Genomic DNA, 53,627 nt, shown 5'->3' on the forward strand with positions numbered 1-53,627 from the left:
ATTGAACATTTTCAAAATATAAGAAAAGCGGCTACAAATATCGCAGAAAAGAACTTCTATGAACACCTTATAAAATTAAATCTAGCATATTTAAATCAAATGTATAATCTAAAATTAGGAACTATAAAAAATGAATCAAAATAAACCAACTCAGATGGAGAAAGTTTTTCAAGCAATTAATTCTGTTAATCATAATACTTATATAGAAGATATTATGATTACTGATGAGATACATTTCTCATCTAATAGGTGGGATTTTCGAAATTATAATCTTGATGGGAATATAATTACTGATAAACCTTATCAAAGACTTTATAACTTTTCTGATCTACAGTCTAAACAATTCAAATATCTATTAAAAATAATAATACTTAAGGATAAGTTTGTTAAAAATAATACTTTCTCCACTACCTGGTCACATTATTATTTAATTAAAAAGTTCCTATTATACCTTGAAGATAAACAAACTATATATAATTTAGAGTTTATCTCTAGTAAAGTATTAAATAATTACCTTGAATTATATAAAGATAAAAGTATTGATTATAAAATGAGAACGGCACATTTTTTAAACTTTGGGAACTATATACCAGTTTACACCAAACACAAGATATGGTATCTATGAGAAAAAAGGCGACTTCCAAATGGAAATCGTCTTTTCATTATTTAAGTAATTCGTATTCAAACAACTTTTTCTCTAACTCTTCTGAATAATAGTTAGCTAGTCTAGTTTTTAACTCCTTTAACTTTGTATTTACTTTTTCGTTATTGAATATTTTTTTGCCATTGGTATCTTTATAAGAGGTGTTTATACACAATTCTATTTGGTAAGTGCCGTAGTTATACTTTAAATTATATTCTTGAGTATTTTTAGCTAATTCAAGTAATTCATCAAATACGCCAAGTAACATTAAATCCGCCCTGTCAAACTTACCGTATTTTTCTTGTTCTACCAATTCTTTCCTTACTAATGATTTCTCATCAAGGCACATCTCGTTATTGTAAAATCGTCCATCTGTGCCTTCAAAACTTAGGCAGTGGTTTTTATGTGAAATACAAGTCCAGAGGGTAGATTTCCTTAGAAAATCAGTATCTCGCTTATACAAATCCCCTTTATCAGACGTTGTGTAATAAATATCTCTTTCATAGCAGTTTCTTTGTGGATACTGCTTGGCAACAAATAAAGCTGTCTGCTCTGCGTAATTAGTTGTTCTAACTTGACTACCTCGTCCATGATATATTGCGATTCTAGTCATCCGTATGTCCTGCGGAGTAATACCAAAACCACTGGCTTCTATAACTGCCAAAATATTGTCATTATAAACAGGTTTTCCATAGCTTTTCAATGGAACTTCCTTGCCATCGTAGCCAGTAGCAATTTTAGATAATACATCTGATTTAGTCTTTTTAGAATAGTATTCTCCTAGCGTTTTGTATACTTTTCTTATAGTGACATGCTCCACATCTTTAAGAATAGCATCCTCTGGTACATCAATGACCGCAACGCCTTTTCCAGTTCCCCACTTCTTTTTATTTTTCCAAATTTCTTTGGCTGGGACAGTTAAACTTTCTGTTTTTGTATCAGCTTCATTTTTCCATTGTGCTACCAAAACGGAACTTTCTTGTGCTTTAAAATTCCCTCTATTGGCTAAAAAACCATTAACAAAAGTTTTTTGCATCAATCCTACCGACTTCCAATATTTTACTGGTGCAAATAAGATGTAATAATCATGTTCATTTCTCATAAAATATTTCTCAAACGACCAAACAAATTGATTGAGTAAATCTTTTGCATGACTACTATCTCCAGTAAATTCAGCAGACATTAGTTTACGAATATGGCTAAACTTGTCTTTGGATTTAACATTTCCTTCTTGAGCACGAGCTAACTCATTGGAATATGGCGGATTTTCAAATCCAATTATTGCTATATCTTTGTCGTCAATAATTTCTTGTAATGTTTCATGTTTTCCAACCGTCTCCATAGGGACGGACAAAAACTCTTCTGCAAGGGCATCACCACCATTTACTAAATTACCTTTATTGGATTGTACGACTGTCAAAGGTGGAATGATAGCTCTGACTTTCCCGATATATTTGTTATACAGAACGAGCCATTCTTTGATTTCGTAAGTATTCAAGATGACATGACTTAATTCCTCGTCAGTTAGATAATACTCCAAAGCACCTGTACCTGCACATCTATCCAAAATGACGTAATCCATATCTTTAGGAAGATTATTGATAGCTTGACGGACAAGTTTTGTAGCCTCTTTTACATAAGGCAATGGTGTGTAAAATGCCCCTAAGTCTTTTCTGTTTGCAGGGTCATTTAAGGCATCCATCACGGTATCGAAATCAGATTCGTTCCCATCCCAAGGTAAAATGTAGTCTCCAATTATAGAATTACTAGGATTCCTAAGCATTTCAAACATTTGAGATTTTGTTGTCGTCTTATCGTAATGATAAATATAATTTGCCCAACCTAAAATATTTGGAAAGTTGATGTCAAATTTTTGATACTCATCAATTTGAAACATTTTACGTAATTCACTATTTTTGGGGCTACTAGGCTGAAAGACAACAAAGTCAAATTCTTTTTCAGGTTTAGTGGCGTTTTTCAAAGTCAACTGCTTGACGTTTTTAGAAGCACTATTTGTATAATTTTTTAGAATTTCTGAACGATACTGTGTTGCATCATAAACATAAGCGTGGTCTTTGCTAATATCAACCAAGACAATTTTGCTTGGTATAGGAATGCCACCCTTGTTTCTTAATTTAGAAAGATAATGAATAGCTTGCACAAGTACAATGTTAAGGTCAGCAATGTTGTTCTTAAACTCGAATAATGCTCCATTGACGATACCATCTGTATTCTCAATTAAAACCTCCTTTTCATCAAAGCCGAAAGTTCTCCAAAAAAACAAATTATCAGCTCTTTCATTACCAGATTGCCAACTTCTATCAATAGCAAGAGGTGTCATTTTCCACCTCCAACTATTGCTATCCACTTTTCAAAAACGTGAAAAAGCCTGTTTTAGTGCTTGACAAAAAACACGTCCGATTACATAATCAGCGTGAGCTGTGATTGCGCTCATACCAATCATTTCCTTTACTTCTTGACACTCCTATTATACCAAAATTTTTAGATTTTGAATAGTAGTAAATTACACTTTTTTTGACTTTGTTTCATTGTTGTGCTATAATTGAATTATCAACGGAGGAGTTTAGTCTATGAAATTTGAGTTTAAGTCATTATTTGATTTACAATCAGCTTTTCCTACAGAGCAAGCATGTATAGAGCATCTAGAGGAATTACGTTGGGGCGATGTTGTTGTCAGCCCTTTTGATGCTACATCAAAAGTTTATAAATGTAAAGGCAATAAATATCGTTGTGTGAACACGAAAAAATACTTCAATGTCAAAACGGATACGCTTTTTGAAAATACTAAAACTCCTTTACGAAAATGGTTTATGGCAATTTGGATGGTCACTTCCCACAAAAAGGGTATCTCATCTGTCCAACTGGCAAAAGACATTGATGTGACCCAGAAAACAGCTTGGTTTATGTTGGAACGTATTCGCAAGTGTTTTGGTTCTGAAAACAATAATGACCTAGATGATGTTGTTGAAGTGGACGAGACTTATATTGGTGGTAAAAATAAGAATCGTCATCATTCTAAAAAGGTCAAGAATGCTCAAGGTCGTTCGTTGAAAGATAAATCTGCGGTCGTAGGAATGCTACAACGTCAAGGTAAAGTAAATGCCCATCATGTCTCAGATAACAAAACGCAAACCTTGACAGATGAGATTATCAAATACGTCAAACGTACAGCTCAACTTTACACTGATGAATGGTTGGGCTATAATAAAGTTGCGGATATGTACGCACATGCCTATGTGAATCATGGAGCAAGGGAGTATGTTAATGGAGATGCTTATACAAATACTATCGAAGGCTTTTGGGCTGGATTGAAGCGTGGTGTTCTCGGTATCTATCACTCATGGTCTAAAAAACACCTTCAAGATTATGTTGATGAATTTGTTTTTCGTTACAATACTCGTGATTACTCTGACAGCCAACGATTTAATTTGTTATTGTTAAACGCTGGTGTACGCACAACTTACAAGGAGTTAACCAATGGTTACTGATACAAAAGAACTACACTTTGAACTAGAGCGGTCTATTGCTCGGCGAGTAGATAGCAAACTCATCCCTTTCCAAGTTAGTATTTCAGATGGTTTTTATAGTAAATACACCAAATTATGGAAAGCTATTTTCTCTACAGATTTTGTAACAGAACATCGTTCTTTTTATGCCTATGTAACAAAAGATTGCGTGTACGATAATTTAGAACAAATTGACCGTAAAAGTATTGCCAAGCGAATAGCTGAATTAGAGGCATTAGCAGATGTATCGGAAACAAAAGAAGACTTTTGTCAATTCTTTGAGAAAAAGTACAATCGGAAGCTACCAGACTATAGCATCTATATCTACAAAGAACAAAAAGAATTATCTGATTTTGATAACAAATTGTTAGTTGCTTTGAAATTTAATGATAAGAGAGCGTAAATCATGGGCAATACGATTGAATTTGAAACAGTCTTAGATGGTACTCCTATCTATGTTCGGTCTGTTAACGATGATGTGATAGAGCAAAGATACAATCAAGAAACAGCTAAAAGCATTCAGCATACGGATAGAATGCTTACAGAAGGAACACTTTATCCTATATCAGAAGACATCAATAGTTATTGGGAGAAGTTGATGGAGGAAATTCGCAATGACAACTTGGTATGATTATATGGTTCGTGCCAGCGAACATGCTAAAAAAGATGGCGATTTATGGTTTCGCTATCTCTACAAGGTTATTCAAGATGGCGAAACCAAACTAACAGCTGATGATGTTGAGCAATTACTAAAGAATCCAAATGTAACGCTATTCCAAAAAATAACTTTGCAAGATGCTTTAACCGAAGGCACACATACACGAGAGCATGTCTTACAAGCTAATCGTAAGACACAGCCTAAAGATATTTTAAAGCTATTTAGAGAAGGGAATTATGGATAAGAAAGTCTTGTTTGAAGCTCTCAATACTGAACTAGCCAAAGAAAATATTACACTTGAGATTATCTGTGTAGGTGGATTTGTTCTTGAGTATTATGATTTACGAGGAACACAAGATATAGATGCCTTTTATCAAGAAGATGCTAAAATCAGAAGTATTATCAAAAAAGTTGGCGATGATTTTGGAGTAAATGAACCTGACGAACTGTGGCTAAATAATAACGTTGCAAATCTGAATAAAATACCGCCACGTTCTATCTGTACAAAAGCATTTAGTTACTCAAATTTGACTGTTCTTGTACCGCCCTTATCCTATATTCTTGGGATGAAATTAGATAGTGGGCGAGATAGGGATAGACAAGATGCAGGCGATATTATTAAGTTGGCTAAAATTCGCTCTATAAAAGAGGTTATCAATAAACTCAAAGAATATGGTTTTCAGCCTGACCTTTCTCTGATTTTAGAAGTCTTTGAGATAGCTTATGGTGTGGAATGGTTGGCAGAGTATATGTTTGAACATCCTGATGAATTGAGATAAAACAAAAGACGATTTCCATTCGGAAGTCGCCTTTTTTATTTTTTCTAACAGATACTACATCTTGTGGTTCGTGTAAACTGATATATAGTTCCCAAATTTTTTATTATATGTGGAGTCAAGAGATGAAGGATTTTATTACATTAAATACAATTACAAGGTTAGTAGTCTCTCAAAATTTGAGAGTTTCAATTTAGATTTTATTATTTATAAAAGTAATAAGATATTTTAAGACTATTGGAATTATACTATATTAATTTTCTTTATCCAGATAATTATGATATATTTATATAATAATATTGAAAGCTTTACTAGTGAACTAGATAATATCTTGAAGACTAATGGAGTGTAGAAATTTTATATAAATTTTTGTACAAAATAACTTTGCAACTGAAAGAGACCTAAACTCACATATATTAACGAATTACAGGTTTGTACAATATTGCAATTTTTCATAATACTCCAACTGGTCCTGAAAATAAATATAACCCTCTACTTTTAATCGCTGTTAACAGTCGATTTCTATTATCAAACCAATAATATAAATCTTTATCTTTTTATGTAGTAATCGGATAACAAGACTTTCTCTATTTTGATAATCGCCAACACTAGAAAGTCTTAGTGAAACCTTTTCTTCTCCATAAAAATAGTCACATGAACCAATTTGGATACGTCGTTTTTCTCCAATATTCATTCCTGAGACAAATTTAAAGTGACTAATAATACTAGCCATGCTATCACACTGATGAACACTAACAAGTCTCCTCTCATCATTAATTCGCATTAGTAAATTATAGTTATTATCTTTAGGAATCATATAAATATCTTGTGCATCTAATCTTATTGCTTCAAATATGATTTCCTTTGCTAAATTTTGAACCACCTAAATCCTCCTCATAATACTATTCGAAAACAAAATAAAAAAACCATAGTAAATATGGTTTTTTTATTTTATAGCACAGCTTGATGGAGAAGTTGCTTTATTGTTAAATTGTTTATACTTCACTTGATATAACTCTTTGTCGATAATGTTATTATCTTTTAATAATAAAATTGAATGATATTGTTGTAAATATTCATCACATTCTTCACACCAGCGTTGTTCTTTTTGATTCCAAAAAGTGGCTAGCAAATCCTCACGACTATAAAAATTTAAATACTTTTGTTTTAGGCTTTCCCACTCATTTTCAAAAGAATCAAAAGCGAGTTCGAAAGAATCAAATTCGAGTTTTTCAATAATATCATCTTCCCAGCCTTCTATGAACCACCATGGCTCCCAGTCTCCATATAATTTTATTACTTGATACATATTTTCTACCAGTTCCTTAACTGGTTCTATTATATATAAATTTCTCTATTTTTGACATCAATCTGCTCACAGAAAAAGACTATCTGATTTACAGATAGTCTTTTTTTATTAGTTATTTTCGGTTGAAACTGTTTCTTTAACAGTTTCATATTCAATAATTTCAACATCATTAATGGCTTGTGGTTCAATATTACGGTATCTAGCCATGCCAGTACCAGCTGGAATAATTTTACCAATGATAACATTTTCTTTAAGACCAAGCAAGTGATCTTTCTTACCACGAATAGCTGCATCTGTAAGAACACGAGTTGTTTCTTGGAATGATGCTGCTGATAAGAATGAATTTGTTTCAAGGGAAGCTTTTGTAATACCCATAAGGACTGGACGACTTGTTGCAGGAATACCACCTGAAATCAAGATCTCTTTATTTGCATCTGTAAAGTCAGCAATATCCATTAAAGTTCCTGGAAGAAGATCTGTATCACCTGGATCCATGACACGTACTTTACGTAACATTTGACGTACCATAACTTCAACGTGTTTGTCACCAATTTCTACCCCTTGGCTACGGTATACTTTTTGAACTTCAGCAAGTAGATAAGTTTCAACTGATAAAGTATCACGAACTTCAAGTAAACGTTTAGGTTGGATTGAACCTTCAGTAAGTGCTGCACCACGGTTTACTTCATCTCCGACTTCAACCTTCATACGTGATGTAAATGGAACAACGTATTCACCATTTCCAGTTTTACCTTCAACAAAGACTTTCTTAGTACGAGTCGAAGCATCTTCTTCAATATCAACAACAGTACCTTTGACTTCTGTGATAACTGCTTCCCCTTTAGGGTTACGTGCTTCAAAGATTTCTTGGATACGTGGAAGACCTTGAGTGATATCGGTATTAGAAGCAACACCACCCGTATGGAATGTACGCATTGTAAGCTGTGTACCTGGTTCACCAATTGATTGTGCTGCGATAGTACCCACTGCTTCACCAACTTCAACTGCATCACCAGTTGCTAAGTTAATACCATAGCAATGACGACATACACCATGACGAGTTGCACATGTAAATACTGAACGGATGGTGACTTCTTCAATACCAGCTTCTACAATTTTACATGCAGTATCTTCTGTAATCAATTGATCAGCTGCAATGATGAGTTCACCAGTTTCAGGATGCTTAACAGATTTACGTGTATAACGTCCTTGTAGGCGTTCTTCAAGTGTTTCTGTTACTTCTTTACCATCAGTGATAGCACGAATAACTAAACCACGATCTGTTCCACAGTCATCTTCACGGATAATAACATCTTGCGCAACATCAACCAAACGACGTGTAAGGTAACCAGAGTCAGCGGTTTTAAGAGCGGTATCGGTCATACCTTTACGTGCACCGTGAGTAGAGAAGAACATTTCCAAGACACTAAGACCTTCACGGAAGTTTGACAAGATTGGCAATTCCATGATACGGCCATTAGGTGCTGCCATCAAACCACGCATACCGGCAAGTTGTGAGAAGTTTGAGATATTACCACGGGCACCTGAGTCCATCATCATAACGATAGGATTCTTAGGATCTTGTGTTTCAATCAGACGTTTTTCGAGAGCTTCTTTAGCTTCACGCCAAGTTGTTGTAACAGCAATATAGCGATCTTCTTCTGTGACCAAACCACGACGGAAGGCTTTGTTGATTTCTTCAACTTTGTGGTGAGCTGCTTCAATAATCTCTGCTTTATTATCAATTACTGGAATATCTGCAATACCCACTGTTAATCCAGCAAGTGTTGAATGATAGTAACCTAAATCTTTCAAGCGGTCAAGGAAAGCAGATGTTTCTGTAGTACGGAAACGTTTAAAGGTTTCTGCAATAATATTTCCAAGATTTTTCTTTTTAAATGGAATATTAATTGTCAAACCATCGATAACTGTTTGAATATCTTGACCAGGCTCTAAGAAGTATTTGTCTGGTGTTTTCTCAGTTAAATTAGCATTATTTGGTTCTTGTAAGTATGGTAGATCATCTGGCATGATGTCATTAAAGAGAATCTTACCAACTGTTGTTACCATAATCTTATGTTTTTGTTGGTCTGTCCAAGGTTTATTCGGCATAGAATCAACCGCAATACCAACACGACTATGCAAGTGAGCAAAACCATTGCGATAAGCCATAACCGCTTCGTCACGATCTTTAAAGATCATACCTTCGCCTTCACGACCAGCGTCTTCCATTGTTATATAATAGTTACCAAGCACCATATCTTGAGATGGTGTAACAACAGGTTTACCGTCTTTAGGGTTAAGGATATGTTCTGCGGCAAGCATCAATAAACGTGCTTCTGCTTGTGCTTCTTCAGATAACGGAACGTGGATGGCCATTTGGTCCCCATCGAAATCGGCATTATAAGCTTCACAAACAAGCGGGTGAAGACGAAGTGCTTTACCATCAATAAGAACAGGTTCAAATGCTTGAATACCTAATCTGTGAAGAGTAGGTGCGCGGTTAAGAAGAACTGGATGTTCTTTAATCACTTCTTCAAGAATATCCCAAATACGTTCATCTCCACGTTCAACCATACGTTTAGCAGCTTTAACGTTACCTGCATATTCACGCGCTACAATTTCACGCATTACAAATGGTTTGAACAGTTCGATAGCCATTTCACGGGGCACACCACATTGATACATTTTAAGTGTTGGCCCAACGGCGATAACTGAACGTCCTGAGAAGTCAACACGTTTACCAAGCAAGTTTTGACGGAAACGACCTTGTTTACCTTTAAGCATGTGGCTCAAAGATTTAAGCGGACGACTACCTGGTCCAGTAATTGGACGACCACGACGGCCATTATCAATAAGCGCATCAACTGCTTCTTGCAACATACGTTTTTCATTTTGCACAATAATGCCAGGAGCGTTTAGCTCTAAAAGACGAGCAAGACGGTTATTACGGTTAATCACACGACGGTAAAGGTCATTCAAGTCAGAAGCAGCAAAACGGCCACCGTCCAATTGAACCATTGGACGAAGATCCGGTGGAATAACTGGTAAGATGTTAAGAACCATCCATTCAGGTTTGTTTCCAGATTTGCTAAAAGCATCTAATACATCTAAACGACGGACAGCTTTTACGCGTTTTTGTCCAGTTGCTGATTTTAATTCTTCTTTTAATTCAGCAATTTCTTTTTCAAGATCTACACGTTTTAAAAGATCTTGAATAGCTTCTGCACCCATTTTAGCAACAAATGAACCATGTCCATACTCTTGTAATTTTTCACGGTATTCACGTTCTGTTAGAAGTGATTTTGGTTCAAGGGGTGTATCCATAGGATCAATCACCACATAGGCTGCAAAATAGATTACTTCTTCTAGTGCACGTGGACTCATATCCAAAGTAAGTCCCATACGAGATGGAATTCCTTTAAAGTACCAGATATGTGATACAGGGGCTTTTAATTCAATATGTCCCATACGTTCACGACGTACTTTTGCGCGTGTAACTTCAACACCACAACGGTCACAGACGATACCTTTATAACGGATACGTTTGTATTTACCACAAGCACATTCCCAGTCTTTTGTTGGGCCAAAGATGACTTCATCAAATAGTCCCTCACGTTCTGGTTTGAGCGTACGGTAGTTGATAGTTTCAGGTTTTTTAACTTCACCATAAGACCAAGAGCGGACTTTATTTGGTGATGCTAATGTGATTTGCATACTTTTAAAACGATTTACGTCAACCACTAGTATTACCTTTCTTCGTTTTATCATAACAAGTCAACTAGAGTCTATGACTCTAGCTCTTGTTTTTACTTATCATCAGTTACAATCAGATTAATTTTCTTCACTTGTTTCGACGACTTCTGTTGGTTCTTTTGTTTCACGTGCTTTTTCAAGATCATCAACGTGCATCACATCGTCATCTTCACCTTCGTCAAGATCACGAAGTTCAACCTCGTTATCATCTTCATCAAGGACACGCATATCAAGACCAAGTGATTGCAATTCTTTTACAAGAACACGGAATGATTCTGGAACACCTGGTTTTGGAATTGGTTTACCTTTTGTAATAGCTTCATAAGCTTTTAGACGGCCAGTAACGTCGTCAGATTTGTAAGTCAAGATTTCTTGAAGAACATTTGATGCACCATAAGCTTCAAGTGCCCAAACCTCCATCTCACCAAAACGTTGTCCACCAAACTGTGCTTTACCACCTAAAGGTTGTTGTGTAACAAGTGAGTATGGTCCAACTGAACGCGCATGAAGTTTATCATCGACCATGTGATGAAGTTTAATCATGTACATGACACCAACTGAAACACGGTTGTCAAATGGCTCACCAGTACGGCCATCATAAAGGACAGTCTTAGCATCGCTATCCATACCAGCTTCTTGAACTGTTTCCCATAAATCTTCAGATGTTGCACCATCAAAGACAGGTGTTGCAATGTGGATACCTAAATTACGGGCAGCCATACCTAAGTGAAGCTCCATAACTTGTCCGATATTCATACGTGAAGGCACACCAAGTGGATTTAACATGATATCAACTGGTGTTCCATCTGGTAAATATGGCATATCTTCAACTGGAACAATACGAGAAACAACCCCTTTGTTTCCGTGACGACCGGCCATCTTATCACCGACTTTGATTTTACGTTTTTGTGCAATGTAAACACGAACAAGCATATTTACGCCTGATTGCAATTCATCACCATTGGCACGAGTAAAGATTTTAACATCTCGCACAATACCATCACCACCGTGTGGTACACGCAGTGAAGTATCACGAACTTCACGGGATTTATCACCAAAGATAGCATGTAACAAGCGTTCTTCTGCAGATAAATCTTTTTCACCTTTAGGTGTTACTTTACCAACTAAAATATCTCCCTCGCTGACTTCAGCACCGATACGGATAATACCCATTTCGTCTAAGTCTTTAAGAGCTTCTTCACCAACATTTGGAATTTCGCGTGTGATTTCTTCAGGCCCAAGCTTTGTATCACGTGTTTCTGATTCAAATTCTTCTAAGTGAACTGAAGTATAAACATCTTCTTTAACAAGACGTTCACTCATAATGACCGCATCCTCGAAGTTATAGCCTTCCCAAGTCATATAGGCAACAACTGGGTTTTGTCCAAGGGCCATTTCACCACTTTCCATAGATGGTCCATCAGCAATAAAATCACCTTCTTCAACAATATCTCCAACTTTTACAAGTGTACGTTGGTTATAGGCAGTACCTGAGTTTGAACGACGGAATTTAGTAACATGGTAAACATCTAAAGAACCATCTTCGCGACGTACTTCAACTTTTTCAGCATCTGAGAAGATAACTTTACCAGCATGTTGAGCAATTACTGCTGCTCCTGAATCATGAGCAGCTTGATATTCCATACCAGTACCAACAAATGGTGCTTTTGGATCAATTAACGGAACAGCCTGACGTTGCATGTTGGCACCCATGAGGGCACGATTTGAGTCATCGTTTTCCAAGAAAGGAATACATGCTGTAGCGACAGCAACTACTTGCTTAGGAGAAACATCCATGAAATCTGCTGCATGTGCAGAATATTCTTGGTTGACCCCTTGATGACGACCCATCACAATTTCATCAGCAAATTTACCATCTTCTGTTAGTGGAGAATTTGCTTGTGCTACTGTGTACTCATCTTCTTCATCTGCAGTTAACCATTGGATTTCATTTGTGACAACACCTGTTTCACGGTTCACTTTACGGTATGGTGTTTGAATAAAACCATATTTATTTAAATGTCCATAAGATGATAAGTTGTTAATCAAACCAATGTTTGGTCCTTCAGGAGTTTCAATTGGACACATACGACCATAATGAGTGTAATGCACGTCACGAACTTCATAACCAGCACGGTCACGTGTCAAACCTCCAGGTCCTAAGGCTGAAAGACGACGTTTATGAGATAACTCAGAAAGCGGATTATGTTGGTCCATGAACTGTGATAATTGAGAAGAACCAAAGAATTCTTTAACAGCTGCAGTTACCGGACGGATATTAATAATTTGTTGAGGTGTTAGAACATCATTATCTTGAACTGACATACGTTCACGAACATTTCTTTCCATACGTGCAAGACCAATACGAAACTGGTTAGCAAGTAATTCACCAACAGCACGAATACGACGATTACCTAAATGGTCAATATCGTCCACTTTTCCAAGCCCTTCAGCAAGGTTTAGGAAATATGACATTTCAGCTAAAATATCAGCTGGTGTTAATGCACGAACTTTGTCATCTGGATTAGCATTCCCAACAATTGTAACAACACGATCTGGATCAGTTGGAGCGACAACTTTGAATTTTTGAAGAACAACTGGTTCAGTCACAACAGCATAATCATTTGGTGTATAGACGAAACTATTTAAACCATTATCAAGTTGTTCTGAAATAGAATCAATCACATCGTGAGTCATTTCAGTACCAGCTTCAACAAGGATTTCTCCAGTTTCACCGTCAACAAGATTTTCAGCAATAACTTGATTTAATAAACGTGTTTTAATATTTAATTTTTTGTTGATTTTATAACGTCCAACAGCCGCCAAGTCATAGCGACGTGCATCAAAGAACCGTGCAATCAGTAAACTACGTGAACTGTCAGCTGTTTTTGGTTCACCTGGGCGAAGACGTTCATAAATTTCTTTCAAAGCTTCATCAGTACGTGAATCTGATGGATTTTTATGAATATCTTTTTCAATAGTATTGCGAACAAGCTCACTATCCCCAAAGATATCAACAATTTCATCATCACCTGAGAAACCTAAGGCACGAACTAAAGTTGTAAAAGGAATTTTACGCGTCCGGTCAATACGTGTATAAGCGATATCCTTAGCATCTGTTTCAAGTTCTAGCCATGCACCACGGTTAGGAATTACTGTTGAGCCATATCCAACTTTGCCATTTTTATCAACTTTGTCATTAAAATAAACGCCAGGAGAGCGAACAAGTTGAGAAACAATAATACGTTCACCACCATTGATAATAAACGTTCCCATTTCCGTCATAATTGGGAAATCACCAAAGAAAACTTCTTGTGTTTTAATTTCACCAGTTTCTTTGTTTACTAAACGGAAAGTGACAAAAATAGGTGCTGAGTAGCTAGCATCGTGAATACGAGCTTCTTCAAGGGTGTATTTTGGTTCTTTGAATTCATAGCCAACAAACTCAAGTTCCATAGTATCAGTGAAGTTTGAAATTGGTAAAACATCTTCAAAAACTTCTTTCAATCCTGATTCAAGGAAATCTTGGAATGAGTCAGTTTGAATTTCAATTAAATTTGGTAAATCAAGAACCTCTTTGATTCTTGAAAAGCTTCGACGTGTACGGTGTTTTCCGTACTGAACTTCATGTCCTGCCAAGTTTTTAGCTCCTTCTCTATTTAACTGTTTGCATCAGCAAACGACAACTAATTTTCATTTGCCCTAAATGTGAATTTTTAGAATCTTTAAATATTCATGACAAAGCAAAATATTTTGAAAAATAGGCACAAAAAGAGCAGCTAAATCTGACTGTATTAGTTTGATTTAACTGCTGTTCTTCCTAGTTGGACAATATTTCAACTAGATTGGACGACAAATAGTTATTAATATTCTACACTATTTATTTTTCATTGTCAATTCTTTTTTATTTGCCAACTAAACTTGCCCAGGCTTTTTGATAGTCACTATCTGTTCCACCAATTCCGAATTTATAGGTCATTTTACCTGCACCATTTTTAGCCCAATAACTAGTCGTTTTCTCACCGCTTACGTTATAAGTTTTACCATTATAGTTAACTGTTCCTTCTTGAAGACCAGTTGACTTCAAGACATTTGATTTGATAACACTTGAATCTAGGCTAAATTTCTCACCACCAAAAGTTGAGCTATCTGCATTATTAATTGCATTAACCAAATGAGCCATATAATTAGCATTGTTTTTATAACCAGCCATTTTAGAAAGTGATGTATTATTATCATGACCAATCCAACCACCTAATGTTACGCGAGGTGTTGAGAGCATCAACCAAGCATCCGTATAATCATCAGTAGTACCAGTCTTACCAATCCAATCGGCTCCAGCTAAACCAGCGTTTAATGATTTTAAATCATCTCTAAACTGAGTTGTCGCACCAGAAGTAATCGGTCCTTTTAACAATTCTTGTAAAATAGTTGCCGCTGCTGGAGAGAATACTCTAACAGGATTATCCTTATGTTGATAAATGACCGTTCCATCTTCTGCTGTAATCTTATCAACCATGTATTGTTTTTTATAAACGCCATTATTAGCAATCATTTGGTAGGCATTGGTTTGTTGTGCTACTGAAACATCAACACCACCACCAAGTGGAAGACTTTCAATAGAATAATCACTGATACTACTATCGTAATTAATCTTAGTCATATAATCTTCAACATTGACACCTTTTTCTCTTAATAATTTGTAAGTCCAAAAGGCTGGAATGTTCCAAGACGTATTCAAAGCTTCTTGAAGTGTAATCATAGTTGTACCTTCATCACCAACGTGCATGATTTTTTGTCCACTTGAGAAAGTTGTTGGATAATTTGAAACAATACTTGCACTTCCCATTAAACCTTGGTCAATAGCTGGTCCATATGCAATGATTGGTTTTATACTTGAACCAGGTGATCTTTTAGTATCGAAAGCATGATTGTTTTGGTTAGTACTAAAATTACGTCCTCCAATTAAGCCTAAGATAGCACCTGATTTATTATCTGTTAAGACATTACCAACTTCGACAGAACCACTGCCATCATCTAATAAACCTCCATCTTTAGCTACTGCATTTTGCATAGCATTATAGATGGATTTGTTGATAGTAGTCGAAACAGTATAACCACCTTGTTGCAATGTTTGAATAGCTCTATCTTCATAAGATGCTTTTGTTTCATCATTTTTTAGGTCTTGAGCTGACACCTTATCTTTTTTCACCAGATAATTATACATAATATCTTTAGCCTCACTCATGACCTTGTAATAAAGATAATCATGATTGTTGACAGAAGCTGTTTCAGATGCTTTAAAGTCCTTTTTGATATCATAAGCTTTATAGCTATCATATTGGTCTTTAGTTAATACACCTGCACGATACATATTATACAAAACATTTTTTTGACGAGTAAGACCGTAACTCAAATCTTTATCCGATTTTAACTGACCACTTGCCAAGTAAGGTGAATATACAATTGGACTTTGTGGTAGTCCTGCTAAAAAAGCAGCTTGAGGAACCGTTAAATCTTTTGCAGAAACACCAAAGATACCTTGTGCAGCCTCTTCAACACCTGCAATATTTTGACCTTTATTGTTACGTCCAAAAGGAGAAACATTTAAATAGGTTGTTAAGATGTCATCTTTAGACATATAACGTTCTAAAGCTAAGGCATAGATAATTTCTTTTGATTTGCGTTTAAATGTTGGATCATCGCCTAGCACTTGCTGTTTTAATAATTGTTGCGTTAGGGTTGAACCACCACTTGACTCTCCAAGACCTAAAACAGAAGCTAATGTAGCTCTAACAACTGCTTTTGGAACGACGCCTTTATGCTTTTTAAAATTTTCATCCTCTGTGGAAATGATAGCATTTTTCATATTATCTGAAATGGCATCATTTTTGACAGGGGTTCTTAATAAATCGGTGTCAATCTCTGAAATTAAACTTTTATCTGAATAAGTCATTTTTGAAATCATGGATAAAGAACTAACTTCTTTTACCAATGTCTCTTTAGTTGGTACTTTTACAGAATCTACTTGACTAGCCAAGTATCCAAAAGCCATTCCGGCACCTAACATGGTAAATAATAAGATGATGACAAAAAAGAAATTAGTCATTAATTTTAATATTCTTAGGCCAATAGTTCCCAAATCAAAATGACTTAATTGGTCATTGTCCTTTTGATGCTGTGTCTCATGTTTTTGTTTCACTCTAAAATACCTCATTATCCATTATACCAAACTTTAGTAAAGCTTGCATTAGATGTGGCATTTTTGATATAATGTCATGTACTATTATAAAAGAATTGGAGAAAGCCGATGAATATATTTGAAGAACTCAAAGCTCGTGGCTTGGTCTTTCAAACGACCGATGAAGAAGCCCTTGTCAAAGCATTAACAGAAGGGCAAGTATCCTATTATACCGGCTATGACCCAACTGCAGATAGTCTTCATCTTGGTCACCTAGTTGCTATTTTAGCGTCACGCAGACTTCAACTTGCAGGGCATAAACCTTATGCATTAGTTGGAGGAGCAACTGGATTAATTGGCGATCCATCCTTCAAAGATGCAGAAAGAAGCTTACAAACAAAAGAGACGGTTCTTGACTGGTCACAAAAAATCAAAGATCAATTATCTCGTTTTTTAGATTTTGAAAACGGCGACAATAAGGCTGAATTGGTTAATAACTACGATTGGTTTTCAGATATCAGCTTTATCGACTTCCTTCGTGACGTGGGAAAATACTTTACTGTTAACTACATGATGAGTAAAGACTCTGTCAAAAAACGAATTGAAACAGGCATTTCCTATACAGAATTTGCTTACCAAATTATGCAAGGTTATGATTTTTATGAATTAAATGAAAAACATGATGTTAGTCTTCAAATTGGTGGTTCTGACCAATGGGGTAATATGACTGCTGGGACAGAGTTAATCAGACGTAAAGCAGAACGCACTGCACATGTTATGACAGTCCCCCTCATTACTGATGCCAGTGGTAAAAAATTCGGAAAATCAGAAGGAAATGCTGTATGGCTTGATGCTGACAAAACTTCACCTTACGAATTGTACCAATTTTGGTTAAATGTCATGGATGATGATGCTGTACGTTTCTTGAAAATCTTTACCTTCCTATCATTAGAAGAAATTGCAGAGATTGAAAAAGAATTCAATGCTGCAAGACACGAACGTCTAGCTCAAAAAATATTAGCTAAAGAAGTTGTAACTCTTGTTCATGGCGAAGATGCCTACAAACAAGCTTTGAATATTACTGAACAACTTTTCGCTGGAAATATAAGGAATCTCTCAGCAAGTGAGCTAAAACAAGGCTTAAGCAATGTTCCAAATTACACTGTCAAAAAAGAGGATAGTCTTAATATCGTTGATGTATTAGTTAGTGCAGCTATTTCTTCATCAAAACGTCAAGCACGTGAAGATGTGCAAAACGGAGCTATTTACATCAATGGTGCTCGCGTACAAGACTTAGAGTACTCTTTAGGCGATACTGACAAGATTGATGATCAATTAACGGTTATCCGTCGTGGTAAGAAAAAATATTTTGTACTGGACTTTAGCTAATCATATACTAGCATAGAACCCTTGGAACGTTGATATTGCAGGATTTCTGGAAAAACCTATCTCCTTACATTTTTACTTATTTTTATCAAAAGTCCACAAAAAGGGGAGTAAATTTTACGAGTTCAGCAGGCAAGAAACTAGCACCCAAAAGGTGCTTTTTTTGGTTTGGTATAATATAAACATACTTACTACATTGCACTAATCTTACTTTAGTTTGAAAGCTATCCCACTTTTGGGGTGACTTTTCTTTTGCTCCCAGACACGTTCTACAGGCGCTAAATCAAACTTAAAATACTGGTCTAGTATAATTACCCTCGGAAAGTCTTTGCGGTTGCTGTAGGCTATTAAGAACGTTGTTTATGAGGCTTAAAATTGATTGTGGCGCGTGAGTTGCTCTAAAGCCTTGTTATGATGTCTGAGTAGTGTTTGTCTTGGATAAAATAGCTTATCTGCTATATCAGCCCATTTGAGATTATTTATATAGCGTTCAGTCAGTATGTTACGCTGTAGTTTATCATCTAGGCTATTGATTAAATCTATGTCATCTTGTAAGTCTGCTTCTGCTTGCTCAATCTGTTTCAAGTCCTCTGTCTCAATACGTGCTAAATGCTCAGGCGATAACTTAACCAACTCCCTATCATGTTCCAAGGTTGCTTTCAAGTTCTCAATATACAAACGCTTATAATACATGTTTTTTAGTCTTTCTTTGATTTCCATTTTCTGTCTCCTGTGTTATAATATATGCATTGGCACAAAGCCAAAATAAATATAGAAAATGTTATGATATCAGTAGCGTTTCATATTTGAGGTTTGTGTGAGTAGGGCTTTTTTTGGGTCTATAGGTTCGTCCTATAGGCTTTTTTTATGCAATCTAAAAGCGGAACAAATAGAAAGTTAACTGATAAACAAAACACAATCAAAATAAGACTTTTCAAGGTTATATGACACCCCTTAAAAATCTGAAAAAATGGCGCGTGATACAAGCTAACACCTTGTCGTGGCTCTCCTATGGCTCATACACGGGGGCGGGGGTTAATTTAAACACTCGGATAATATAATTATACCCAAATCACTTAAAACGTCATACAGGGCATTTTAGGGGCTAATAATGACGTGCTAGAAAAATCAAAAACGGTTTTTTTTGCACAGAAGAGGGCAGCGTCCTTTAATCACGAACAAACATAGCCCCGTTAAAAAGTGTGTGGGGTACTTTCCGAATAATAAACAAGGGAAGCGCGTGTTTCTCTCGCTTCGCTCTTGGTTCGTTTCTCTATCCAAGCAAAAAGCCTACTGATAATCAGTAAGCTTCTTATCTTGCCTTTGCTGTCTCGTCTGTTGATACTATGATAACATACTTTGCTTTAATCTTCTTTGTTTAGATTTGTATTGTAATACTCTAAACCTTGATATTCATTGTCAATGTCTACAGACTTGAATAAGTCAATCGCTTCATCATCTAGCATATCAAGCGTTCTGATTGCTGTTTCACTATCTGCGTTCAATGGTTCATCACTTAACAAACGTTCTGCATAATCTAACAACTCACTCTCATATAATGCAACCTTGTTAATCAATTCCTCAAACGTTGCTTGTTCCTTTAGCTGTTCTGTTCGTTTGTCAATGTACTCATGAATAGTATCATCATACTCATAGCAGACAATCTCACGCGCTTCCTTGTCGTTGTCCTCTACTTCTTTAGCTAACTCTTGATATTGTGCCATCTCGTTTGATTGGTTATCCAAGTCACTTTCTTCCTCGATTGGCTTTGGTTGATAATGTAATTCATTATCTTCTAACATCATCAAGAAGCTTTCCAAACAATTGAAAACACTAAAAGCGATTGTTTCGAATTCTTCTTGTTTCTCTTCGGGAAGATAGCTCTTATAGTCTTTGGTCTGTAATAGCTCGGATAGTTCGCAAGTTTCTTCTACCCATGCTTTGAGTTCTGTTAGGGGCATTGGTGCTGTTGATTTGTTTGTGTTAGTCATATTAGTTACCTCTTTCATATTTTGATTGTTTGCTATTTGATAAGCTAGCTTGTAAATCTCTAGTGCTGTTGTTTTGTCACAATTAAAGTCGTTCATGATATGCTTAACTGCGTTAACCATACTGCTTATAAATGTCATAGGATTGTTATAAGTCATTTTCACATCTTGTTTATCCATTTTCTTAATTTACCTTTCTGATTTTTGGAACGTTTGGAAACTTCGTGGAACGTTTCTTTGTTCCTGATATCCCTTGTGTCCCAAGGCTTTGGCGCGTTTGTCACTTTTTTAACGTATAAATTATTTTTTCTTTTTTATACACTCTTTTTTTATTTATATGTATTTTATTATTAATGTACTAAATGTAAAAAATGTTCCAAAACCTTGGGGCTGTAAGATTAGCTCGTGGAACGTTAACAAATACGAATGTTCCAAGTGTTCCAAAAAAATTATTTATGTTTTGCGTTGTTATTCCAATATCCCCTATCTTTTTTGGATTTCTTGCGTTTCTCCGGTGTCTCTCTGCCGTTTGAATAGGTCGCAAGACTAGCATAGTCTGGTATATCCTCTTTAGGGTAAAAGCCTAAATGTAGTTGCCTACCTGCTGGAATAGTTCTTACACCAACTCTAATGTAAGGTGGTAAAATCTGCTTAATATCTCTGTGTAATCCTCTTTCAGTTTTAAAAAGCGATTGATTAAAATAATCTTGATACTGTTTCCAGCAATACCAAATAAAATCATTGGGAATAAATTCACTCGCCAAATCTTCTTTAAATGTCTTTTCAACAAAATCTAAAACAGGATTAATGTCCTTTTGGTGTTCGCCTAATAAAGTTTGAGACTGTTTGGGATTAATGTCTTCTAGCGGTGTTTCAATCGCTAACTTAACCAAATACTCTAGGACTTCTTTGCGATTGATATAATCTTTTTTGATAGCTGGGTTTGGTTTAACTTTAAATTTGCTTGAAAATGTCAAAATTCTAAACCGTCTGTCAATTGCTGATACATCACCATTCATACGTGGGAGACCGTTGGAAGATTGTACAACGGTCATATTTAACCTCAACGAATAAGGCTTTTTCCCTTTGTCCTCAATTGTCATAATATCACCAGTCGCAAGACTAAACATATCAGAGGTATCTTTGATAATAGCGTCTTTTTGGACATCATCACCAATAACTAACGATTTTCCAAGCAAAATAGAAGTGGTAAAACGGCTTTTATTTAAGTCTGTAATTTTAAGACTTGCAACGTTTTCCAAACCAACCAAATTTATTAGCAACTGTTGAAAAGTTCCTTTACCTGTTCCGCCCTCGCCGTACAACCAAAAAATTTTTTCTAGTGATTGACCTGTAACGCTCGCTTTAATAATTTGGATAGCAAGCTGGTACAATTCCTTATCACCGTCAAACAATTCTTTAAGCCAATCTGTCACTTTCCAACCGTTTATAGTTGGCTCTTTGGCATAAGGATTGTAGGCGGTTTTGATTTTTCTAGTGACAATGATTTGAGGATTGAAAGGCTCAAATTTGCCTGTTGCGTTGTTATAAAGTTGTCTGCCAATAGCTGTATACTCACCTTGTATTTTCTTGATTGGGCTTTTGTGTGCGATTTTGTAAAGCGTATCAAATGCTTGTTTTTCAGTAGCGTTTGGAAAAATAAGCATAATCAAATCTTGTAAGAATTCGTTATCCTCGGTGTAGATACCTTTGTCAGGGTGATAAAAGTACAAAGGCGCTTTCTGATTTTGTCCCTCTGGCTTAATACGTGTAAAGTGAATATATTTTTTTAAGATAATTGCAACGGCAAGAGGTGCGCTTGGAGTCGCTTTTTTACGCGCTTTCTCAGCGTATGCTCTTGTTGTCTTATCCTCTGCATTCTCATGCTCTAACATGTATTCTTGATAAGCACGGTTATAGGCATCACGTTTGATTTTTTCAACCTCATCAAATAACACGCTTTTTATATTTTTAAACGTTGTTAAATAATTGTCTTCCTGCTCCTCTGTGATTGGTGCCGACAACGGGATAGACGTTGAAACGTCTGGCACTTTTTCATCAAGCTGTTTCATAAATTCGCTCATTCAGTTCCTCCTTGAAAATCGTATTAATGGTGTTTAGAAAGCAGATATTAAGGTTATTGCTTTTGGTTAAGCTAGCATACAACTGTGTGATTTGCTCGTATGAATAGCCGTTTAGGTAGAATAACTTAACAAAGGCTATGATTTCTTCTTTGCTAAATAGTCCGTAAGCTATCCAATCAAACACAAGTCCCATAATAGGCAATGGACTTCCTGCTCTCTGTCTGTTCAGGTATTCATGTTCTAACTCGTCTAACACGTCCGCTAGCTTGTCTTGCACGCTTGCTATCTGATAATCTCTAGCAACCTGCCAACCGTCCTCTAAATAGCTTTCTAGGTCGTCTGTGGCGGTTACAGTTACCGTGATACCTTTATAGCTAAATGGCACTAGATAAAAGTCTGGTGGTTGGTAGTAGGTCATCATGACATGATTGTCTTTGGCTATGGTTCGTGTGGGATTGTCCTTTAGAAAGCCAAACAAAGGTAAAACTTGCTTATTGATTTGTAAGTTAATCAACTGGTACATACTAATACCCTCTTCTCCGTTTTTTCTTCAACTTTTTAAGTCTTTTTTGTTCTTCTTGCTGTTCCAATGTAGGGCGACGGTCTTTATAATGCTTCTCATTGTGATAATGTCCGCCACCTTGTGCAGGGTGTATATTATATCTTCCCATTATCCAACTCCTCTAAAATTTCAATAAGCTGTGGTATTTTTTGTTCAACTAATCGTAAAACTGCTTGACTAGTGTTCAAATTATCATCAACCAAAGCCACAGTTGCTAACGTCTGTAGGTCATTTAACTCTGGTATAATATCATCAATCATTTTTCTACTCCTAAAAATATTAAAATGTCATCAATTTTGTAAAATACAGTGCGCGTGCCTTCGATTGGTGGCATGTATCGTTTTAAACCTGCCTGCTCCCACCGTTGCAACGTGTTAAAGCTAACAGATAAGTCTGTTAGTAGTTCATCTTGTGTGATTAGTCCTAATGTTTTGGACTTTGGCTTGGTATAGGACTTTAGAAAACCAGATACCAGCTTCAGCACTTCCATTTTTAGGCTTTCTTCACTCTCTCTACTCAAACTAAACATACTTACACTCCCTCTAACAGTTTCTTGACAAGTTGCTTATATTCTTCTGGTTCAGCATTCATTAGCACATTTAAGCGTTTTTGTTCGTCTTGTAATTGATCGTAGAAAGATTTAGCGCCGTCTAGTAATTCAGCTTTATCTTCTGGGATAAAATAGCCACGATTAAAACCATGTCTAACACCAACAATAGGAATACCATACCTTGTGATTAGTTGGCTGATAATCTTCTGTACCGTTCTTTCCTCTAGTTTTAAGGTTAGGGCTATTTCTGCCCCTGTAGTTGGGTTCTCTGCCCCCACTTTGATTTGTCTTAACACGCGCTTATAATTTACTGGTAAAGTTGGAAGCTTCATTCAATCGTCTCTCTTTCTTTGCTGACTAGAATAATCTGACCTTTATCCCACATATCGAAGCAATCAGTCAAGATTTCCAATACTCGCTCTAATTGATTTTGTTCCTCGATACTGTAACAATCAAATTTATTTTCTAGCGAAAAATCAATCATAATATCCAAGGCTTCCGATAGGTTTTCTCCGAACTTTTCAGCCCTTACTTTAGCAAGATTGGCGCTTGTTTTATCTGTCATAACAATATTTCTCCTTTATCTAGCTTAGCAATCTGATTTTTAACCCATGCTCCCCTATCTTCTCGCTGTTCCAAGTGCTTGAATTCTTCCAATTCGGCAAACGTTACACGCTCATTGATAAGGTCAGCTATTTTATTTAATTCTTTATCTGTCATGGTCTGTCTCCTTAATTATAATAACGTCCCTGTGATTGAATATAAGCCCCATACCGTTCTTGAATATGGTTGTCAGGTATTTCTTCCTTAACTTCTTTTGGAGCTTCTACAGGCTTGATTTTGGCTATTTCAATGCCAATTAGAATAAGAATAGCTATAAGCACCAACTGCGCCCAAATTGGTAAATTAATTTCTTGGTATATCATGATTTAAGCCCCTCTAATTCTTTCTCGTTATCGCATTCTAACAATGCAAAGGAAACGTCATTTAATAGCTTATTGATTTGTCGGTTTTGCTCATAAGTAGTTGATAAAAACTTTCTGGCTAGCCAATCAAATTTTATTTCATCGCTGTTTTGAATAACTTCTAAAACCTCAATGTTGTTGTTAGTCATTTCTAGTCTATTCATGATATCCGATAAGCTATCACCAAAGTTTTTCAATTGCTCTGCTGTTAAATAGATTTTTATTTCTTGTTTCATAATTATTTTTCCTTGTCGCCTTTTAATGTTTTTTCTTGTATATACTTCCTTGTTGTTAGTTTTAAGAGTTTCCGCTCTCTGTCTGGACACAATAGTCTAACTTTGATAAAATTAAACTATATAAACTTTGCTAAAACCCTTTTAATAATGGCTTGCCTGCTTTTTATTAATCGTGTTTTATTTCCAACTTAAAGGCTTGTTAGAGTGGTGTCTGCTAAGCCTTTTTTTCTTTGCTTTCACGCGCCTTGTGAGAGCTTTTCTTTTTGTCTAAAGACCATTGTTTTTATCTCTTGATAGCTAAAATTCAGATTGATTAGAGCTATTGCCATGTCCTCTAATGCTTGATACTGCGCTAACTCAATACTATTCAAGCAATCGATACCAGTTTCACCGCCTCGCTTAGTGGTTAATTGTGTTTTGTTATAGCCCGTAACACCTTTTAGCAAAAGGTTGTAAACAGTAGAATAAGCCATTTTAGGGGCGTTCTCCCAACGGTTAATAACTTCGTTAAGCGCTAAACGTTTAGGTCTTTCTAACGCTCGTTGTAAACGGAAGTTAGCATTTTCTTTTTCTAATCCCTCTATATAGTCATATATCCAAGCCCTGAATACTTTTCCTTTTTCTGTTCGGGATAACATACCAATTTCAAATATGCCCCGTTTGTTAAATAAACGTGTTTCTTGGGTACCCCCCAAGCTGTGGGGTACCTTTGCAATAACTGAATATTCGTCACTTCTTAAATAGGAGTTACGTTCTAACATTCTTTCAATGCCCTTACGGTTCTTGTATCCAAACCCTTGGGCTAGCTGTTCGATAGTAACCAAGATTTCTCTATCTTTATTCAAATAAAAATCAATCTTGATTTTCCCAAATTCGCCTTTTTCCTTTTTAATAATTTGCATTTCTGACCTGCCTTTCTAGTCTTCTGCGTTCATCATATTCCACCTTCTCTAGTCTTCTGCATTCAATAGTTCGTCAATAGTAACACCTAAATAGTCAGCAACTTTTTGCAATGTTTTAATATCTGGGTGTTTTGTACGCTCATAATACAAAGCTGTTAAGGTACTTTTAGATATGCCCGTTGCTTTGTGGATGTCTGAAACCTTTTTACGTTGCTTTGCTAAAAGAATACGAAAATTATTTTTCATAGTCCAACAACTCCTTTTTTGTTTTTTTGTGTAAAAAAATAGCGTTAAGGCTAAATTTATACTCTTGATTATACACTACATTTTTATCATGTCAAGTAAAAAAATAAAAAAACTTGAAAAATATTAGCGTATAAGCTAAAATATTCTCCAAGGAGGGGTTTCTATGATTCGTAATAATTTAGCTAAATTGATGATTGATAGAGGAATTTCGGCTACCCAACTGTTTAATGATACTGGGATAGCACGCTCTACCATCTCAAAAATCTCAAATAACAATACAGATAAGATAAGTCTGCAAACTATTGACAAAATTTGTAACTACTTAGAAGTGAATCCTAGTGAGTTCTTTGACTTTTGGGCTTATGATGTAAGGATAAAGTGCGGTTTTAATAATTTTGAAAACCTATCAGAAGTAAAAGAATATTGGAAAACTTTCATAGAGTACTCTGAGCCGTGTTTTTTGCTAATAGAGTTTAGTAGAGGGAAAAATATAAAAAAACTTTTAGAGTATAAATTTAATTATAAGTATGAGTATGAGTATATACAGGGCATGCCTGACCCTGACGATACTGGTTACTTAGATAACGTTGAATTAGATACTAGTGTTTCTGAAACCTCTATATTTGACACTATGCCTATCCAATTTCAGAATGAACTAGTTGAACAAGTAAAAGAATTACTCTGCAAAACTTTTGATGTTTGGGAATTTTCACCAACTATTAAACATTTAGATGTTTTTATTTTAAATAATACCGACTAACCCACGCGCCAACATTTGCCAACATTTTGGCTTACAGTAGTGCTCAATTTTGGGCTTAACTATACAGGTATCCTTATCAGTCATACCCAAAATACGCTATGATTTTCTATGATTTCACCGTATATTTACAACCGTACCTGAAACTACACTTGTTACTGAATAAGTAGCGTTTATTTCAATATTTCGCTATTTCTATATTAAGGATTTGTAGTTAATTGCTCACATTTGCAACTATTCCCAAAAATGACAACGTTGAAACATTTGATTTACTACCATGCTATTTTGTCCGACATTTTCCAAGCAAATAACTGGTTAAGGACTTGACAAAACCTGACATATTTCCAGTACTGCTTTTTACTACATTCTTAAACTTATACACTCACATTTTCTTCCATTTCTTCTGTCCCTAAAAAGCATGAATGGTTTTATAGTCATACGCTCACAAATGCAACTAAAACAATGGTTACCGCTGTTTTAGGGACTTGCAAAAATTCATGTTTTTTCATATTGGCTACCTCAAAAAACCTCAAATATTTCCATTATGGAAACTACTAAAAATTACTAAATTCGATTGTATATAGCTTTTATTCCAACATTTTCTGATATGGAGTGCCGTTTTGTTACGTCATATACTAGGATTTTCTCGTATTTTCTAGTATTTTACGGATTTTAAATCCGAAAAACTCTAACTTGCTATCACAATTTAGGACTACGGCTATACACTCTCATTTTCCAACAATTCATATAAACCTAGAACCTTTTTAATAATGGCTTGCCTGCTGTAGAAAGGTTTATCATGAATATCAAAGAAGTTATTAAAAAAAACGGTACAAAAGTGTACCGCTCAAATGTTTATTTGGGAGTAGATAGCATTACAGGAAAGAAAGTTAAAACGACTGTAACAGGGCGAACGAAAAAAGAGGTTAAAACAAAAGCCCAGCAAGCCCAAAGCAATTTCAACGCTAACGGGTCAACTGTGTTCAAAAGAGTAGAAGTTACCACATACAAGGAACTTACTGATTTATGGTTAGAAAATTATCAAATGACGGTTAAACCTCAAACACTCGTAAACACGCACCAATTTTTGAGGAACCATATTTTACCTGTATTTGGTGATATGCAACTAGATAAGATACATATAGCACACATACAAAGTTGGGTAAACAAGCTAGCTTTCAAGATTGTTAATTATGGGGTGGCTGCCTCAATCAACAAACGTATCTTACAATATGGGGTTAGTATGCAATTGATACCGTTCAACCCTGCGCGTGAGGTTATTCTACCCAGACCACAAAAGGCAGGCGCTAACCGTATCAAATTTATCGATAAGGAAGATTTGAAAACATTCCTAGACTACATGGAACGACTAGCACCCACCGCCTACAACTATTACTATGATAGTGTACTGTATAAACTGTTACTTGCTACTGGTTGCCGATATGGAGAGGTGGTAGCTCTTGAATGGTCTGATATTGATTTTGACAATGCAACTATCAACATTACCAAGACTTACAACCGAATTGTAAAACAGGTTGGCACACCTAAAAGCAAAGCAGGTATCAGAACTATCAGCATAGATAATAAAACTATTCTCATGCTCAAACAGTACAGGAACAGACAACGCCAAGCATTTATGGAGATTGGTGCGCCTGCTCCTGCCTTGGTATTCTCTACAACGATATCAAAATACCCAAACAGTGACGCCAGAACCAAGTCACTTAGACACCGTTGTAAAGAAGCAGGTATACCACAATTTACGTTTCACGCTTTCAGACACACACACGCTAGTTTATTGCTCAATGCTGGAATTGGCTATAAAGAATTACAACACCGCCTAGGACATGCAACGTTAGCCATGACTATGGATACTTATAGCCATTTATCAAAAGAGAAAGAAAAAGAGGCGGTACTATATTATGAAAAAGCTCTCCAAAATTTGTAAAAGTCCACAAAAAGGGGAGTAAATTCAAAACAATAGACCTAAAAACACCCTTCAAACGTTGATATTATAGGCTTTTAGATAGCAAATAAGAAAAAATATTTTGTATTAACATTTGAATAAATGTTAATCAAGCTAAATCAGATAAACAAAAAAGACCAAGTCAATTGGTCTTTTTATTTTTTAATAAGTTTATTGAAAATGGCTACTAATATAAATATACTAATGAAAATCATTGTAATCGTCGCACTTGCGGGCGTTTCCCAATAATAAGACATAAAAATCCCGGTAACCATACCCACAAAACCAATTAGGATACCTAAGAAAATAACAGATTTAAAGTTTTTTCCAATCCGCATGGCAATACTTGCTGGTAAAACCATAATGGTAGATACCAACAATGCCCCCGCTGCAGGAATGGTAAGTGCAATAGCAACACCTGTCACAATGTTAAAGAGAACAGACATCATTCTGACTGGTAAACCATCTACAAATGCCGTATCTTCATCAAAGGTTAATATATACATTGGTCGGATAAAAAGTAAAGTTAACACCAGAACAATAATCGCAATCACAAATAATGCAATGACTTGTTCCATACTAATAGTAATGATGGAACCAAAAAGATATTGCTCTAAGCTCATACTGCTATTACTTTTTGATTTACTCATAATGATAAGTGATAGCGCGAGCCCAAGTGACATCAAAATAGCAGTCGAAATTTCCATGTAGTGCTTATAAACCACACGCAAATATTCAAGTAAAACAGCAGCTAACACCACAACAATAATGGTTGTCCAAGTCGGTGATACCCCGAATAAAATTCCTAAAGCAACACCAGCAAGAGAAACGTGACTCAATGTATCACTCATTAGGCTTTGTCTTCTCAAAATGAGAAAAATACCTAAAATAGGCGCGAACACACTAATAGCAATGACTGATAGTACCGCTCTTTGCATAAAATCATAAAAAAGGATGTCAAGAAACATGGTTCTCTCCTTCCTTATCATTTTCATGAATATTGAAACAACGCCAAGGAAGTGTTTGATTTCGAACTAGGTGAATATTACGGTCGGCATAGTCTTTGACTTCCTCTGGATCGTGAGTGATCATCAATACTGACTTTCCATGTTTGTGAGCATTATGATGCATTAATTCATAAAACTTTTCTGTAGTTCCAGCATCCATACCTGTAGTTGGTTCATCTAAAACAAAAATATCAGGATCTGAAGCAAACATGCGTGCAATTACGGCGCGCTGTTTTTGCCCACCTGATAGACTTCCAATACGTTTATGACGATTGTCCCACATTCCTACTGATTCTATACTAGCTTTGATATGTTCTTCATCATGTTTTGTTAGACGTCTAAACCAACCATTTCTTGGATAACGGCCCGACTTCACAAATTCATAAACTGTTGAAGGAAAACCGGCATTAAAACTAGCTATTTGTTGTGGGAGATAAGCTATTCTAAGTTTTTTCCCTTTACTATTTACCTTTGAAATTGTTACTTTTCCAATTTTAGGCGTTAATATTCCTAAAGTCGCTTTGATTAATGTTGATTTAGCAGCACCATTTTCACCAGTCATGGTAACAAATTCACCGCTATTAATATGATAAGTAATATTTTCGAGAACTGGCTCTGTGTCATATTGAAAAGCCAATCCTTCGACTGAAATATATCTCATTATTTACCTTTCTAACTCGTTTGCAAAAACAGTTAAAAAGCGTTCTATTGTTGCCTGTTCTTCTTTAGAAAAACCATCTAAAATCTGATGATAGACTTTTAAGGTCGCATCATGATGGTGAGTATGTTCCTCAGCAATTGGCTGTGCCAAATCAGTTAATTCAAAGTAAGTTACACGCGCATCTTCTGTATCTTTTTGTGATGCCAACATACCTTGTTTAATTAAACTTTTGATAGCTTTTGTCACAGCAGCTTGACTAACGTTTAAACGTTTTGCCAAATCGGAATTAGTCAACTGCTCTTTTGATAACAACATTAATATATGTTCTTGAGTATTTGTCAATTTGACATCACTCTGACATGAACCAAATAATAGTTCCGTTTTATTCTCAGCTTTTAATAAAATCTGATTCACTAAATGATCTAATTGCTTTTCTAAATGACTCATAAAACGCCTCTTTCATTAACCAGTTAATTATACCATTTACCCTATAAAGAATCAATGATAACTAGTTCTATAAACTTCTCACTTTATACACTTCTTTACAAAAACCTCTCATGCTATTGACAACACGATCTGCTTTTTTTTCAGTCTGACAAATACCAAAAACAGTTGGACCACTCCCTGACATTAAAGCAATATCTGCTCCTGATTTTGTCATTCTATCTTTTAATTTTTGAATAAATGGTTTCCTATTTATTGAAATATCTTCCAACGAATTTCCCATATAAGACAACATCTCTTGGTATTGATTTGACTCAATAGCATTTATAAGAGAGATAATATCAACATGACTAATTGACTCACAATCTATCTCTGGAAAAATGGTACGAGTTGAAATCCCAAAATTAGGTTTCACCAAAACAACCCAAAATGACGGACTCTTTTTCAGATGAGAGACAACATCTCCCATACCTGATACATGGGCCATTCCACCAAATAAACAATAAGGAACATCACTGCCAATTTGTTTAGCTATCGCTACCATTTCATCATCAGTCATTTTGAGATTCCAAAGTTGGTCAAAAGCACGAATAGCAGCTGCAGCATCCGTTGACCCACCACCTAATCCTGCACAAACTGGAATCTTCTTTTCAAGATAAATAGACGCACCACCTTTTATACCATACTTATCTTGAATTAATTTTGCTGCTTTTAAAACATCATTATTTTCATTTGTGGGGATGCGATGATCATTTGATTCAAAAATAAATTGGTCATCTTCTCTTGTTTCTATTGTGACATAATCATTTAAATCAATACTTGTCATCACCATAGATAAATCATGATAACCATCGGGTCTTTTGCATATGACATCTAGACCAAGATTTATCTTTGCAGGTGCTTTCTCAATCACTTTCATACCGACTAAAGATCCTTTACATTTTTTTATTATTATAACAAAAAAGAAAGGGAATTGTCTAAAAATAATAAAATTCAATAAACCTTATGATTTAAAGCTTATTTACAACTTTAATAGACTTTTGTTTTTGTGTTTCTAATAAAATGAGAAATACAAAAAGCTAGAGTTTTAGTGATGTCAAAAAAGAAACTTTCACTTGGAAATATGATCTTTTTTTCAATATCTAATGACTATTTCTAGCAATCAAACTGATAATACGGTAAAATAATAGTTAAAAGTAACTAGGGAGAATGATTGATGTCATCATACTGGAGCAAATATCCTGAAATTGAACATAATATAATAGAAGTTGAAACTCTTATCAAAAATAGGGTACATGTCAGAAATCCAGAAATTGAAGAAGCAATCATCTCATTAAATCGTTCTGGTGGGAAAAAGCTACGACCTGCTTTTTTCTTTTTCTTCTCAAAATTTGGGGACAATAATAAAGATCAAGATCACAGCAAATTAGTGAAGATAGCAGCATCGTTAGAAATCCTTCATATGGCTACACTCATCCATGATGATGTCATTGATGATTCTCCACTGAGAAGAGGTCAAAAGACAGTTCAGACACAATTTGGAAAAGATATTGCTGTTTATACTGGTGATCTTCTATTTACTATCTTTTTTGAACTGATTTTAGAAGCTACTAATGATTTTGAATACATGGCTATTAACTCAAAAGCCATGAAAAAAATTCTTCTTGGTGAATTAGATCAAATGCACCTTTACCATAATCAAAACCAGACTATCAGAGATTATCTTCGAGCCATTTCTGGAAAGACTGCAGAATTATTTAAACTTTCTGCCAGAGAAGGAGCTCATTTTGGTGGTGCAAATCAAGAAATCGTCAGACTTTCTGGTAAAATTGGTTACTACATTGGTATGGCTTTCCAAATTCTAGATGATATTTTAGACTATACTGCTGATGAAAAAGAACTAAATAAACCTGTTTTAGAAGATCTAGATAAAGGGGTTTACAGCCTACCATTACTTTTAGCCATGAAAAAAGAACCAGAACTTTTTAAAGCTATTTTAAATAAAAAAGAAAAAATTACTAAAGAAGATAAACAAAAAGTCGCTCAAATGGTTATCAGTCAGGATGGCGTTGAAATAGCGCGTGACATTGCCAAACGTTACACTCAAAAAGCCATCTCAGCCATTCAAGAATTGCCAAAGTCAAAAAATCAAAAACAATTGTTACAATTAACCAAGCAATTACTAAAAAGAACAATCTAAAAAAGCCTGATATTCAGGCTTTTTTTAGATTTCTCCGTCATCAACTGCTTTTAAATGTCTATATCGTGGGTTAGTCTCACTCAGTTCAACTGGTGAACCTGACATCTCAAGTTGACCATTTTCAATAAAAATAACTCTATCTGCGTACTCAACGCCTTTAAGATGATGGGTTATCCATATTAAGGTTTTATCTTTTAATACTTCCATAAATGTCTTTAATAATTCAACTTCTGTAACAGGGTCAAGACCAACTGTAGGTTCATCCAGTAAGATAATCGGACTATCTTTTAACAAGATGCGAGCTAAAGCTAAGCGATGTCTTTCACCACCGGAAAAACGCATACCTGCTTCATCAACCATAGTATTGAGACCATGAGGTAATTGTTGAACCATTTTTTTTAGGCCTACACGTTCTAATACTTCCCAAACTTCTTCGACAGAAGCATCTGAGCGTCCAATCCTAATATTATTTAACAAACTTGAGTTAAAGAGATAAGGTGCTTGTTGAATCACTCCAATATAATCTGAAATAGTATCAGATAAGTCTTTTGTTTCAATACCACCAAGCTTTATTTGCCCTTTAGTGGGAAGCAAATCCCCTCTAATCAAAGTTGCTAATGTGCTCTTACCAGATCCACTTCTACCTAATATAGCAAGTTTTTCACCTTGTTGGATGTCAAGGTTTATACCTTTTAAGATTTCTTTTCCATCCTTTTCAAATTGAAAATACAGATTACTAATTTGAAGTTTTAGAGAAGCATCGGGGATTAAAGCAGTCATTTCTTGATTCTTAAAATCTGGCAACTCATTAAGTCTTTCCAGCGAGTCTGCATAAGTATTTGTCTCTTGACTTGCTGCAGAAAGGCCTGAAAATGCATCAGCTAAAGGAAATATTGCTAAAACAAAAGCTGCAATCCAATTGGCATCACCACCATGATGTCCAACAAAACGAAAACTTGCCCAGATGATTGTTAGTACAGCTAACGAACCAAAACAGAATTCTACAAGAAAAGCGCGTTTATTATTGAAATTTCTGAGTTTAGACTGAACCTTTAACAACTCTTCTTCTGCTGTTTCATGTAAAGCCACATAGTCTTGACCTCTTTGGCTAAAAATCCAATCCGAAATTCCTAGCACATTGTCTGTTAAATCTGTATATAGTTCATTTTTTATCATTTTTTCTCTCTTTTGGCGGGCACCATTTACCAATACCGACCATAATGGAAAGGCTAATAAAAATAACAAAAAATAACAGAACGTAAGCAGTGCATAAGGTAGCGAAACAAAGCCAACACTGATTACAATAAAGATATAAAGTAACCAAGCGATAAAGGTAGGAAAAATAGTCCGAAGGTATAGATTTTGGATATGATTAATATCTTCAGATAAAAGTCCCATAATATCGCCTAAACGATAATCACGTTTTATGAAAATAGCATCTTTTTCTAACGTTTCATATAATTTCAAACGTAGTTTAGAAGTCATTTTTAAAACCCAATTGTGACTGGTTAATCGCTCTAAATAATGAAAAACAGGACGTCCGATACCAAATGCTCGTGTCAGTACAATGGGCACATAGACCAGCAAGATATTACTTGGTAGAGCAGCTGATTTACTGATCAGAAAGCCAGAATTAAACATGAGTGCACCTGCACAAAAGAAAGTTAGAAAACCTAATAATAAAGCTAATATAAGTGTCGCTTTATATTGTTTTAGAAATGGTTTCACCCATTGATCATGTTTCAATTGTTTGAATAATGGAATTTTACTCATGTTCGCCTCCCATTGCATGTTTCAATTGATACAATTTTCCTCTTTTGGCTAGTAATTCTTGATAAGTCCCCATTTCCACCAACTCTCCTTGATCTAAAACCAAAATCATGTCCATTTGGTTTAACCAATGAAGACGGTGCGTTGCAAAAAAGACTAATCGATTTTCCATTAATGGAATCATTTTTTCTTTTAATTCCAATTCTGTTTCGATATCTAGATGTGCTGTAGGTTCATCAAGAAGCATAATCTTACGATTCTGATCTAAGAAAGCACGCGCTAATGCTATCCGCTGAGCTTGCCCACCACTTAGAGGTCTTGCACCATTCCCGATAATAGTATCTACCCCTTGCGGAAGCTCTTCAACTAAATCTTCTAGGCCAACCACTTTAATAGCTTTTAAGATGGCGTCATCACTCGCTTCTGGCGTGTAAAAAGCAATGTTATCTTTCAAACTCATCTCAAAAACATAAAGAGATTGGGGTATATAAAGAAATTGTTTTCGCCAGTCTTCTTGATTCAATGTCTTAAAACTTTGACCATCAATTTTAACAGTACCTTGGCTCAAGGGTGTAAATCCACTAATCATATTAATTAAACTTGACTTCCCTGAACCACTCATACCAATAATTCCAACTTTTTTAAAACCTTTAACAGAAAAATGAGTATGTTCTAACAAGGTTTTATCTTTGTAAGCCATCGCAACATCATCAAAAACAATTTGACTCTCCTTAGACCAAGTGGCAATTGTTTTTTTATCTTCGCTTATCACCGTTCTGGTTAATATCTTCTGAATTGCTTGCAAAGCATTCTTACCATCAAGTGTAGCATGATAATCACTTGAAAATTCTCTTACAGGTAAAAAATATTCTGGAGATAAAATTAAAACAGTCAATGCTGGAAATAACAGAATATGCTCATTAATCAAACGCAATCCAAGAAATACAGCTACTATTGCAATTGATAATGTTGTGAAAAAATCAAGTGCAAATGTGGAAAGTATCCCAATTTTTAAGGTACTCATTGTTGATTTACGAAATGACTCACTTGTATTATAAATACTTTTGGCATACCTTTTGCTAATACCAAAAAAAGAAAGGGTGTCAATTCCTCTTAGAGAATCCAAAAAGTGATTTGATAAGATTTGAAAGGATTCATACTGTTTATCAGCTTTTGATTGTGCTGCCAATCCCAAAACAATCATAAAAATAATAATCAATGGAAAAACCAACAATAAAATCAAACCAGATTCCCAATCTAGAAGAAATATAGCTGCCAAAATAATCCATGGCGTAATACTCATATTGATCATTTTTATCAAGATAAGATGAATGTAATTTTCAACAAGTGAGACACCATCTAAAGCCATTGTGATGACGTTCCCAGTCCCTTCCTCTTGAACAATTTGTGGACCTAAGTCAAATAATTTTTTCAGCAAGTTTTGCCTTAAGGTTTTTGACTGACTTGCAGCATAATCATCTAAGCGACTATTTTTGAGATAATTAATACCATGCCTAGCAGTATAACAAACAAGAAAACTAAGAATAGCAAGAAGTTGTGAAGAAAGTGATTTTCCTTCCCACAACCCAGTAATGGCACCACTCAGTGCCATAGCTTGTCCAATAACAAAGATTGCTTGAAGGAAATCCAATCCAACAAGCAATCCTAATACTTTATGAATACCAGACAAGCGTAAAATAGATTTATCTAGCATTATTTGTCCCCCGTAACAATAACAGATAATTTGATACGTTTTCTAAAGATATAATAAGCCCAAGCAGTATACGCTAAGACAAATGGTACTAAAGTAAGCGCAACAATTGACATCACTTTTAAAGTATAAGGTGTTGATGATGCATTTTTGATTAAAATATCAAATTTATCACTAACAGAACTAATCATAACACGAGGAAATAGGCCTTGGAATAATAGCACAACGACTGCAACTAAACTTAAACCACTAGACAAGAAAGCCGTCATCTCAGCACGTTTAAAGACTGAGATTTGAGCTAGCAATGTCAGACCAACAATAACCAATACTAAAAGACTAGTTAGTAAGAAATGATTTTGGAAGAAATCTGTCTTAAAGATCAACAATAATGCAAAGACAACTAAACCTAAGTAAAGCACCCAGTATAATAGTTGAGCATAATTACGAGCTCTGTCTCTAACAGGACCTTCTGTCTTCAAGGTAATGTAATTTAGGCCATGGAGATAAGCTAACAGTAGCATGGCTACGCCACCTACAATTGAAAATAAGTTAAAGTAGTCTCCAAAGTGAGCTGACATATTCCCTTGAGCATCAATTGGCATACCTTGTACCAAACTGATAAACATAACACCAAAGAAGAAAGGAACAATTGCTGAACCAATTGATAATGTCCAGTTCCAAATGTGTTTTTGGCGAGAAGGCACTTTATGTCTAAATTCAAATGAGACCCCACGAATAATCAAACCAAATAAAATCGTTAATAAGATGAGATAGTAACCACTAAAGAGTGATGCATACCAATATGGGAATGAAGCAAACATAGCACCACCTGCTGTTAATAGCCATACTTCATTACCATCCCAAACAGGTCCAATTGTTTCAACAATTTGATCTTTTTCGTGTTCACTATGAGCCAGTGTTTGCACCGCCATACCAACACCAAAATCAAAACCTTCTAAGAAGAAGAAACCTGAAAAAAGAAGACCGATTAAGAAAAACCAAAGAAATTGTAATCCTGACATTAGTAAGCCTCCTTATCAAATGGATCTACTGATGAATATCCAAAAAGTTTTAACTCTCTTCCAGCACCATCTGGACCCTTTTTCAATTCACGAATAACTAAACTTACCATCATCAATCCTAAACCACTAAAGAGTAGGAAATAAACTGTATTTGACACAAATAATGATGCAACGGATACATTTGGTGAAACACTATCTTTGATTTTAAATAAGCCATAAACTGTCCAAGGGTAACGTCCTTGTTCAGTAATCACCCAACCAAATGTATTAGCTAAGAATGGTGCAAATGTCGTTAAGCCTAGAATCCATAACATCCATTTTTGTTTGAATAAAATTGGATTTTTCTTTCTTGAGAAGAATAAACCTAGTACAGAAACACCAAACATAAGAACACCAAATGCAGCCATTAAACGGAAACTGTAAAAGAGTAAGTTAACCATTGGATAATAGTTATCTTTACCATATTTTTTGACAAGAGCTTTATTTGCTGTTTCCATACCATCAACAGATCCTGATGGTTTATCATATGACAAGATACTTAACATATAAGGAATCTTAATTCCAAATACTTGCTCTTTTTTAGCTTCATTTGCCCAGGCTACTACTGTCCAAGCAGCTGGATCTCCTGAGTCCTCGTAGTCACCTTCCATTGCCGCAAATTTCATAGGTTGTTCATGAAGTAAAGCCTTCATTTGCAAGTCTCCAATTCCTATGACTGAGAGTGAGCCAAACAATGAAACGATTAAACCAATACGGATAGATTTTTTATAAATACTTTTTGCTGTTTCAGTCAATGATTCAGGTTTAAGTAATTTGAAAGCTGCCATACCAGCTACAACAATACCACCCATTGTGATGGCACCAGTAATAACATGTCCAAATTCATAGAAAAATTGGAAATTAGTGATCAAAGCTAAGAAATCAGTCATTTGAGCTCTACCATTTTTAATCACATAACCTACTGGATGTTGCATAAAGCTATTTGCTGTCAAAATCCACATGGCTGACATCAAAGAACCAAAAACAACTAACCAAATGAAACTATTGTGTAATTTCTTACCAATTTTTTTATTGTCCCATGTAAACATCCACAAGCCTAAAAATGTTGATTCCATAAAGAAGGCTAATAAGGCTTCAACGGCAAGTGGTGCCCCAAAAATATCACCAACAAACCTAGAATAATCAGACCAGTTCATCCCAAATTGGAATTCCTGAATAATACCTGTGACAACTCCGACTGCGAAACTCAAGAGCATGATATTACCCCAGAATTTTGTCATCACTTTATACTCTTCTTTTTTTGTCACCACATAACATGTTTCCATGATAGCAACAACTAATGTTGTCCCAATTGTAAATGGTACAAAGAAGAAGTGAAAAATAGTTGTCATCGCAAATTGAAAACGTGCTAAAGCTTCAATTGTCATAAAACTCCTCCTTTTCTTTCCCCTCTAAGAAAGAAAAAATAACTATGAATTGCAAGCAATTCAGTTTAATATTATTGCAACATAATATTATTAATACCTAAAACATCTGCTACAGTTTTTCTTAATGATATAAATCAAAACGACCTTTAGCAAGTAATTCTTTCAAACCACCCATATCAACCAATGATTTGTTCATGATTGTTTTTTTCATAAATGAAGCTGGATAGCCTTTTAAAGAAGATTTTCCAACAACACCAAAACCATGAGTATTTCCAACTGATGCTACTGTTCCTGCTGCTTTATAGCTAAATTCTTCCGTAGCTTCACCTTTTAATTGATGTGCTAAGTTCTTACCAACATGTGCACCCATTCGTGTTGCAATTTGCGCAGTTGTTGGGAATGGACGATCTGTTTCTGGATCCATGAAGGCTGAAACATCACCAATGATATAAACATTTTCATAATTTGGATCACGTAAATCAGATTTGACAACAACACGTCCACGACGTTGATCAAAACCAGATTCATTCATAACTGGGCTACCACTAACACCAGTTGTCCAAACAATTGTCGCTGCAGAAATAGATTGATAATTAGTATCCTCAGGACTTGTGGCATAAACCACTTCACCTGGTTTAATTTCTTTGATCATTGAGCCTAACATCAAGTTAACACCTAATTTTTTGATTAAATCAACACCATAGTTGGCTAATTGATCGTCAAACATTGGTAAGATACGAGTTGCTGCTTCAACACAGATAACTTCAATGTCTTCGGCTTTAACACCAGCAATTTCAGCATAACGTTCTCTCTCATCAAGAAAGGCACCAGCTAGTTCAATACCAGTGAAACCTGCACCACAGATAAGAAGACGAAGATAATTTTTATCTTTTGTCTCTTTATATTTTTTCATCATATCAATGATATGATTGTGAATATTTTCAGCAGTATCAATATCCACCATTTGAAGTGCATTTTCTTTAGCACCTGGAATACCAAATGTTTCTGAACAAAAACCAAGTGACACAACAACATAATCATAATTTAAAACACCATGATTTTTTACTGTAACAGTTTGTTGTTTTGGATCGACTTTAACCACTTCATCTTGTAAAAAAGTCACTTTATCTTTGTTGATAACATCAGCAATTGGAAAAGTAATCTTATCTTTAGGTTGTGAGCCAGATGCAACCTCATGTAATTCAGTTGCTTCATAATGATAGTCATTACGATCTACTAAAGTAATGTGAAAATCACCTGATTGTTTTTGCAATTGACGAACAGTTTTTAACCCTGCGTATCCTGCACCTAATACTAAAACTTCTTGCATGTTAAACATGTCTCCTTTAAAAAATAATTCCAATAAAATACGTTAATGCCTGCACAAAAGAGCCTAAGGCTAAAATACGTACTGCACAACTAAATGTTTCTCTTTTTACTTGTTTGTCTATCAACATTTTTGTTTGTTTGACAACAAAAGGTATTAACAAGAAGCTTGCTAAAATGGTAATTGGTGCCAAATGAAAATAATACTCAAGAAAAATAGAAACAAATGCAATTATATTTGCTATTACAAAAATTCCTAAACTTGTCTTCGTTCCAAGATAATGAACAATAGTGTAACGATGATTTTTCTCATCTTCTTCTTTATCACATAAGTTATTGGCAAGCATCAGATTAGCAATCCACACTGTATTAGGTAAGGCAATTAACAATACTCTCACTAAACTTGGCAAATCCCAAGTAAAAACGTTATTAGTGTTAATATAAACACAAATCAGCGTTATCATAAATCCCATAGTAAAGCCTGAGAAAAACTCTCCTAATGGTAAACTTGAAAGTGGCTTTGGCCCAAATGAGTATAAAATACCTACTGCGAAACAAAATACTCCCATTATTAGCAAAGGAAACCCAACAAAGTAGCATAGTATTAAGCCTAATACTCCAGCTAAAATAAGCATACTATACATTAAAATTGATACCATTTTAAGTGAAAGGTTTTCACGGCCAATAATATTAGTATTTTCTTGATAATCTGAGTCAACAGCTTTATGATAATCATTGTAATTATCCCAGATGTCAACAAACATATTAAACAAAAACATTGCAACAAAGAATAAAAGTAGAAAAATAACATGAATGGAATGATAGTAATAGTAACTATAACAAATTCCAATAAGAAATGGTAAGACACTAGCTGTTTTAGCTTTCATCTCTACCAATTCTAGAAAAATAGGAAGTGTCATCCTATACCTCATTTTCTAAAATATCCTTAACATTACTATTATAGTGCAAAGTAATCAAGAATTAAAATATTTGGATTAAAAAAATCACAAAAGGTCTATTCATTGCAATAATACTATATAGTGCTAAAATAGAAGCAGAAAGTGGGTAAGCAAATGAAAATAGTTGTTATAGGAGCAAATGGTCGATCCGGATCACTTATTGTTGAAGAGCTTGTATCAAGAGGATTTGATGTAACCGCATCAGTTAGAAGAGAAAATCAAACAAAAGCTCAGAAGTCACTCGTTAAAGATCTTTACGATCTAACAAAAGAAGACCTAGCAGAATTTGATGTTATTGTTGATGCTTTCGGAACAGGCAATCAAGCTTCACCTGAATCGCATAAAACATCTCTTGCACATCTCATTCATTTAGTAACTGGAAGTGATAAGCGTCTCATTATTGTAGGTGGTGCTTCAAGTTTATATATGGACAAAGAACACAAACTACAATTGTTTGATACACCCGATTTTCCAGAAGCATATAAACCCAATGCATTAGCCATGAAAGAAGCTTTAGAGGATTTACGTCAACACAACGAAATTAACTGGACTTACATTAGTCCAGCTGCAGAATTTAGTTATGATGCGCCAAAAACTGGCAATTATATTTTAGCTGGTGAAGAATTTAGAACAAATGACAAAGGTGTTAGCGAAATTTCTTATGCTGACTATGCTATCGCTTTTGCTGATGAAATTGAATCAGGTAAGCATTACCAAGAACGGATCTCTGTTCTTGGTAAATAATCAATTCACAAAAAAGACAAGACTTAAATCTTGTCTTTTTTGATATCCTACAAGTCTTGTAGCGACTTTTTTTGCTTCCCATTTTCATCAAAATTACTATCATCAAGCCATTTAATAAATCGTTCTTTTTGATTTGGCCATTCCTTATCCAAAATAGAGAACCAATCGGTGTCCCTATTTCTATTTTTATAAACTAAAGCTTGTCTGAATGTTCCTTCATAACTAAAGCCTAAACGTTTTGCAGCATTTTTAGAAGCTTGATTCAAACTATCACACTTCCATTCATAACGGCGGTATTTTAAGTTTTCAAACACGTACTGCATCACTAAAAATTGGGCTTCAGTTGCCATTTTACTAGCTTGCAATTGAGGAGAATAAAATACCCAACCCATCTCAACAACTCTAAAATTTGGATCAATACGCATTAGTGAAAAACTACCCACTATTTGCTGAGACTGGTTATCAATAATAACCAAGAAATAAGAATCCTGTGATGTTAACATATAGTTGAAATGTCCCTGAAAAGCTTCTTTACTTTTAAATGGCTCAAATGACATATAAGTAAAACTCTGCTCTGGAGTTGATTGCCCAAAAAGGTCAAACAAGCCATTCAAATGATAAGATTTCACCTTTTCAACCGTTACAGTTTTTCCCTTTATTGAATCAAATTGAGGAACTTGACCTTTTTGAAAATGATTTATAGGCTGTCCAATTGGTTGACCAAATTGATTATATGCCATAAGATAAACTCCTTTTTCCTAGTACTGATATCAAAATTCACTTTTGAGAGTTCTGATATTGTTTGGGACTAACGCCATATCTTGCTTTAAACAACGATGAAAAATGACTAGATTGTGAAAAACCAACAGCCTGTGCTATTTCTGCAATGCTCAATTTTTGCTGATATAATAAAGTTTTTGATTTTTCTAAACGGTAGTGATTAATATACTGATGTGGTGTTACCTCAAAAATTGCCTTAAATTGCCTTTGACACATTGAGATACTAACATGAGCACTTTTGGCTATATCCGATAAACTGATTGATTCATAATAATGCTCTGCAATGTAATGTAACATACTTTCCATTATCAAATTTTCTGGCAACGATTCTTTGTCAATATTATCAATCGTAAAGAGATGATAACATAAGTTTGCTATTAGTAGCTGAATGTGAAAATAATCGATAGCTTTCTTAGGTGGGACAGACATTTGAAGCTTTTTTAAAAAATCTATCACAATACTGTCATTTCTTGAAAATCTATCAAAGTAGATTATTTTTTTTGACAGATCTTGTGCAAGCTCTTCTATCAAAGTTCTAAAATGAGAAAACTCAGAGCTAATCAGACCTCCTAAAAATAAAAATGAGATATAATGTGTTTTATCATTTGATGAGATGAGGTGAATAATATTTTTATTGATAAAAACAGCTTGTCCCGATTTTACAGTAAGTTCCTGATTCAAGGTTTTGACTACAATATTACCACTTATAACATAAATTAATTGAAATTCTTCATGCCAGTGCATGAGACCAAAAGACTCTGATTTAGGGTACATTTTACCATTTTTAACTTCTAAACTAAGAAATGGAAATTCATTATTTAACTGTTTTTGGTAAATTATTTGTTTACTTTTCATAAAATTGACCATATTTTGCTATAAATTGACTGTTTTAAGCTATTATTTCCTTTTATTTTACCATATTATGATATTAAAGGAGCAACTATGAAAAATAAAAATATCTACCTCTTATCCCTTGGACATCTTTGTGCTGATTTGAATCAAGGAGCACTCTCAGCTTTATTACCCTTTATCGTTTCAGCTTATTTCTTTTCTTATGCAAAAGCATCTTCACTTGTTTTATTTGCCAATCTCATTGGTTCTATGGTTCAACCAGTGATTGGCCATATATCAGATAAGAAAGATTACCCTTGGATAATGCCATTAGGTTTATTATTAGCAGGTGCTGGGATGGCACTAACAGGATTTAGTGCTAGTTTCTCACTACTTGCTATAGGGGTCTTAATAAGTGGACTAGGTATAGCGATGTTTCATCCGCAAGCTGCCAAAACTGTAAATACTTTAGCTTCACAAAACCAAAAAGGTAGTAGCTTATCTCTATTTTCTTTTGGAGGTAATATCGGTTTTTCTTTAGGTCCTTTATATACAACTATAATTATCTCAACATTTGGATTAAAAGGAAGTATCTGGTTTTTTGCACCACAACTTCTTTTTAGCATTTCTTACAAACAATTTAAAACCCAACCTAAATTAGACACAGTTTTACAAAAAACAAAGTATAAGGACAATTGGAAGCAATTTGCTAAACTCTGCATTCTAATTTTCTCAAGATCTATTGTTTTATATGGTGTTAACACCTTTTTAGCACTATACTTTATTAACCACTTTGGTTTATCTAAGGCCAATGCAAGTATTCTTTTAAGTTTATTCTTTGCATTTTCAGCTTTATCTACTTTATTTGGTGGCCATTTAGCTGATAAACATGGTCAACCAAAAATCATTACATTTTCTTTCCTATTACTTTCAGTAAGTTTCCTACTTTTTTCAATAACAAGCCATTTAGTATTTGCCAAACTTATTCTTATTCCTTTAGCTATTGGCTTATCTTTATCTTACAGTCCAATGGTTTCTTTAGGACAGGCTTACCTACCTAATCATGTAGGTTTAGCTTCAGGTGTAACGTTAGGGTTAGCAGTCAGTATTGGTGGTTTATTTGCTCCCATTTTAGGTTTAGTAGGAGATCATTTTGGATTAAGTACCACCATTAAAATCATTGCTCTAATCACATTGATCCCTGCCCTATTTAGTTTCTTTCTTGAAAAGAAAAGTAACTTTTCTAAACATAATTAATAATAGCTATACAATAAAAAATGATCTAGTTAGACATAATCATGGGCTCATATGTTACTATTTCGTTTGATATAAAAAGTAAAGAGATATACTCTTTACTTTTTAATCTTTAATTGTGATTGATAAGATTAAGCTAATAACAACTAAAAGTATCCCTAATAAGGTAAAACTGATTGAAAATGTAAAATGATCAATAAATACCCCCATTAGCGGAAAGATAAAAACCATCATGACACTATTAATCATCGCACTGACACTGAGCATAGTTGCTCTAACACTAGATTCAAATTCTTTCTGTAAGCCGTTGGTATAAATTGGATAAAACAAAGCTACCAATCCATCGCTAATTAGAAAGATAATAATATAAACTGATGACTTTGCGACTATTGAAGAGATCAACAATAGTGCTGCCAAAGGAACCATAACTTTAAAAACTTGTTTCGCTGTCCACTTTTCACCTAGTTTACTTGCTAACCAAACACCTAAAATATTAACTAACGATGAAATGAGCATGACACTACTAATTTGCCAAGAATCTAATTTCGACATTTCATTTTGATAATAGAAATAAAACATAGAAATTAACGTTATTAAACACTCACTAACCATCAACCAACAAAAAACATCTTTTCTTTGTTGAAAATACTTAAAAACAGTAATAGCAATCATTTTTATACTGGTATTTTCTTGACTCTCTATCTTAAGGATAGGCTCCTTCATAAAGAAAATCAAAAATAGTGCAAGACAAGAACAAATGATTTGGATTATATAAGTTATGTTTAGTAGGCCATGAACAAAGAATCCTGCTAGTACCATTCCTATAGCTCTAGTTCCTTCAGATATCCCCGAAAGAATACTAGTCATTTTTAAAAACTCATTTTCTTTACCAGCTTCTTTTGCTGATTCAAATAGCATGGCATCGCTCGTTCCTGAGTCAAAATTATAAGACCATGCGTTAATAACCATTCCTATTGCATATACCCAAAAATTACCATTTCCTAATAACATGAATATAGCAGATAAAATGGATGCCAACCTAATACAAATGAGGTTCATCTTATACGTGAAGCGGTCCGCTAAAACACCTGATGGAATCTCAGATAATAAGCTCGTTGCATGAAACAGACTTTCAAGCAATCCAATCTGAAACCAAGACATGCCATTTTGACTTAGAAATAATAACCAAAAAGAGGTTATCCCAAAAAATTGAAAAAGACTACTAGCTCCTAAAAGAACAAAATTATTTTGATATGATCGTTTAAACATGTATTCATATTCCTCTACTTTTTAATTTGTTAATTTTATTAAACAATCTATCAGTTTACATAGTTCCCCCAATTGAAAAGCTTACCTTTTCAAATCTCCTTTTTACAAATTTAAATATGAATACTAGTTAATTTATCAAAATATCTTTATTTAATTCTACCATAAAATGCAAGATTATTAACAACTATCAATAATTATAGAGACTCACTTCATAGGATAAATTTGGAATACTAAAGAGTAATTAACATTTATAAAAGGTTTTAAGGTAATTTTAAAAAAAGACTCAAGAGTTACAACTTTGGGGTGATAACAAATCACAATTTTCCATAGTAAGAGCTAAATAAAAACTATTGAAGTGTAGTATTTAGTATCGAATAGTTAGCAATTCTCCTTAAATTCATCAAATATATGTTTAAAATACAAAGTTTATTCAGCAGTATTAAATATACATACTTAACTTTCTAAATTTAGTCTAGAATTAATACTAAAAAATTCAACTTAGAAAAGACTTAGGATAAAAAATAAAATAAAAAAACTTGCAAATATGCACGATTTAAAAGTAATACCGGCGGCCGAGGTCGAACTGGAACGTCCGTGAGGACACTGGATTTTGAGGTTTAAGTGATTCTTTAGTAACTCAAATTTCTACTAATTATTTTAACTTATCAAGATCATTCACATAACTTCTTACAACTGTACCACAATTTTTACAAATATCATGGTGCAATTCTAAACCAGTCCCTAAGATACTTTTAAGTGGTTGTAGGCCTGAGTAACTTTTATTTTGTTTATAAGTAACAAATTCTCTTTCTCCACAAAATGAACAAACTACTTCTTTCATATTATTCCCCTCTACATAACTATAATATTAATTCATTATCATCAATATATCTAAAAATAAGATAAAAAGTGCACTCGCATATAAAAATATTCTCTCAAAAATTCCAAAATATCTTTTTATTGGTTTTAGTATCAACGCTACGCAAAGTCCATATAAACCAATTTCAATAATATATTTCAAAAATACTAGTACTTCAAATTGATTACCAGTATACTCATGCAAAGGGATAATAATATTAAAAATAAAAACAGCCAATGCAGTAAATTGTATTATCACAAAAAATAAATGCATCTTACTAGATTTAGTTGTAGGTCTATTATCCAACTCAGTAGGAAAAATAATTACTCCAAGTACTGAAATCCCCCTAAGTAATAGTAGGTAAAATGCGAAATATTTTTCAGTAAAATCATTAGATAAAGTTAAAAAAGCAAAGGATAAAAATAAATTACTTAAATATGTTGATAATCCTAAATATAAAAATATTTTTTTGCCTGATATGATACCATAATCACTTACTGCATTAGTAAAAACACTTAGTTGATTCTTTCTTTTATGTAATACAACCATAAGTAAAAAATAGATAATTACAAATAATATTGAAATAATTGAAAAAAATCAAGCATATCCCTAACCTTATCTTCTAAAAATGATTAAAACTTTTACATACATTAATTTTTTCTATCAAATTATCAGGCAATTAGCAATATTGATAAGATGATTTGGTAAGATAAGTAGAAAAATTAAAAATAGAGAAGTTTGGTGATATCCAAACTTCTCTATTTATACAGACACTATTAGTGTCCTTTTCTCTTTTGATAGCGCTTTTTCTGTTTCAATTGATAGCGATAATTTTTTTCTTTTTCATTTCTTACCTTTTTTGTTACTTTATTTTGGCATTTAAGTTGTTCATGAATTTCTTTCATCGCAAGCTGAGCTTTAGTAGAAACAATTGGTTTATGATTAGATTTACTAATTTCTCTTTGCATACGTTTTGGATTAATTCTATGCTCAGTCACTTTATTTATTTTAACAGTTGATGTCATTAATAAATCATACTTTTCAAAAAGGATACCAAGATCATTTCTAATAAATTCAATAATTTCTTCATCCTTTGGTTCCTTTCCAAAAACATGACGAAAAGCTTTGTATCCATTATCACTATCATATTCAATTAAAGCTACCCAATATATACCATCAAAATAGACTGTCATTTCCATACAGCCCCCTCCTTAAAAATAAAATTTTGCAATGGACGACCTGGAGGGAAGGTTACTGACATTTTTTGAATGCTTGCAGACTACCAACTGCAAAGTGTTTTTATGCAATATATATTTTAACAAAAATTATTAAAACTTAATAGACAGATTAGCCAAATAGTCTGAGTCAAACTTACTTAATCGAGTACTACTATCTCTAGATTTATAAAAGTCAATAATAACGAAGTCATTATTCAATTAACCTTAAATGTGATTTTAAGAATATGACAAAAATTCAAATCAACATTCAGATTTCAAATAGTTCAAATTTAAATGAATAAAAAGACAAGGCCTAAAAACCTTGTCTATATAAGTATACCGGCGGCCGGGGTCGAACCGGCACGTCCGTGAGGACACTGGATTTTGAGTCCTACCAAGCACTTTTTAAAGCTAACAAACCTTCATTTAACAAGATTTGAGTTTTAGAAATCAACTTAAAAACTAAGTAATTTTGAGATTTTAGTGATTTTGGAGTGACCAAAATATTTTATACACCTGTCTTAATTTCTTCCAAGTGATCATCACAACTAGCATAAGATGGCATAAAACTGATGAAAAGTCGCCATTTCTATCTCTTGGAATGTTCAATTTGACTAAGCCATACTTGGTTTCAAACTATCGAGAATAAGTCCCATTACGGCTGCTAACTGTATTGTAACCTTCTTTTTCATATGGCTCATATCCAAAGCATGCTGATAGTTCAACCTGCAAGAGGTCATTCATAGCTATTTCTAAAAAGGAACGAAAGGATTATTCAACAATATCTTGTTTTTGTACTAGGAAGTTAAGTAATCTGTGGTAAACTGAGTCATGGGAATAAATTTCTTACTAGTGAAGTGTCGTAACTCTATTATTCAAGATTTATTCCTTTTTTGTGTTTACACAAGATATTTTACACTACCTTCAATAGTGATATAATTAGTAAAAAATATTTAATTTTTCAATAAAGACTACTCGTTTTTTAAGGATGTCAAAGAATTTTGACAGGGTTAATATCAAATGTAAAAATATTTATATGGACAGTATTAGAAATTTATGGGAAGATGAAATTATTAAGGGAGGTAAAAGTGGATATTGGAAAAAAACTAAAGTCAGCTAGAAAAGATAATCACTTAACGCAAGAAGAAGTCTCCGAACTAATTCAGGTCTCTAGACAAACTATCTCAAATTGGGAAAATGGGAAATCCTATCCTGATGTGATTAGTGTTATTATTCTATCTGATTTATACCATGTAAGCCTGGATGTATTGTTGAAGGAGGATGTGGAAATGATTCAACATATTGAAGAAAGTACAAATATTGTTAAGAGCAATAAAAAATTAATGTTAGCCATTCTTCTAGAGATTATCATCTTTTTAATTTTGATAGTTATTGCTAGCTTTTTTGAAACCAACATATTACTCATTACAGGAACATTTACTTTGGCAACACTTGCTACTGCATTTCTTTTGTACCAAATTGTTAAAAGGATTTAAGGTGAATACTATGACAAATCATTTCTCTATTTTTATGACTATCGGTGGCGCATTTTTCTTAGTTGGTAATATTTATTTGTATGTTCAACTTTATAAAATCATAAAAATTGATGCATCAGGTAGGGGATTCAAACATCCTAAATTTTGGGCTTTTTTTGCAAGTTCTGGAAACAACTCCGGTGGTTTACTTCTTTATTTACTCGGCCGTAGGTCATATCCAGTTAATTTAACTGATAATCAACAAAAGTTGATCGTTAAGTGTAAAAAAAGATTCACAGTTGGGCTTATATTTTTTGTAACTGGACTTATCGTTATCATTTGGAGTCTCGCTTTTATGAATTAATTCATAATATCATAATTTTCTTGAGATTAAAAACAGAACCAAAGAGAAGGTTCTGTTTTTTTATCCAATGATTTACATCTAGTTTGATTGATTACTATTCCAGAAACTTTATAATTATTCTATTCTACATCTATCACTTCATAAAATTTTTCATATTCTACTATTATATTTGTATGTTTTTTTATTACATACTATATTTAAAAGATATTACTTATTTGGATTAGCTACAGTATAAAATAAATTTTATTATCACATATTTTGTTTTATTTTGAATGCCTAATTAAATCAAGTAGCTCATCTTCTACTTCACTAAAAACAGTATTAAGAATTTCTCTTTCATCTTTATCAAGTTTATATTTTAAAATAAGGTCATCTTTTAAGTTAAGTGCATTTACTTTGTTTCTTGTCATTTCAAACATAATTGCAAATTTTAATTTATCTACATCTTCTTTTTCAAAATTTTTGATGTCGCTTACATCAAAATCGTCTAAAAATCTCAGTAAATCTACTTTCGAATATATAGTTTGTCCTAATAACTCATCTGTAGTAGTTTTAAATAGCTTGGCAAGCTTAACGACATTTTCTAGAGTTGGTTCTCTTTTCCCATTTTCCCAATTTGAATATGATCCTCTATTAATACCAATCTTATCAGCAACCTCTTGTTGAGTAAATCCTTGCTCTTTTCTATATTTGGTTAATTTATCTGAGAATATCGACATTGTTTCTCCTTTATGCTTCAAAATGACACTTTTTCTTGACAGCCGCGTCGCATTGAAGCTATAATATAATTGTGTCAATAAGACGCACTATGATTATATCACATCACCTAAAGATAGTAAAAGGAGGAGAAACATATTGATTACAAATTAATTGCAAGTCAAACAGGTAAATCAGTATCTACTATAAAGAAGTGGCGCCTACGAATAGAAAAACTTTCTGGATATAGCTTCAAGAAAGCTAAACATAAAGTGAGTCTCTATTCAACGCAAGTCTTTTATGTATTTACTGATGAGGAAGTATCTAAGTTTATTGAACTAAATAATCTAGTTAATGAAACTAATAACTTAGATCAAGCTATCAAACAGGTTTGGGGTGACCTTGATACTCAGCTCGAACAAGATTCAAAAAAAATGATTGCTGACTTAAGAAAGGACTTTCAAGCTTATCAAAAGAAAAGCTTGTTATTAATCCAATCACTTGGGAAACAGAATCATTCTTTATCGCAACGTCTAACCACTATGAGTGAACGGTTAGATCAACTAGAAGAGGAAAAAGATAAAGGATTCCTCTCAAAATGGAAAAAATAGAAAGAAGAAAACTATGAGTCTAAAAAATACAGATATCGCAGTGAAGAATTGGGAAGAAAAAGATTACCAATTAGTTGAAGTACAAGAATGGTTTGAATACAAAGGAAATGACCGAGAACATGCTGGTTGGAAATATGTGATTGTCTTACCTCGCTTACGTTATGAAAAAGTTGCTGTTAAAGTGCCTAATCCAAATGGTGAAGTTCCATTTATTTCAAGTGAGAAGTTAGCTGAGTTAGGTTCTGCTACTGTAACTTTCACTAATCTTAGTGTCGGTATGTATACACGTACAGCTAAAAATTCAGAATTTGTATCACTCGAATTAAGCGCAAAGGCAGATGGGATTTCATTAGCTAAGGAACCCGCTAAGTAATCTAAGATTTTTCATGTGAGTGCGGAGAGTTCACTCACTACGAGCGAGACGACGAAAGTCATAGCTCGTTAGGGAGTGAGAAACGTGTCCGCATGAGCAACAATGGAAAATCTTAGACTGATTTTGTAAAGAATTTTCTGGGATTTAATTTGCCCAATGTCCAATTATGACGGGCGCACCATTCAGGGCTTGTCGACAGAATGGTGTGTAACCCAATAATACCAATGCTTTCAGCAATTTTCGAAAAAACAAGAATCCTTGAAAATCTTGGGCAAATTGATGGGTAAATTAATGGGCAAATTAAACTAATTTGCCCAAGAATGATAAAAATTTTCTATAGAAAGGAGATAAATGAGTCGAAAAAGAACTACAACTTATATCTTTGAGCAACAATTGCATGCGGAATATTGGGATTGGGAGGAAGATAAAAAAGCATTATTTACCAATTGGGAAAGTAATAAAACAAAAATCTTCCAAGAAATTCATCGTCGCATTAAAACCCTTGAAGAAGATATTCCAGCTAAGGTCGCTTTTATTGTTCATGATAAAGATATCAAGTTTGGCATCAAGTCTGTAGAGCCTCATATCCATGCTTATATTGAATTTGCCAGTCGTAGAGACTTATCTGTATTAGCTAGTACTCTTGGTCTCTTACCTCAATATATTGAACCTAGTGGTCAAGGGAGATATGGTAAGGTAAATTCCAAAGCCTATTTAATTCACGCAAAGAGTCCTGATAAACATCAGTATGCCCCTAGCGAGGTGGAAACTTTTGGAACATTTGATTATGAAGCTTTCATTGAGGATAACAAAGCAGACTTTTCTAAACGTTATGCCGTTGCCAAAAGAGAAAAATCAGACGAAAGTCTCGATAAAGTCTTTCAAGAAATCATTAATGGTCATCTAACAGAAGATGATATCTTTGCGGACGAAGAATTAACTTTTCTTTGGTCTTATAATCAAACAAGACTTGATGAAGCTTTTAGAGCTTATGGCAAGATAGCTTCTAAACGAACCTTAAGGGAGTTAGAGAATGGTGAGTTCAAGCCAACAATTATTTATGTGCATGGTTCCTCTGGAATTGGAAAAACAACACTAGCACTTGAAGTGATTGAAGAAATTATCAAGAGAGCTAAAGAACAAGGTCTCAACTGGAAAATGTACAGTGCTGGTGCTAAAAATATTTTTGATGAGTATTTTGGTGAAGAGGTTATTCTCTTAGATGACCCAAGGTCTGATAGTTTATTACCAGCAGATTGGTTAAAACTCCTAGATCCTTTAAACAAGTCTTATCTATCAGCACGTTATAAGAATAAATTGGTTATTGGTCGTCTGATCGTGATTACCAATTATCAGTCCCTTAAGTCTTTCTTTGGAAAAATTCAAAATGAAGATTTAAACCAGTACATCAGACGGTTTAATAACGTTCTAGAGATTTCTAAGAAAAAAGGAAATCACGAAAAAGAAAAAGATAGATTCTACAATCTATCAGAAATTAAAGAGTTAAGTTACAATGATTATTACCAAACAGGATATAATCAAGAAATTCAATTACACTTTGGCGAGGAAGATATCTATTGCACTGACAATAAAGCAGATTTTATTAATCGTGTTTTAGATGAACATATTCTTCCTCGCATTTTACCACAAATAAAAAAGCGCATCCCAAATCCCGCTAAAGAAAAAGGAAACGCTTAGGACAAGATGAGGAGCTGGAACTCCTCAACCTGTCCTTAATTATACCATAGTTATTAAGGAGAATACACATGATAGCAACCGTAACAAAAGATGATTTAGTAGCCTTAGGCTTTTCAGAAGGAACGTCACGTTCTATTATTCGTAAGGGAAAACACCTTCTCGTTCAACGTGGATTCTATGTTTATGATAATAAACGTATTGGAACCATACCTGCAACAATTGCGGAGGAATTATTAGATTTAAAATTAACCTCTAAGGTATAGAGTCATGGCAATACGTAAAGCAAAGAATGGTGGATGGATTGTCGATGTTTCTGGCGGAATAGATCCTGTAACCTTTAAAAGAATTCGTATTGTTAGGAAAGGACTAAAAAGTAAAAAGGATGCTATTGAGTTAGAGTATCACTTAAGAGTTATTGAATTAAAAGAAAAGAATAGAGA

56 protein-coding genes and 2 pseudogenes (1 of these 58 cut by a window edge) are annotated in these 53,627 nt (G+C 34.2%); 19 read left to right on the plus strand and 39 right to left on the minus strand.

All coding sequences use genetic code 11. The annotated features are described in order from the left end of the window. Positions 1–130: 130 nt before the first annotated feature. Positions 131–625, plus strand: a complete 495-nt coding sequence (locus STRUR_RS10295) for a hypothetical protein (protein ID WP_006738964.1) — start codon at positions 131–133, stop codon at positions 623–625. Between the two features lie 37 nt (positions 626–662). Here STRUR_RS10295 and STRUR_RS10300 read toward each other — a convergent pair whose 3' ends face one another. Continuing rightward, on the minus strand, positions 663–2,984 hold the full coding sequence (locus tag STRUR_RS10300; protein ID WP_006738511.1) for a hypothetical protein: 2,322 nt from the start codon (positions 2,982–2,984) through the stop codon (positions 663–665). A 250-nt stretch (positions 2,985–3,234) separates the two neighbouring features. Here STRUR_RS10300 and STRUR_RS10305 point away from each other — a divergent pair, with 250 nt between their 5' ends. From STRUR_RS10305 to STRUR_RS10325, 5 genes are read left to right on the plus strand one after another with little or no spacing between them, the layout of a single operon-like run. After that, on the plus strand, positions 3,235–4,152 hold the full coding sequence (locus STRUR_RS10305) for an IS1595 family transposase (RefSeq protein ID WP_006740166.1): 918 nt from the start codon (positions 3,235–3,237) through the stop codon (positions 4,150–4,152). Next, the gene (locus STRUR_RS10310; protein ID WP_006739697.1) at positions 4,142–4,573 is read left to right on the plus strand and encodes a hypothetical protein; all 432 of its coding nucleotides are present in this window, start codon (positions 4,142–4,144) and stop codon (positions 4,571–4,573) included. The genes STRUR_RS10305 and STRUR_RS10310 overlap by 11 nt, the downstream gene beginning before the upstream one ends. Before the next feature lie 3 nt (positions 4,574–4,576). Next, positions 4,577–4,801, plus strand: a complete 225-nt coding sequence (locus tag STRUR_RS10315) for a hypothetical protein (protein ID WP_006739806.1) — start codon at positions 4,577–4,579, stop codon at positions 4,799–4,801. Next, positions 4,785–5,072 carry a hypothetical protein gene (locus STRUR_RS10320; RefSeq protein ID WP_006740130.1) on the plus strand — a complete coding sequence of 96 codons (288 nt, stop codon included), beginning with the start codon at positions 4,785–4,787 and terminating at the stop codon, positions 5,070–5,072. Before STRUR_RS10315 ends, STRUR_RS10320 begins: the two co-directional genes overlap by 17 nt. Continuing rightward, complete coding sequence (locus STRUR_RS10325; RefSeq protein WP_006738598.1) at positions 5,065–5,607, plus strand: DUF6036 family nucleotidyltransferase; 543 nt, start codon at positions 5,065–5,067, stop codon at positions 5,605–5,607. Before STRUR_RS10320 ends, STRUR_RS10325 begins: the two co-directional genes overlap by 8 nt. A 505-nt stretch (positions 5,608–6,112) precedes the next feature. Here the strand turns inward: STRUR_RS10325 and STRUR_RS10330 are convergent. The 5 genes from STRUR_RS10330 to pbp1b form a co-directional block, all read right to left on the minus strand. Continuing rightward, positions 6,113–6,487, minus strand: coding sequence for an ATPase, T2SS/T4P/T4SS family (locus STRUR_RS10330; RefSeq protein WP_006738938.1), 375 nt, complete (start codon positions 6,485–6,487; stop codon positions 6,113–6,115). A 63-nt stretch (positions 6,488–6,550) separates the two neighbouring features. Beyond that, entirely contained in the window at positions 6,551–6,913 is a 363-nt protein-coding gene (locus STRUR_RS10335; protein ID WP_006739030.1) for a DUF1033 family protein, read from the minus strand. Between the two features lie 108 nt (positions 6,914–7,021). Continuing rightward, positions 7,022–10,657: a DNA-directed RNA polymerase subunit beta' gene (gene rpoC, locus STRUR_RS10340; RefSeq protein ID WP_006739350.1), complete on the minus strand. Its 3,636-nt coding sequence runs from the start codon at positions 10,655–10,657 to the stop codon at positions 7,022–7,024. Between the two features lie 90 nt (positions 10,658–10,747). Further along, positions 10,748–14,308 (minus strand): DNA-directed RNA polymerase subunit beta, encoded by a 3,561-nt coding sequence (rpoB, locus tag STRUR_RS10345; protein ID WP_006739278.1) that lies wholly within the window; start codon positions 14,306–14,308, stop codon positions 10,748–10,750. Positions 14,309–14,573: 265 nt separating this feature from the next. Then, on the minus strand, positions 14,574–16,886 hold the full coding sequence (pbp1b, locus tag STRUR_RS10350) for a penicillin-binding protein PBP1B (protein WP_037595799.1): 2,313 nt from the start codon (positions 16,884–16,886) through the stop codon (positions 14,574–14,576). A 93-nt stretch (positions 16,887–16,979) separates the two neighbouring features. On the opposite strand from pbp1b, the gene tyrS reads away from it, so the two are divergent. Next, positions 16,980–18,239 carry a tyrosine--tRNA ligase gene (tyrS, locus tag STRUR_RS10355; RefSeq protein WP_006739077.1) on the plus strand — a complete coding sequence of 420 codons (1,260 nt, stop codon included), beginning with the start codon at positions 16,980–16,982 and terminating at the stop codon, positions 18,237–18,239. A 366-nt stretch (positions 18,240–18,605) separates the two neighbouring features. On the opposite strand, the gene STRUR_RS10360 is transcribed toward tyrS, so the two are convergent. From STRUR_RS10360 to STRUR_RS10415, 14 genes are all read right to left on the minus strand, one after another. Then, positions 18,606–18,956 (minus strand): DUF1492 domain-containing protein, encoded by a 351-nt coding sequence (locus STRUR_RS10360; RefSeq protein WP_006738990.1) that lies wholly within the window; start codon positions 18,954–18,956, stop codon positions 18,606–18,608. Between the two features lie 644 nt (positions 18,957–19,600). Further along, the gene (locus STRUR_RS10365; RefSeq protein WP_006738541.1) at positions 19,601–20,404 is read right to left on the minus strand and encodes a hypothetical protein; all 804 of its coding nucleotides are present in this window, start codon (positions 20,402–20,404) and stop codon (positions 19,601–19,603) included. Between the two features lie 269 nt (positions 20,405–20,673). Next, on the minus strand, positions 20,674–22,308 hold the full coding sequence (locus STRUR_RS10370; RefSeq protein WP_006740445.1) for a DNA primase family protein: 1,635 nt from the start codon (positions 22,306–22,308) through the stop codon (positions 20,674–20,676). Next, on the minus strand, positions 22,283–22,831 hold the full coding sequence (locus STRUR_RS10375; RefSeq protein ID WP_006739466.1) for a hypothetical protein: 549 nt from the start codon (positions 22,829–22,831) through the stop codon (positions 22,283–22,285). Before STRUR_RS10375 ends, STRUR_RS10370 begins: the two co-directional genes overlap by 26 nt. A gap of 1 nt (position 22,832) precedes the next feature. Then, a complete protein-coding gene (locus STRUR_RS11780; RefSeq protein WP_006739871.1) occupies positions 22,833–22,979 on the minus strand; it encodes a hypothetical protein in 147 nt (48 codons plus the stop codon). Continuing rightward, the gene (locus STRUR_RS10380; RefSeq protein ID WP_006740352.1) at positions 22,966–23,130 is read right to left on the minus strand and encodes a hypothetical protein; all 165 of its coding nucleotides are present in this window, start codon (positions 23,128–23,130) and stop codon (positions 22,966–22,968) included. Before STRUR_RS10380 ends, STRUR_RS11780 begins: the two co-directional genes overlap by 14 nt. Further along, positions 23,127–23,399: a hypothetical protein gene (locus STRUR_RS10385; protein WP_006740711.1), complete on the minus strand. Its 273-nt coding sequence runs from the start codon at positions 23,397–23,399 to the stop codon at positions 23,127–23,129. The genes STRUR_RS10380 and STRUR_RS10385 overlap by 4 nt, the downstream gene beginning before the upstream one ends. 2 nt (positions 23,400–23,401) lie before the next feature. Further along, the gene (locus STRUR_RS10390; RefSeq protein ID WP_006740000.1) at positions 23,402–23,752 is read right to left on the minus strand and encodes an HTH domain-containing protein; all 351 of its coding nucleotides are present in this window, start codon (positions 23,750–23,752) and stop codon (positions 23,402–23,404) included. Then, on the minus strand, positions 23,749–23,985 hold the full coding sequence (locus STRUR_RS10395; RefSeq protein ID WP_006739397.1) for a hypothetical protein: 237 nt from the start codon (positions 23,983–23,985) through the stop codon (positions 23,749–23,751). Before STRUR_RS10395 ends, STRUR_RS10390 begins: the two co-directional genes overlap by 4 nt. Then, a complete protein-coding gene (locus STRUR_RS11785) occupies positions 23,982–24,140 on the minus strand; it encodes a hypothetical protein (RefSeq protein ID WP_006739085.1) in 159 nt (52 codons plus the stop codon). Before STRUR_RS11785 ends, STRUR_RS10395 begins: the two co-directional genes overlap by 4 nt. An 11-nt stretch (positions 24,141–24,151) precedes the next feature. Further along, the gene (locus STRUR_RS10400) at positions 24,152–24,346 is read right to left on the minus strand and encodes a hypothetical protein (protein ID WP_006738623.1); all 195 of its coding nucleotides are present in this window, start codon (positions 24,344–24,346) and stop codon (positions 24,152–24,154) included. Further along, positions 24,343–24,621, minus strand: a complete 279-nt coding sequence (locus tag STRUR_RS10405) for a hypothetical protein (RefSeq protein ID WP_006740326.1) — start codon at positions 24,619–24,621, stop codon at positions 24,343–24,345. Before STRUR_RS10405 ends, STRUR_RS10400 begins: the two co-directional genes overlap by 4 nt. Before the next feature lie 236 nt (positions 24,622–24,857). Then, a complete protein-coding gene (locus STRUR_RS10410; protein ID WP_006739865.1) occupies positions 24,858–25,523 on the minus strand; it encodes a BRO-N domain-containing protein in 666 nt (221 codons plus the stop codon). A gap of 48 nt (positions 25,524–25,571) precedes the next feature. Further along, the gene (locus STRUR_RS10415) at positions 25,572–25,769 is read right to left on the minus strand and encodes a helix-turn-helix domain-containing protein (protein ID WP_006739557.1); all 198 of its coding nucleotides are present in this window, start codon (positions 25,767–25,769) and stop codon (positions 25,572–25,574) included. A gap of 163 nt (positions 25,770–25,932) precedes the next feature. On the opposite strand from STRUR_RS10415, the gene STRUR_RS10420 reads away from it, so the two are divergent. Both STRUR_RS10420 and STRUR_RS10425 read left to right on the plus strand, forming a co-directional pair. After that, positions 25,933–26,529, plus strand: coding sequence for a helix-turn-helix domain-containing protein (locus tag STRUR_RS10420; RefSeq protein WP_006738794.1), 597 nt, complete (start codon positions 25,933–25,935; stop codon positions 26,527–26,529). Positions 26,530–27,325: 796 nt separating this feature from the next. Next, positions 27,326–28,471, plus strand: coding sequence for a tyrosine-type recombinase/integrase (locus STRUR_RS10425; protein ID WP_006738650.1), 1,146 nt, complete (start codon positions 27,326–27,328; stop codon positions 28,469–28,471). 173 nt (positions 28,472–28,644) lie between these two features. On the opposite strand, the gene STRUR_RS10430 is transcribed toward STRUR_RS10425, so the two are convergent. The 4 genes from STRUR_RS10430 to ispE form a co-directional block, all read right to left on the minus strand. After that, positions 28,645–29,457: a metal ABC transporter permease gene (locus STRUR_RS10430; RefSeq protein WP_006738457.1), complete on the minus strand. Its 813-nt coding sequence runs from the start codon at positions 29,455–29,457 to the stop codon at positions 28,645–28,647. Further along, positions 29,447–30,157, minus strand: a complete 711-nt coding sequence (locus STRUR_RS10435; protein WP_006740110.1) for a metal ABC transporter ATP-binding protein — start codon at positions 30,155–30,157, stop codon at positions 29,447–29,449. Before STRUR_RS10435 ends, STRUR_RS10430 begins: the two co-directional genes overlap by 11 nt. A gap of 3 nt (positions 30,158–30,160) precedes the next feature. After that, a complete protein-coding gene (locus STRUR_RS10440; RefSeq protein ID WP_006739921.1) occupies positions 30,161–30,604 on the minus strand; it encodes a zinc-dependent MarR family transcriptional regulator in 444 nt (147 codons plus the stop codon). A gap of 67 nt (positions 30,605–30,671) precedes the next feature. Next, positions 30,672–31,520 carry a 4-(cytidine 5'-diphospho)-2-C-methyl-D-erythritol kinase gene (ispE, locus tag STRUR_RS10445; protein ID WP_006739457.1) on the minus strand — a complete coding sequence of 283 codons (849 nt, stop codon included), beginning with the start codon at positions 31,518–31,520 and terminating at the stop codon, positions 30,672–30,674. Positions 31,521–31,817: 297 nt separating this feature from the next. On the opposite strand from ispE, the gene STRUR_RS10450 reads away from it, so the two are divergent. Further along, entirely contained in the window at positions 31,818–32,801 is a 984-nt protein-coding gene (locus tag STRUR_RS10450; protein ID WP_006738712.1) for a polyprenyl synthetase family protein, read from the plus strand. A 24-nt stretch (positions 32,802–32,825) separates the two neighbouring features. Here STRUR_RS10450 and cydC read toward each other — a convergent pair whose 3' ends face one another. The 6 genes from cydC to STRUR_RS10480 all read right to left on the minus strand — a co-directional run bounded on the left by cydC (position 32,826) and on the right by STRUR_RS10480 (position 40,977). Further along, positions 32,826–34,574 carry a thiol reductant ABC exporter subunit CydC gene (gene cydC / locus STRUR_RS10455; protein ID WP_006739592.1) on the minus strand — a complete coding sequence of 583 codons (1,749 nt, stop codon included), beginning with the start codon at positions 34,572–34,574 and terminating at the stop codon, positions 32,826–32,828. Next, entirely contained in the window at positions 34,567–36,285 is a 1,719-nt protein-coding gene (cydD, locus tag STRUR_RS10460) for a thiol reductant ABC exporter subunit CydD (protein ID WP_006738843.1), read from the minus strand. The genes cydC and cydD overlap by 8 nt, the downstream gene beginning before the upstream one ends. Beyond that, positions 36,285–37,304, minus strand: coding sequence for a cytochrome d ubiquinol oxidase subunit II (cydB, locus tag STRUR_RS10465; RefSeq protein WP_006738408.1), 1,020 nt, complete (start codon positions 37,302–37,304; stop codon positions 36,285–36,287). The genes cydD and cydB overlap by 1 nt, the downstream gene beginning before the upstream one ends. Further along, positions 37,304–38,731 carry a cytochrome ubiquinol oxidase subunit I gene (locus tag STRUR_RS10470; protein ID WP_006740064.1) on the minus strand — a complete coding sequence of 476 codons (1,428 nt, stop codon included), beginning with the start codon at positions 38,729–38,731 and terminating at the stop codon, positions 37,304–37,306. Before STRUR_RS10470 ends, cydB begins: the two co-directional genes overlap by 1 nt. A gap of 121 nt (positions 38,732–38,852) precedes the next feature. Then, entirely contained in the window at positions 38,853–40,061 is a 1,209-nt protein-coding gene (locus STRUR_RS10475) for an NAD(P)/FAD-dependent oxidoreductase (protein ID WP_006739836.1), read from the minus strand. A gap of 16 nt (positions 40,062–40,077) precedes the next feature. Continuing rightward, positions 40,078–40,977 carry a prenyltransferase gene (locus STRUR_RS10480; protein WP_006739040.1) on the minus strand — a complete coding sequence of 300 codons (900 nt, stop codon included), beginning with the start codon at positions 40,975–40,977 and terminating at the stop codon, positions 40,078–40,080. Positions 40,978–41,130: 153 nt separating this feature from the next. Between STRUR_RS10480 and STRUR_RS10485 the strand changes: the two genes are divergently transcribed. Continuing rightward, positions 41,131–41,760: an NAD(P)-dependent oxidoreductase gene (locus tag STRUR_RS10485; RefSeq protein WP_006740710.1), complete on the plus strand. Its 630-nt coding sequence runs from the start codon at positions 41,131–41,133 to the stop codon at positions 41,758–41,760. Between the two features lie 47 nt (positions 41,761–41,807). Here the strand turns inward: STRUR_RS10485 and STRUR_RS10490 are convergent, their stop codons facing one another. Together STRUR_RS10490 and STRUR_RS10495 are read right to left on the minus strand one after the other, a co-directional pair. Further along, the gene (locus STRUR_RS10490) at positions 41,808–42,500 is read right to left on the minus strand and encodes a GNAT family N-acetyltransferase (protein ID WP_006740423.1); all 693 of its coding nucleotides are present in this window, start codon (positions 42,498–42,500) and stop codon (positions 41,808–41,810) included. Positions 42,501–42,537: 37 nt separating this feature from the next. Further along, positions 42,538–43,395: a helix-turn-helix transcriptional regulator gene (locus STRUR_RS10495; protein ID WP_231288902.1), complete on the minus strand. Its 858-nt coding sequence runs from the start codon at positions 43,393–43,395 to the stop codon at positions 42,538–42,540. 87 nt (positions 43,396–43,482) lie between these two features. Between STRUR_RS10495 and STRUR_RS10500 the strand changes: the two genes are divergently transcribed. Continuing rightward, positions 43,483–44,628, plus strand: coding sequence for an MFS transporter (locus tag STRUR_RS10500; protein ID WP_006739277.1), 1,146 nt, complete (start codon positions 43,483–43,485; stop codon positions 44,626–44,628). A gap of 102 nt (positions 44,629–44,730) precedes the next feature. Here STRUR_RS10500 and STRUR_RS10505 read toward each other — a convergent pair whose 3' ends face one another. From STRUR_RS10505 to STRUR_RS11410, 6 genes and pseudogenes are all read right to left on the minus strand, one after another. Next, positions 44,731–45,894 carry an MFS transporter gene (locus tag STRUR_RS10505; protein ID WP_006738768.1) on the minus strand — a complete coding sequence of 388 codons (1,164 nt, stop codon included), beginning with the start codon at positions 45,892–45,894 and terminating at the stop codon, positions 44,731–44,733. Between the two features lie 652 nt (positions 45,895–46,546). Further along, the gene (locus STRUR_RS10510; protein ID WP_006740435.1) at positions 46,547–46,735 is read right to left on the minus strand and encodes a hypothetical protein; all 189 of its coding nucleotides are present in this window, start codon (positions 46,733–46,735) and stop codon (positions 46,547–46,549) included. 27 nt (positions 46,736–46,762) lie between these two features. After that, positions 46,763–47,341: a DUF998 domain-containing protein gene (locus tag STRUR_RS10515; protein WP_320153876.1), complete on the minus strand. Its 579-nt coding sequence runs from the start codon at positions 47,339–47,341 to the stop codon at positions 46,763–46,765. Between the two features lie 188 nt (positions 47,342–47,529). After that, entirely contained in the window at positions 47,530–47,952 is a 423-nt protein-coding gene (locus STRUR_RS10520) for a YjdF family protein (protein WP_006738980.1), read from the minus strand. A gap of 129 nt (positions 47,953–48,081) precedes the next feature. Continuing rightward, positions 48,082–48,177, minus strand: a pseudogene (locus tag STRUR_RS11960) (class I SAM-dependent methyltransferase); the annotation flags it as partial. A 316-nt stretch (positions 48,178–48,493) separates the two neighbouring features. Then, a pseudogene (locus STRUR_RS11410) lies at positions 48,494–48,803 on the minus strand (transposase); the annotation flags it as partial. A 255-nt stretch (positions 48,804–49,058) separates the two neighbouring features. Between STRUR_RS11410 and STRUR_RS10525 the strand changes: the two are divergent. Both STRUR_RS10525 and STRUR_RS10530 read left to right on the plus strand, forming a co-directional pair. Continuing rightward, entirely contained in the window at positions 49,059–49,466 is a 408-nt protein-coding gene (locus tag STRUR_RS10525) for a helix-turn-helix domain-containing protein (protein WP_006739928.1), read from the plus strand. A 10-nt stretch (positions 49,467–49,476) separates the two neighbouring features. Next, positions 49,477–49,809, plus strand: coding sequence for a hypothetical protein (locus STRUR_RS10530; protein WP_000181338.1), 333 nt, complete (start codon positions 49,477–49,479; stop codon positions 49,807–49,809). Between the two features lie 263 nt (positions 49,810–50,072). Here STRUR_RS10530 and STRUR_RS10535 read toward each other — a convergent pair whose 3' ends face one another. Continuing rightward, a complete protein-coding gene (locus STRUR_RS10535; protein WP_000021848.1) occupies positions 50,073–50,528 on the minus strand; it encodes a helix-turn-helix domain-containing protein in 456 nt (151 codons plus the stop codon). 249 nt (positions 50,529–50,777) lie between these two features. On the opposite strand from STRUR_RS10535, the gene STRUR_RS10540 reads away from it, so the two are divergent. The 5 genes from STRUR_RS10540 to STRUR_RS10560 form a co-directional block, all read left to right on the plus strand. Beyond that, positions 50,778–51,116, plus strand: a complete 339-nt coding sequence (locus STRUR_RS10540) for a hypothetical protein (RefSeq protein ID WP_006740082.1) — start codon at positions 50,778–50,780, stop codon at positions 51,114–51,116. A gap of 13 nt (positions 51,117–51,129) precedes the next feature. After that, entirely contained in the window at positions 51,130–51,489 is a 360-nt protein-coding gene (locus tag STRUR_RS10545) for a hypothetical protein (protein ID WP_006739299.1), read from the plus strand. A 351-nt stretch (positions 51,490–51,840) separates the two neighbouring features. After that, the gene (locus STRUR_RS10550; protein WP_006739109.1) at positions 51,841–53,187 is read left to right on the plus strand and encodes a Rep family protein; all 1,347 of its coding nucleotides are present in this window, start codon (positions 51,841–51,843) and stop codon (positions 53,185–53,187) included. A gap of 68 nt (positions 53,188–53,255) precedes the next feature. Then, complete coding sequence (locus STRUR_RS10555) at positions 53,256–53,450, plus strand: DUF3173 family protein (RefSeq protein WP_000562208.1); 195 nt, start codon at positions 53,256–53,258, stop codon at positions 53,448–53,450. Positions 53,451–53,454: 4 nt separating this feature from the next. Then, positions 53,455–53,627, plus strand: partial view of a tyrosine-type recombinase/integrase gene (locus STRUR_RS10560; RefSeq protein ID WP_006739233.1) — the 5' portion only. 961 nt of this gene lie beyond the right edge of the window; the window shows 173 of its 1,134 coding nt (coding positions 1–173); the start codon lies at positions 53,455–53,457; its stop codon lies beyond the right edge, outside the window.

This window comes from Streptococcus urinalis 2285-97, from assembly GCF_000188055.2.
GTDB lineage: Bacteria > Bacillota > Bacilli > Lactobacillales > Streptococcaceae > Streptococcus > Streptococcus urinalis.

Excerpts from the sequence above, each read along its gene's own strand:
- STRUR_RS10295 (WP_006738964.1), top strand. The coding sequence starts at position 131 with ATGAATCAAAATAAACCAACTCAGATGGAGAAAGTTTTTCAAGCAATT.
- STRUR_RS10300 (WP_006738511.1), bottom strand. The coding sequence starts at position 2,984 with ATGACACCTCTTGCTATTGATAGAAGTTGGCAATCTGGTAATGAAAGA.
- STRUR_RS10305 (WP_006740166.1), top strand. The coding sequence starts at position 3,235 with ATGAAATTTGAGTTTAAGTCATTATTTGATTTACAATCAGCTTTTCCT.
- STRUR_RS10310 (WP_006739697.1), top strand. The coding sequence starts at position 4,142 with ATGGTTACTGATACAAAAGAACTACACTTTGAACTAGAGCGGTCTATT.
- STRUR_RS10315 (WP_006739806.1), top strand. The coding sequence starts at position 4,577 with ATGGGCAATACGATTGAATTTGAAACAGTCTTAGATGGTACTCCTATC.
- STRUR_RS10320 (WP_006740130.1), top strand. The coding sequence starts at position 4,785 with ATGACAACTTGGTATGATTATATGGTTCGTGCCAGCGAACATGCTAAA.
- STRUR_RS10325 (WP_006738598.1), top strand. The coding sequence starts at position 5,065 with ATGGATAAGAAAGTCTTGTTTGAAGCTCTCAATACTGAACTAGCCAAA.
- STRUR_RS10335 (WP_006739030.1), bottom strand. The coding sequence starts at position 6,913 with ATGTATCAAGTAATAAAATTATATGGAGACTGGGAGCCATGGTGGTTC.
- pbp1b (WP_037595799.1), bottom strand. The coding sequence starts at position 16,886 with ATGAGGTATTTTAGAGTGAAACAAAAACATGAGACACAGCATCAAAAG.
- tyrS (WP_006739077.1), top strand. The coding sequence starts at position 16,980 with ATGAATATATTTGAAGAACTCAAAGCTCGTGGCTTGGTCTTTCAAACG.
- STRUR_RS10360 (WP_006738990.1), bottom strand. The coding sequence starts at position 18,956 with ATGGAAATCAAAGAAAGACTAAAAAACATGTATTATAAGCGTTTGTAT.
- STRUR_RS10365 (WP_006738541.1), bottom strand. The coding sequence starts at position 20,404 with ATGGATAAACAAGATGTGAAAATGACTTATAACAATCCTATGACATTT.
- STRUR_RS10370 (WP_006740445.1), bottom strand. The coding sequence starts at position 22,308 with ATGAGCGAATTTATGAAACAGCTTGATGAAAAAGTGCCAGACGTTTCA.
- STRUR_RS10375 (WP_006739466.1), bottom strand. The coding sequence starts at position 22,831 with ATGTACCAGTTGATTAACTTACAAATCAATAAGCAAGTTTTACCTTTG.
- STRUR_RS11780 (WP_006739871.1), bottom strand. The coding sequence starts at position 22,979 with ATGGGAAGATATAATATACACCCTGCACAAGGTGGCGGACATTATCAC.
- STRUR_RS10380 (WP_006740352.1), bottom strand. The coding sequence starts at position 23,130 with ATGATTGATGATATTATACCAGAGTTAAATGACCTACAGACGTTAGCA.
- STRUR_RS10385 (WP_006740711.1), bottom strand. The coding sequence starts at position 23,399 with ATGTTTAGTTTGAGTAGAGAGAGTGAAGAAAGCCTAAAAATGGAAGTG.
- STRUR_RS10390 (WP_006740000.1), bottom strand. The coding sequence starts at position 23,752 with ATGAAGCTTCCAACTTTACCAGTAAATTATAAGCGCGTGTTAAGACAA.
- STRUR_RS10395 (WP_006739397.1), bottom strand. The coding sequence starts at position 23,985 with ATGACAGATAAAACAAGCGCCAATCTTGCTAAAGTAAGGGCTGAAAAG.
- STRUR_RS11785 (WP_006739085.1), bottom strand. The coding sequence starts at position 24,140 with ATGACAGATAAAGAATTAAATAAAATAGCTGACCTTATCAATGAGCGT.
- STRUR_RS10400 (WP_006738623.1), bottom strand. The coding sequence starts at position 24,346 with ATGATATACCAAGAAATTAATTTACCAATTTGGGCGCAGTTGGTGCTT.
- STRUR_RS10405 (WP_006740326.1), bottom strand. The coding sequence starts at position 24,621 with ATGAAACAAGAAATAAAAATCTATTTAACAGCAGAGCAATTGAAAAAC.
- STRUR_RS10410 (WP_006739865.1), bottom strand. The coding sequence starts at position 25,523 with ATGCAAATTATTAAAAAGGAAAAAGGCGAATTTGGGAAAATCAAGATT.
- STRUR_RS10415 (WP_006739557.1), bottom strand. The coding sequence starts at position 25,769 with ATGAAAAATAATTTTCGTATTCTTTTAGCAAAGCAACGTAAAAAGGTT.
- STRUR_RS10420 (WP_006738794.1), top strand. The coding sequence starts at position 25,933 with ATGATTCGTAATAATTTAGCTAAATTGATGATTGATAGAGGAATTTCG.
- STRUR_RS10425 (WP_006738650.1), top strand. The coding sequence starts at position 27,326 with ATGAATATCAAAGAAGTTATTAAAAAAAACGGTACAAAAGTGTACCGC.
- STRUR_RS10430 (WP_006738457.1), bottom strand. The coding sequence starts at position 29,457 with ATGTTTCTTGACATCCTTTTTTATGATTTTATGCAAAGAGCGGTACTA.
- STRUR_RS10435 (WP_006740110.1), bottom strand. The coding sequence starts at position 30,157 with ATGAGATATATTTCAGTCGAAGGATTGGCTTTTCAATATGACACAGAG.
- STRUR_RS10440 (WP_006739921.1), bottom strand. The coding sequence starts at position 30,604 with ATGAGTCATTTAGAAAAGCAATTAGATCATTTAGTGAATCAGATTTTA.
- ispE (WP_006739457.1), bottom strand. The coding sequence starts at position 31,520 with ATGAAAGTGATTGAGAAAGCACCTGCAAAGATAAATCTTGGTCTAGAT.
- STRUR_RS10450 (WP_006738712.1), top strand. The coding sequence starts at position 31,818 with ATGTCATCATACTGGAGCAAATATCCTGAAATTGAACATAATATAATA.
- cydC (WP_006739592.1), bottom strand. The coding sequence starts at position 34,574 with ATGAGTAAAATTCCATTATTCAAACAATTGAAACATGATCAATGGGTG.
- cydD (WP_006738843.1), bottom strand. The coding sequence starts at position 36,285 with ATGCTAGATAAATCTATTTTACGCTTGTCTGGTATTCATAAAGTATTA.
- cydB (WP_006738408.1), bottom strand. The coding sequence starts at position 37,304 with ATGTCAGGATTACAATTTCTTTGGTTTTTCTTAATCGGTCTTCTTTTT.
- STRUR_RS10470 (WP_006740064.1), bottom strand. The coding sequence starts at position 38,731 with ATGACAATTGAAGCTTTAGCACGTTTTCAATTTGCGATGACAACTATT.
- STRUR_RS10475 (WP_006739836.1), bottom strand. The coding sequence starts at position 40,061 with ATGCAAGAAGTTTTAGTATTAGGTGCAGGATACGCAGGGTTAAAAACT.
- STRUR_RS10480 (WP_006739040.1), bottom strand. The coding sequence starts at position 40,977 with ATGACACTTCCTATTTTTCTAGAATTGGTAGAGATGAAAGCTAAAACA.
- STRUR_RS10485 (WP_006740710.1), top strand. The coding sequence starts at position 41,131 with ATGAAAATAGTTGTTATAGGAGCAAATGGTCGATCCGGATCACTTATT.
- STRUR_RS10490 (WP_006740423.1), bottom strand. The coding sequence starts at position 42,500 with ATGGCATATAATCAATTTGGTCAACCAATTGGACAGCCTATAAATCAT.
- STRUR_RS10495 (WP_231288902.1), bottom strand. The coding sequence starts at position 43,395 with ATGAAAAGTAAACAAATAATTTACCAAAAACAGTTAAATAATGAATTT.
- STRUR_RS10500 (WP_006739277.1), top strand. The coding sequence starts at position 43,483 with ATGAAAAATAAAAATATCTACCTCTTATCCCTTGGACATCTTTGTGCT.
- STRUR_RS10505 (WP_006738768.1), bottom strand. The coding sequence starts at position 45,894 with ATGTTTAAACGATCATATCAAAATAATTTTGTTCTTTTAGGAGCTAGT.
- STRUR_RS10510 (WP_006740435.1), bottom strand. The coding sequence starts at position 46,735 with ATGAAAGAAGTAGTTTGTTCATTTTGTGGAGAAAGAGAATTTGTTACT.
- STRUR_RS10520 (WP_006738980.1), bottom strand. The coding sequence starts at position 47,952 with ATGGAAATGACAGTCTATTTTGATGGTATATATTGGGTAGCTTTAATT.
- STRUR_RS10530 (WP_000181338.1), top strand. The coding sequence starts at position 49,477 with ATGACAAATCATTTCTCTATTTTTATGACTATCGGTGGCGCATTTTTC.
- STRUR_RS10535 (WP_000021848.1), bottom strand. The coding sequence starts at position 50,528 with ATGTCGATATTCTCAGATAAATTAACCAAATATAGAAAAGAGCAAGGA.
- STRUR_RS10545 (WP_006739299.1), top strand. The coding sequence starts at position 51,130 with ATGAGTCTAAAAAATACAGATATCGCAGTGAAGAATTGGGAAGAAAAA.
- STRUR_RS10550 (WP_006739109.1), top strand. The coding sequence starts at position 51,841 with ATGAGTCGAAAAAGAACTACAACTTATATCTTTGAGCAACAATTGCAT.
- STRUR_RS10555 (WP_000562208.1), top strand. The coding sequence starts at position 53,256 with ATGATAGCAACCGTAACAAAAGATGATTTAGTAGCCTTAGGCTTTTCA.